This is a genomic window from Aeromonas sp. QDB30 (genome assembly GCF_027707645.1).
GTDB classification, from domain to species: domain Bacteria; phylum Pseudomonadota; class Gammaproteobacteria; order Enterobacterales; family Aeromonadaceae; genus Aeromonas; species Aeromonas caviae.
Genome location: NZ_JAPCIY010000030.1, coordinates 1 through 45,297 on the forward strand (window position 1 = coordinate 1; position 45,297 = coordinate 45,297).

Annotated in this window: 45 protein-coding genes and 1 pseudogene; 24 read left to right on the top strand and 22 right to left on the bottom strand. The window is 64.5% G+C overall.

The features are described 5' to 3' along the window. Positions 1-124: 124 nt before the first annotated feature. Positions 125-2,272 (bottom strand): prolyl oligopeptidase family serine peptidase, encoded by a 2,148-nt coding sequence (locus tag PG896_RS11015; protein WP_270835707.1) that lies wholly within the window; start codon positions 2,270-2,272, stop codon positions 125-127. A gap of 215 nt (positions 2,273-2,487) precedes the next feature. Here PG896_RS11015 and PG896_RS11020 point away from each other — a divergent pair, with 215 nt between their 5' ends. From PG896_RS11020 to PG896_RS11065, 10 genes are all read left to right on the top strand, one after another. Beyond that, a complete protein-coding gene (locus tag PG896_RS11020) occupies positions 2,488-3,699 on the top strand; it encodes a threonine synthase (protein ID WP_270835708.1) in 1,212 nt (403 codons plus the stop codon). Continuing rightward, positions 3,696-4,361: an amino acid ABC transporter permease gene (locus PG896_RS11025; RefSeq protein ID WP_103243727.1), complete on the top strand. Its 666-nt coding sequence runs from the start codon at positions 3,696-3,698 to the stop codon at positions 4,359-4,361. The genes PG896_RS11020 and PG896_RS11025 overlap by 4 nt, the downstream gene beginning before the upstream one ends. A 192-nt stretch (positions 4,362-4,553) precedes the next feature. Beyond that, positions 4,554-5,216: an amino acid ABC transporter permease gene (locus PG896_RS11030; protein WP_171865333.1), complete on the top strand. Its 663-nt coding sequence runs from the start codon at positions 4,554-4,556 to the stop codon at positions 5,214-5,216. Beyond that, the gene (locus PG896_RS11035) at positions 5,213-5,974 is read left to right on the top strand and encodes an amino acid ABC transporter ATP-binding protein (protein ID WP_270835709.1); all 762 of its coding nucleotides are present in this window, start codon (positions 5,213-5,215) and stop codon (positions 5,972-5,974) included. Before PG896_RS11030 ends, PG896_RS11035 begins: the two co-directional genes overlap by 4 nt. Continuing rightward, positions 5,971-6,807 carry a transporter substrate-binding domain-containing protein gene (locus PG896_RS11040; protein WP_270835710.1) on the top strand — a complete coding sequence of 279 codons (837 nt, stop codon included), beginning with the start codon at positions 5,971-5,973 and terminating at the stop codon, positions 6,805-6,807. Before PG896_RS11035 ends, PG896_RS11040 begins: the two co-directional genes overlap by 4 nt. Before the next feature lie 219 nt (positions 6,808-7,026). Continuing rightward, entirely contained in the window at positions 7,027-8,286 is a 1,260-nt protein-coding gene (locus PG896_RS11045; protein ID WP_270835711.1) for an MgtC/SapB family protein, read from the top strand. Positions 8,287-8,375: 89 nt separating this feature from the next. Beyond that, a complete protein-coding gene (locus PG896_RS11050) occupies positions 8,376-8,966 on the top strand; it encodes a sugar O-acetyltransferase (protein ID WP_270835712.1) in 591 nt (196 codons plus the stop codon). Next, on the top strand, positions 8,963-9,301 hold the full coding sequence (locus PG896_RS11055) for a DUF1294 domain-containing protein (protein WP_039040562.1): 339 nt from the start codon (positions 8,963-8,965) through the stop codon (positions 9,299-9,301). Before PG896_RS11050 ends, PG896_RS11055 begins: the two co-directional genes overlap by 4 nt. Positions 9,302-9,395: 94 nt before the next feature. Further along, the gene (locus PG896_RS11060; protein WP_041211694.1) at positions 9,396-9,608 is read left to right on the top strand and encodes a hypothetical protein; all 213 of its coding nucleotides are present in this window, start codon (positions 9,396-9,398) and stop codon (positions 9,606-9,608) included. A 200-nt stretch (positions 9,609-9,808) separates the two neighbouring features. Beyond that, on the top strand, positions 9,809-10,261 hold the full coding sequence (locus tag PG896_RS11065; RefSeq protein ID WP_257692479.1) for a hypothetical protein: 453 nt from the start codon (positions 9,809-9,811) through the stop codon (positions 10,259-10,261). A gap of 73 nt (positions 10,262-10,334) precedes the next feature. Here PG896_RS11065 and PG896_RS11070 read toward each other — a convergent pair whose 3' ends face one another. The 4 genes from PG896_RS11070 to PG896_RS11085 all read right to left on the bottom strand — a co-directional run bounded on the left by PG896_RS11070 (position 10,335) and on the right by PG896_RS11085 (position 12,436). Beyond that, positions 10,335-10,970 (bottom strand): FMN-binding negative transcriptional regulator, encoded by a 636-nt coding sequence (locus PG896_RS11070; protein ID WP_270835713.1) that lies wholly within the window; start codon positions 10,968-10,970, stop codon positions 10,335-10,337. Positions 10,971-11,205: 235 nt separating this feature from the next. Further along, on the bottom strand, positions 11,206-11,730 hold the full coding sequence (locus PG896_RS11075; protein ID WP_041211696.1) for a DUF4865 family protein: 525 nt from the start codon (positions 11,728-11,730) through the stop codon (positions 11,206-11,208). Further along, positions 11,727-12,119: a tautomerase family protein gene (locus PG896_RS11080; protein ID WP_010675683.1), complete on the bottom strand. Its 393-nt coding sequence runs from the start codon at positions 12,117-12,119 to the stop codon at positions 11,727-11,729. Before PG896_RS11080 ends, PG896_RS11075 begins: the two co-directional genes overlap by 4 nt. Continuing rightward, complete coding sequence (locus PG896_RS11085; protein WP_103243733.1) at positions 12,110-12,436, bottom strand: carboxymuconolactone decarboxylase family protein; 327 nt, start codon at positions 12,434-12,436, stop codon at positions 12,110-12,112. Before PG896_RS11085 ends, PG896_RS11080 begins: the two co-directional genes overlap by 10 nt. A gap of 96 nt (positions 12,437-12,532) precedes the next feature. Here PG896_RS11085 and PG896_RS11090 point away from each other — a divergent pair, with 96 nt between their 5' ends. Then, entirely contained in the window at positions 12,533-13,426 is an 894-nt protein-coding gene (locus PG896_RS11090) for a LysR substrate-binding domain-containing protein (protein WP_103243734.1), read from the top strand. 107 nt (positions 13,427-13,533) lie between these two features. Here PG896_RS11090 and argH read toward each other — a convergent pair whose 3' ends face one another. The 5 genes from argH to argC all read right to left on the bottom strand — a co-directional run bounded on the left by argH (position 13,534) and on the right by argC (position 19,167). Then, positions 13,534-14,919 (bottom strand): argininosuccinate lyase, encoded by a 1,386-nt coding sequence (gene argH / locus PG896_RS11095; protein WP_270835714.1) that lies wholly within the window; start codon positions 14,917-14,919, stop codon positions 13,534-13,536. Positions 14,920-15,121: 202 nt separating this feature from the next. After that, positions 15,122-16,357: an argininosuccinate synthase gene (locus tag PG896_RS11100; RefSeq protein ID WP_010675687.1), complete on the bottom strand. Its 1,236-nt coding sequence runs from the start codon at positions 16,355-16,357 to the stop codon at positions 15,122-15,124. Positions 16,358-16,413: 56 nt separating this feature from the next. After that, positions 16,414-17,331 carry an ornithine carbamoyltransferase gene (locus PG896_RS11105; RefSeq protein WP_199767363.1) on the bottom strand — a complete coding sequence of 306 codons (918 nt, stop codon included), beginning with the start codon at positions 17,329-17,331 and terminating at the stop codon, positions 16,414-16,416. A gap of 25 nt (positions 17,332-17,356) precedes the next feature. Then, complete coding sequence (argB, locus tag PG896_RS11110) at positions 17,357-18,136, bottom strand: acetylglutamate kinase (RefSeq protein WP_010675689.1); 780 nt, start codon at positions 18,134-18,136, stop codon at positions 17,357-17,359. A 23-nt stretch (positions 18,137-18,159) separates the two neighbouring features. After that, positions 18,160-19,167, bottom strand: coding sequence for an N-acetyl-gamma-glutamyl-phosphate reductase (argC, locus tag PG896_RS11115; protein ID WP_042864921.1), 1,008 nt, complete (start codon positions 19,165-19,167; stop codon positions 18,160-18,162). 261 nt (positions 19,168-19,428) lie between these two features. Here argC and argE point away from each other — a divergent pair, with 261 nt between their 5' ends. Together argE and ppc are read left to right on the top strand one after the other, a co-directional pair. Continuing rightward, entirely contained in the window at positions 19,429-20,574 is a 1,146-nt protein-coding gene (gene argE, locus PG896_RS11120) for an acetylornithine deacetylase (protein WP_039040568.1), read from the top strand. Positions 20,575-20,787: 213 nt separating this feature from the next. After that, positions 20,788-23,421 carry a phosphoenolpyruvate carboxylase gene (gene ppc, locus PG896_RS11125; protein ID WP_043152777.1) on the top strand — a complete coding sequence of 878 codons (2,634 nt, stop codon included), beginning with the start codon at positions 20,788-20,790 and terminating at the stop codon, positions 23,419-23,421. A 166-nt stretch (positions 23,422-23,587) separates the two neighbouring features. On the opposite strand, the gene PG896_RS11130 is transcribed toward ppc, so the two are convergent. Next, the gene (locus PG896_RS11130) at positions 23,588-25,069 is read right to left on the bottom strand and encodes a GGDEF domain-containing protein (protein WP_069651918.1); all 1,482 of its coding nucleotides are present in this window, start codon (positions 25,067-25,069) and stop codon (positions 23,588-23,590) included. 181 nt (positions 25,070-25,250) lie between these two features. Here PG896_RS11130 and ybaK point away from each other — a divergent pair, with 181 nt between their 5' ends. Next, on the top strand, positions 25,251-25,721 hold the full coding sequence (ybaK, locus tag PG896_RS11135; RefSeq protein ID WP_043152781.1) for a Cys-tRNA(Pro) deacylase: 471 nt from the start codon (positions 25,251-25,253) through the stop codon (positions 25,719-25,721). Between the two features lie 127 nt (positions 25,722-25,848). On the opposite strand, the gene PG896_RS11140 is transcribed toward ybaK, so the two are convergent. The 3 genes from PG896_RS11140 to PG896_RS11150 are packed head-to-tail and all read right to left on the bottom strand — an operon-like array spanning position 25,849 to position 27,529. Then, the gene (locus PG896_RS11140) at positions 25,849-26,577 is read right to left on the bottom strand and encodes a GNAT family N-acetyltransferase (RefSeq protein ID WP_201955556.1); all 729 of its coding nucleotides are present in this window, start codon (positions 26,575-26,577) and stop codon (positions 25,849-25,851) included. 28 nt (positions 26,578-26,605) lie between these two features. Further along, positions 26,606-27,043: a rhodanese-like domain-containing protein gene (locus PG896_RS11145; RefSeq protein ID WP_042878345.1), complete on the bottom strand. Its 438-nt coding sequence runs from the start codon at positions 27,041-27,043 to the stop codon at positions 26,606-26,608. A gap of 18 nt (positions 27,044-27,061) precedes the next feature. Next, the gene (locus PG896_RS11150; RefSeq protein WP_010675697.1) at positions 27,062-27,529 is read right to left on the bottom strand and encodes an OsmC family protein; all 468 of its coding nucleotides are present in this window, start codon (positions 27,527-27,529) and stop codon (positions 27,062-27,064) included. A 252-nt stretch (positions 27,530-27,781) separates the two neighbouring features. Here PG896_RS11150 and pdxR point away from each other — a divergent pair, with 252 nt between their 5' ends. The 3 genes from pdxR to PG896_RS11165 all read left to right on the top strand — a co-directional run bounded on the left by pdxR (position 27,782) and on the right by PG896_RS11165 (position 31,010). Beyond that, on the top strand, positions 27,782-29,209 hold the full coding sequence (gene pdxR, locus PG896_RS11155; protein ID WP_103858797.1) for a MocR-like pyridoxine biosynthesis transcription factor PdxR: 1,428 nt from the start codon (positions 27,782-27,784) through the stop codon (positions 29,207-29,209). 102 nt (positions 29,210-29,311) lie between these two features. Continuing rightward, the gene (locus PG896_RS11160; RefSeq protein ID WP_043152958.1) at positions 29,312-30,196 is read left to right on the top strand and encodes a hypothetical protein; all 885 of its coding nucleotides are present in this window, start codon (positions 29,312-29,314) and stop codon (positions 30,194-30,196) included. After that, complete coding sequence (locus PG896_RS11165) at positions 30,180-31,010, top strand: substrate-binding periplasmic protein (RefSeq protein WP_223930336.1); 831 nt, start codon at positions 30,180-30,182, stop codon at positions 31,008-31,010. Before PG896_RS11160 ends, PG896_RS11165 begins: the two co-directional genes overlap by 17 nt. 15 nt (positions 31,011-31,025) lie before the next feature. Here PG896_RS11165 and PG896_RS11170 read toward each other — a convergent pair whose 3' ends face one another. Then, positions 31,026-31,901, bottom strand: coding sequence for a LysR family transcriptional regulator (locus tag PG896_RS11170; protein ID WP_171865714.1), 876 nt, complete (start codon positions 31,899-31,901; stop codon positions 31,026-31,028). A gap of 128 nt (positions 31,902-32,029) precedes the next feature. Here PG896_RS11170 and PG896_RS11175 point away from each other — a divergent pair, with 128 nt between their 5' ends. Continuing rightward, positions 32,030-32,431 carry a CidA/LrgA family protein gene (locus PG896_RS11175; protein ID WP_039040574.1) on the top strand — a complete coding sequence of 134 codons (402 nt, stop codon included), beginning with the start codon at positions 32,030-32,032 and terminating at the stop codon, positions 32,429-32,431. After that, positions 32,424-33,113: an LrgB family protein gene (locus PG896_RS11180; protein ID WP_010675703.1), complete on the top strand. Its 690-nt coding sequence runs from the start codon at positions 32,424-32,426 to the stop codon at positions 33,111-33,113. The genes PG896_RS11175 and PG896_RS11180 overlap by 8 nt, the downstream gene beginning before the upstream one ends. 67 nt (positions 33,114-33,180) lie before the next feature. Here the strand turns inward: PG896_RS11180 and PG896_RS11185 are convergent, their stop codons facing one another. Both PG896_RS11185 and metB read right to left on the bottom strand, forming a co-directional pair. Beyond that, positions 33,181-35,634 (bottom strand): bifunctional aspartate kinase/homoserine dehydrogenase II, encoded by a 2,454-nt coding sequence (locus PG896_RS11185; protein WP_128296181.1) that lies wholly within the window; start codon positions 35,632-35,634, stop codon positions 33,181-33,183. Then, a complete protein-coding gene (gene metB, locus PG896_RS11190; protein WP_069651922.1) occupies positions 35,634-36,812 on the bottom strand; it encodes a cystathionine gamma-synthase in 1,179 nt (392 codons plus the stop codon). The genes PG896_RS11185 and metB overlap by 1 nt, the downstream gene beginning before the upstream one ends. A gap of 223 nt (positions 36,813-37,035) precedes the next feature. Here metB and metJ point away from each other — a divergent pair, with 223 nt between their 5' ends. The 3 genes from metJ (at position 37,036) to PG896_RS11205 (ending at position 38,575) form a co-directional block, all read left to right on the top strand. Beyond that, positions 37,036-37,359, top strand: coding sequence for a met regulon transcriptional regulator MetJ (gene metJ, locus PG896_RS11195; RefSeq protein ID WP_005327165.1), 324 nt, complete (start codon positions 37,036-37,038; stop codon positions 37,357-37,359). A gap of 35 nt (positions 37,360-37,394) precedes the next feature. Beyond that, positions 37,395-38,153: an AraC family transcriptional regulator gene (locus PG896_RS11200; protein WP_270835716.1), complete on the top strand. Its 759-nt coding sequence runs from the start codon at positions 37,395-37,397 to the stop codon at positions 38,151-38,153. An 83-nt stretch (positions 38,154-38,236) separates the two neighbouring features. Beyond that, the gene (locus tag PG896_RS11205) at positions 38,237-38,575 is read left to right on the top strand and encodes a tRNA-binding protein (RefSeq protein WP_206219381.1); all 339 of its coding nucleotides are present in this window, start codon (positions 38,237-38,239) and stop codon (positions 38,573-38,575) included. A 64-nt stretch (positions 38,576-38,639) separates the two neighbouring features. Here PG896_RS11205 and PG896_RS11210 read toward each other — a convergent pair whose 3' ends face one another. The 3 genes from PG896_RS11210 to nudE form a co-directional block, all read right to left on the bottom strand. After that, on the bottom strand, positions 38,640-39,908 hold the full coding sequence (locus PG896_RS11210; RefSeq protein WP_270835717.1) for an aromatic amino acid transport family protein: 1,269 nt from the start codon (positions 39,906-39,908) through the stop codon (positions 38,640-38,642). Positions 39,909-40,318: 410 nt separating this feature from the next. Beyond that, positions 40,319-41,131, bottom strand: coding sequence for a 3'(2'),5'-bisphosphate nucleotidase CysQ (gene cysQ, locus PG896_RS11215; protein WP_270835718.1), 813 nt, complete (start codon positions 41,129-41,131; stop codon positions 40,319-40,321). A gap of 44 nt (positions 41,132-41,175) precedes the next feature. Continuing rightward, entirely contained in the window at positions 41,176-41,784 is a 609-nt protein-coding gene (gene nudE, locus PG896_RS11220) for an ADP compounds hydrolase NudE (protein WP_039040577.1), read from the bottom strand. A 147-nt stretch (positions 41,785-41,931) separates the two neighbouring features. On the opposite strand from nudE, the gene yrfG reads away from it, so the two are divergent. Further along, positions 41,932-42,600 (top strand): GMP/IMP nucleotidase, encoded by a 669-nt coding sequence (gene yrfG, locus PG896_RS11225; RefSeq protein WP_161470343.1) that lies wholly within the window; start codon positions 41,932-41,934, stop codon positions 42,598-42,600. A 79-nt stretch (positions 42,601-42,679) separates the two neighbouring features. Here yrfG and PG896_RS11230 read toward each other — a convergent pair whose 3' ends face one another. Then, complete coding sequence (locus tag PG896_RS11230) at positions 42,680-43,786, bottom strand: NADH:flavin oxidoreductase (protein ID WP_161470344.1); 1,107 nt, start codon at positions 43,784-43,786, stop codon at positions 42,680-42,682. Positions 43,787-43,902: 116 nt separating this feature from the next. Between PG896_RS11230 and PG896_RS11235 the strand changes: the two genes are divergently transcribed. Continuing rightward, complete coding sequence (locus PG896_RS11235) at positions 43,903-44,808, top strand: LysR family transcriptional regulator (protein WP_270835719.1); 906 nt, start codon at positions 43,903-43,905, stop codon at positions 44,806-44,808. On the opposite strand, the pseudogene PG896_RS11240 reads toward PG896_RS11235, so the two are convergent. Next, positions 44,803-45,222 (bottom strand): annotated as a pseudogene (locus PG896_RS11240) (S4 domain-containing protein); the annotation flags it as partial. The gene PG896_RS11235 and the pseudogene PG896_RS11240 sit on opposite strands and share 6 nt — an antisense overlap. Between the last annotated feature and the right edge of the window lie 75 nt (positions 45,223-45,297).

Consider the following 45,297-nt stretch of genomic DNA (forward strand, 5'->3'; position numbering starts at 1 on the left):
CCGAAACCCAACAAGGAGTTTCGGATTCTTACACAGCCTGAGGATCGGTCAATGGATCCTTAACTGATCGGCATTACCGCAGGGCCCTGATGATAGTGGATGGCTGACGCCCGTCTCGCCCGGATCAAGGCTGACGCGGCAGATCCCTGTAGCCCATCTCGTACAGGGTGAAGGCATAGATGTCCGCACTCTGCTCGATAAGCTTGGCCACCGGCGTGCCCGCCCCGTGCCCGGCATTGGTCTCGATGCGGATGAGCTGGGGATGGGGGCCGGCATTGTCGGCTTGCAGGGTGGCGGCAAACTTGAAGGAGTGGGCCGGCACCACCCGATCGTCGTGATCCGCCGTGGTCACCAGGGTCGAAGGGTAGCTGACCCCGGCCCGGACGTTGTGCAGCGGCGAGTAGCCCTTCAGGTAGTCGAACATCGCCTCGCTGTCGGCGCTGGTACCATAGTCATAGGCCCAGCCCGCCCCGGCGGTGAAGGTGTGGTAGCGCAGCATGTCGAGCACCCCCACCGCCGGCAGGGCGACCCGCATCAGATCAGGCCGCTGGGTCATCACGGCCCCCACCAGCAGACCGCCGTTGGAGCCACCTCGGATCGCCAGCCGATCGGTGCGGGTGTAGCCCTCGGCCTTGAGGTACTCGGCCGCCGCGATGAAATCGTCGAACACGTTCTGCTTGTTCTGCTGGGTACCCGCCAGGTGCCAGGCCTGGCCGTACTCGCCGCCCCCGCGCAGGTTGGCCACCGCATAGACGCCCCCCAGATCCAGCCAGTTGGCCACCGACACGCTGAAGCTCGGGGTCAGGCTCACGTCGAAACCGCCGTAGCCGTAGAGGATGGTCGGGTTGCTGCCATCAAGCTTGAGCCCCTTGCGGTAGCTGATGATGAGCGGCACCCGGGTGCCGTCCTTGCTCTGGTAGAAGCGCTGCTCGGAGACGTAATCCTCCGGTTTGAACGGCGCCGCCGAGGCCCGATAGAGGCTGATGGCGCCGCTCTTGGGTTCAAACCGGTAGAGGGTGGGCGGCTGGGCATAGTGCTCGAAGCCGAAGTAGAGGGCGGGATCATCGTGCTTGCCGTTGAAGCCACTGACGCTGCCAAGGCCGGGCAGCGCCACCTCGCGCACCCGCTTGCCTTCGTAGTCGAACTGCTCGACCCGGGCGGTGGCATCCACCATGTACTCGGCGAACAGATAGCCGCTGCCGCTGTGTACCGTCAGCACCTGCTGACGCTCGGGAATGAGATCCCGCCAGTGGGCCGGGCCCGGGTTGGCGGCATCCACCGTCACCAGCCGGCCGTTGGGGGCGTCCCGGTTGGTCAGCAGGTAAAGGGTGCCGCCCTTGTTGTCCACCAGGCTCACGTCCGCATCCAGATCCCCCTGCACCGTCAGCAGCGGCGCGTTCTCCTGGCTCAGATCCTTCACATAGAGGCGGTTGCCCGAGGTGGAGTTCGCCGCCGAGATAAGCAGGAAGCGGTCATCTTCGGTGACGGTCGCCCCCACGTAACGGTGGTGCTGGGCCGGGATGGCGCCGAACACCAGCCGGTCATCCTCCTGCGCCGTGCCTAGCCGGTGGAAATAGACCTTGTGCTGATCGGTCCTGGCCGACAGCTCGCTGCCGTCGGGCTTGTCGTAGCTCGAGTAGAAGAAGCCCTCGTGGCCGAGCCAGCTGATGCCGCTGAACTTCACGTCCTTGAGGGGCGCCTCCAGCGGCTGCTTGCTCTCTACGTCCATCAGGTGGATCTCGCGCCAGTCGCTGCCCGCCAGCGACAAGGAGTAGGCCAGGATGCGGCCATCGCGGGAGAAGCTCAGTTGATCCAGCGCCGTGGTGCCGTCGGGGCTGAGGGTATTGGGATCGAGGAACACCTCGGCCGGCTTGCCCTCCAGCTGGCGCCACAGGACGTTCTGGTTCTGCAGGCCGTCGTTCTTGAAGAAGTAGTGGTAGCGCCCCTCGCGAAACGGCGCCCCCTCCTTGGCGTAATTCCAGGAGGCGGCCAGCTTCTCCTTGATGGCGGCGCGATACGGGATCTGCGCCAGGTAACCCTGAGTCACCCGGTTCTGGGCCTTGACCCAGGCCTCCGTCTCGGGGCTGCGGTCATCCTCCAGCCAGCGATAGGGGTCGGCCACGGCCTGGCCGAAATAGTGATCCACCTGCTCACCCTGGCGGGTGACGGGGTAGTGAAGGCGCGTATTCCCTGACATGGCATCCTCTCTGGTTGGCTGGCCGCTGCACGCACAGAGCAGTGACAGGGCCAGCAGGCTGACAATGGCTCGCATCGAGGCGGCTCCCTGCGGTTTGAGTGAGCGAGCAGGTTAACAAAGCACGCCGGATGGCCCAACCCCCCGACCGGTGACAGAGAGTGGCCCGCCGACACGGAGGAGCCATATGAGTTTTTTCGCTTAAGTTTGCCGCTTTATTTTGTTTGTTATCCGGCCCTTGGGTCACAGGATGGAATAAGACACCAGCCAACGTGAGCCATTCAGGATAAAGCATGCCGTACAGCTACTTATCACATCTGCGTTGCAGCAAGACCGGCGAGATAGTGGATGCCGATCAGCCCCAGCAGTTGAGCCCGGTCGGAGCCCCCTTGCTGGCCAGCTACGACCTCGAGGCCCTGAAACAGGCCTGGCACCCGGCCGCTCTGCTGGGCCGCCCCGCCAGCCTGTGGCGCTACCACGAGCTGCTGCCGGTGCGCGACCCCGCCCAGGTGATCACCCTGGGGGAAGGCTTCACCCCTCTGCTGCCCCTGCCCGCTTTCGGCAAGCAGATTGGCATTCCGGATCTCTGGATGAAGGATGAGAGCATCATCCCCACCGGTTCTTTCAAGGCCCGCGGCGCCGCGGTCGGCGTCTCCCGCGCCCGGGAGCTCGGCATTTCCCACTTCGCCATGCCCACCAACGGCAACGCCGGTGCGGCCTGGGCGCTTTACGGCGCCCGCGCCGGCTTGCGCAGCACCATAGTCATGCCCCAGGCGGCACCCGCCATCACAAGACTGGAGACCTCGCTGGCCGGTGCCCGCCTCTATCTGGTGGATGGCCTCATCAGCGACGCCGGTCGCCAGGTGGCCGAGGCGGTGGCCGAGCAGGGGCTGTTCGATGCCTCCACCCTCAAGGAGCCCTATCGCATCGAGGGCAAGAAGACCATGGGGCTGGAGATCGCCGAGCAGCTCGGCTGGACCCTGCCGGACGTCATCCTCTACCCCACCGGCGGCGGGGTTGGTCTCATCGGCATCTACAAGGCGCTGCGGGAGTTGCAGGAGCTGGGCTGGGTCAAGGGGCCGCTGCCGCGACTGGTGGCGGTGCAGGCGAGCGGCTGCGCCCCCATCGTCCAGGCCTGGCAGCAGGGGGAGCGCGAGTCGCGCTTCTGGCCCGACTCCCAGACCCTGGCCTTTGGCATCAACGTACCCAAGGCGCTGGGGGATTTTCTGGTGCTGGACGCCCTCTATCGCACCGAGGGATGCGCCGTCGCGGTAGACGATGGCGCCATCCAGCGCGAGATCCGCCAGCTCGCCGCGCGCGAAGGCAGCTTCGTCTGCCCGGAAGGGGCGGCCGCCTTCGCCGCTGCCCGCCAGCTGCGGGAAGCGGGCTGGATACAGGGGGGCGAGCGGGTGGTGGTGCTCAACACCGGCGCCGGCATCAAGTACCCTGACGCCATCACGGTCGTGCCCCAGCGGCTGCGCCGCGACGGGAGGATCCCGGCATGAGCTTCGACTGGTCCTTTGTTCTCACTACCCTGCCGGCGTTCGGCCAATCGGTCTGGGTCACCCTGCAGCTCGGCGCCATCGTGATCCTCACCTCGCTCGCCGTGGCGATGCTCAATGTGACGCTGCTGAGCCTGCACAAGCCCTGGCTGAACCGGGTGATCCGCGCCTATGTGGAGCTGGCCCGCAACACGCCGCTCTTGATCCAGCTGTTCTTTCTCTACTTCGGGCTGCCGGCGCTCGGCATCTCGCTCTCCGGCTTTGCCACGGCGGTGATCGCCATGACCTTCCTCGGCGGCGGTTACCTGACCGAGGCGCTGCGGGCAGGCGTTCAGGCAATCCCCCCCAGCCAGCTGGAAGCAGGCCGGGCCATCGGCCTCTCCCGCTGGCAGCTGCTACGCCACGTCCAGCTACCCCAGGCCTGGCTCGCCAGCCTGCCGGCGCTGTTTGCCAACTTCATCTTTCTGCTCAAAGAGACCACGGTGGCTTCGGCGGTGGCGGTGCCGGAACTGCTCTACACCACCAAGAACTACATCGCCCTCTACTACAAGACCTACGAGATGCTGGCGGTGCTGACCTTGATGTGCGTGCTGATCTTTCTGCCGCTCTCCCTCGCCCTGCGCGTCGTTGAAAGGAGGCTGCAACATGGTCAGTTCGGTCATTGAACAACTGATGCAGACACCTATTGTCCAGCTGCTGCCGTCACTCGCCACCCATGCAGAGGAAAGGAGGGATCAATATGGTCAGTTCGGTCACTGAATCGCTGATGCAGGCAAGGATCCCGATGTGGGCACTTATCTTCCTGCAGCTGCAGCCACCCTCACTCGCCACCCATACACAAGAAGGGAGGGATCACTATGGCCATTCCAGTCACTGAACAGCTGACGCAGGCGCTGCCGCTGCTGGCGGTGGGTGCGGGTCAGACCCTCGCCATCTCCCTGCTCGCCATCCTGTTCGCCACCCTGGGCGGGGTCGGTTATGGCGTGCTGGCCCAGCAAGGGGGAAGGCTGACTCGGGGAGTGCTGCGGGTCTATCTGGAGCTGTTTCGGGTGGTGCCCGTGCTGGTCTGGCTCTACCTCTTCTTCTTCGGGCTGCCGATCTTCTTTGGCGTAGACATCCCGGCCTTCTGGTGCGCCGTGCTGGTGCTGGCCCTGTGGGGCGCCAGCGAGGTGGGGGAAGTGGTGCGCGGCGGCCTCAACTCCCTCGCCCGCGGCCAGCAGGAGGCCGGGCTGGCGCTCGGGCTCTCCCGCTGGCAGCTCTATCGCCACGTGCTGCTGCCCCAGGCGCTGCAACGGCTGACGCCGCCGACCATCAACATCTACACCCGCATCATCAAGACCAGCTCCCTGGCGGTGCTGATCGGGGTGGTGGAGGTGATCAAGGTAGGCCAGCAGATCATCGAGCGCACCTATGGCTCGCTGCTCATCTACGGTCTGCTGTTCCTGTTTTTCTTTCTGGTCTGCTATCCGCTCTCGCTCGCCTCGCGCCGGCTGGAGCAACAATGGGGTAACGCGGTATGACACCTCTGCTTGAGCTCAATGCTGTCAGCAAACAATTCGGCCAACACCGGGTACTGGACGGGGTCAGCCTCACGGTGAACCCAGGGGAAGTGATCGTCATCCTGGGGCCGAGCGGCTGCGGCAAGAGCACATTGCTACGCACTCTCAACGGGCTCGAACCCATTCAGGGGGGCGACATTCGCTTCGATGGAGAGCGGCTGGATGCCAGCACCGACTGGCGGCGGCTGCGCCAGCGCATCGGCATGGTGTTCCAGAGCTATCACCTGTTTCCCAACCTGACGGTGCTGGAGAACGTGCTGCTCGGCCCTATGCAAGTGCAGAAGCGGGAGCGGGCCGAGGCCCTGCTGCAGGCGGAACAGCTGCTGACCCGCATCGGCCTGTGGGAGCGGCGCCATGACTATCCGCGCCAGCTCTCCGGCGGCCAGCAGCAGCGCATCGCCATCGTGCGGGCCCTGTGCATGAACCCCCAGGTGATGCTGTTTGACGAGGTGACCGCAGCGCTGGATCCCGAGATGGTGCAGGAGGTGCTGGAGGTGATCCGCGATCTCGCCGGCAGTGGCATGACCCTGCTCATCGTCACCCACGAGCTGGCGTTCGCCCAGGCGGTGGCGGATCGCATCGTCTTCATGGACGGCGGCCACATCCTGGAGCAGGCCGCGCCCCATCAGTTTTTCGAGAGCCCGCGCAGCCAGCGTGCCCGCCAGTTCCTCGCCAAGTTTTCTTATACAACTGTCAGCAAACGAAAGGAGTCAGCATGAAGATAATTACCTCGGTCCTGTTTAGCGCCCTCATCGGCCTGGGCCTCGCCAGCGGCGCTGCCCATGCGGCGGACGGTTCCCTCAACAAGATCAAGGCCCGCGACAAGCTCATCGTCGGCGTTTTCACCGACAAGCCCCCCTTTGGCTACGTGGACGAGAAGGGCAACTACGTCGGCTTTGACACCGACCTCGGTCGCCACTTCGCCAAGGATCTGCTGGGGGACGAAAACAAGGTCGAGTTCGTGGCGGTGGAGCCCGCCAGCCGCATCCCCTTCCTGCAGAGCGACAAGGTGGATCTCATCCTCGCCAACATGACGGTGACCCCGGAGCGGCGGCAGGTGGTGGACTTCACCAACCCGAACCTCAAGGTCGCGGTGCAGGTGCTGGTGCCGGAAGGCAGCGACGCCAAGAAGCTCGACGATCTGGCCGGCAAGCGGCTTATCGTCACCACCGGCACCACGGCCGACATCTGGCTGACCCGCAACCACCCGGAGTGGAAGGTGCTCAAGTTCGAGAAGAACACCGAATCCCTGCAGGCCCTGGCCCAGGGCCGCGGCGACGCCTATGCCCAGGACAACCTAGTGTTGTTCAGCTGGGCCAAGGAGAACCCGGGCTATCGGGTGCTGCCCGAGAAGCTGGGCTCGGAAGACCCCATCGCCCCGGCGGTGAAGAAGGGCAATATCGAGCTGCGTGACTGGGTCAACGACCGTCTCGCCAAGCTGGGGGAAGAGAAGTACCTGCTGAAACTCTACGACCAGTATGTGCGCGACAAGCTTAGCGCCGATACCGATCCCAACGACGTGATAGTGGAAGGAGGCAAGTGGCAGGGTTGAGCCCTGCCCCCACAGCAGTGCTGAGTGTGAAGTGTGTGATCTTTGGTTCCGTTGGTCTGCAAACCGCAAGGTTTGACCTTTCCAGGCGCCCCCTCCAGGTGGCGCCTTTTTTTGTTTGCAAGACCCCGGCAGACGGGACACCCGCTCTGTGAGCCAGCTCCCCCTGCCCCGGGATGCCCTGTGCCATCCTCACTGAAACGGCAGCGGGAGGAGAAACCCATGTGGATAGAGGCCGAGCCCGTCTACGGCGCCCTGGTGTCCCTGGCCATCGGGCTCATCATCGGGCTGGAGCGGGGCTGGCAGGTGCGCCAGCTCGGAGACAACCAGCGCATCGCCGGGATGCGCACCTATGGCCTCATCGGTCTGCTCGGCGGGGTCTGCGCCCTGCTGCTGCCCACCCTGGGGCCCTGGCTGGCCCTGCTCGGTCTGCTGACCGTGGTGACGGGGTGCGGCCTCTCGGTCTGGCTGGCCCTGCGCTGGCAGGGGGAGTTCGGTCTCACCAGCTCGGTGGCCATGGTGCTCACCTATCTGCTGGGGCTGATGTCGGTGCTGCAGAGCCCGAGCGAGGCGGTGGCCTGCGCCGTGCTGGCGGCCCTCCTGATGGGGCTCAAGGGCAAGATCCAGCAGGGGATGCTGTTCTTGAGCGAAATGGAGTTTCACGCCACCCTGCGCTTTCTGCTCATCTCCCTGGTGCTGCTGCCGGTGCTCCCCGATACCGAGATGGGTCCCCTCAATGCCTTCAATCCCTTCAAGATCTGGCTCATGGTGGTGGTGATCGCCGGCATCTCGTTCTGTGGTCACTTCGCGGTGCGCCTGCTCGGCACCCGCTCCGGGCTGGTGCTCACCAGCATGCTGGCGGGGCTCGCCTCCTCCACCGCCCTCACCCTGCAATTTGCCCGCCTCAACAAGGAGCAGGGAGGGCTGGAGCGGCTGCTGGCCACCGGCATTCTGCTGGCGGGAGCCACCATGTGGCTCAGGCTGCTGGCACTGGTGCTGATCATCCACGGAGAGCTGGCGCTGCGTCTGGCTGTCCCCCTGCTGCTGCTGGCAGCCATCGTCTACGGCTTTGCTTTCTGGTTCTGGCGCCAGCGGGAAGAGATGCCGGACGGCCCGGTACAGCCCGAAACCCGCAACCCGCTGGATCTCGCCACCGCCATCAAGTTCGGTCTGCTGCTCGCCCTCATCGGCTTCATGGCCACCCTGCTGCAAAGCAAGGTGGGCAACTCCGGGGTCTATCTGCTGTCGCTGGTCTCCGGCATCACGGACGTGGACGCCATCACCCTTTCCCTCTCCCAGCTCGCCCAGAAGGAGCTGTCCCTGGAGGTGGCGGCCAGGGGCATACTGCTCGCCGGGCTGGTCAACTCCCTGGTGAAAGGGGTGCTGGCACTGGTGATTGGCGGACGCAGCCTGGGGCGGCGGGTCTTGCTCCCCTACCTCGTCTCCATCCTGCTCATCCTGCCCCTTGTCCTGATGACATGATGACGGGGATCACCTGACGGGCCCGGCACTCTGACACCCCCTCCCCTTGTCGCGTATACTGCCCCCTCTTGCAGCAGGAGGAGATAACAATGACAAGCGACTGGGACAAGGTATTGGCTGGGGGCGCCCTGGACAGCCAGAGCGAGGAGATAGCGAACGACCGCATTCGCGGCCAGGCGCTGCTGAGCCGACTCAACGCCTCACCGGCGGGGGATCACGTCCTGCGCCAGCAGATCTGCCGCGACCTCTTCGCCCACTGTCCCGACTCCTGCTGGATCAGCACCCCCTTCACCTGCGAATTCGGCCGCAACATCCACATCGGCGAGAAGACCTTCTTCAACTTCAACGTCACCATACTCGACGTGGGCGAGGTGCACATCGGCAACCATGTGTTGCTGGCCCCCAACGTGCAGATCTACACCGCCACCCACACCATGGACTATCTGGAACGACGCAACTGGACCGCCTACAACAAGCCGGTGCGGATCGGCGATGACTGCTGGATTGGCGGCGGCGCCATCATCTGCCCAGGCGTCACCATAGGGCCCCGCTCCATCATAGGGGCTGGCGCCGTGGTCACCCGGGACATCCCGGCGGACTCCCTGGCGGTGGGCAATCCGGCCCGGGTGATCCGCACGCTACACCCGGGCGAGACTCGGGATCAGGTGTGCCTGTCATGATGGCCCTTGCCCTGCTGCCTTTGGGTTGGGCAGGCTGGCTCGGCGCGCACGATGCCAACTGGTGGCCGCTGGCCCTGATCCTGCTGATGAGCCTGCTGACCCTGGTCGTCTACGCCTGGGACAAACGCCAGGCCATTCGTGGCGGCTGGCGCGTGCCCGAGGCCCGCCTGCACCTGCTTGAGCTGTGCGGCGGCTGGCCCGGCGCCCTGGTCGCCCGCCAGTGGCTGCGCCACAAGACCCAGAAGGGGAGCTACCGCCTGCGGTTCTGGGCCATCGTCTGGGGGCAGTTGCTGCTGCTCGGGATCTGGCTCGGCTGGCCGCTCTGGCCGCTCTGAACAACCAGGCGGGCATTGCCGCCCAAGGTCGGGTATGAGACAACGACAGCGCGGGAGACAGATCCTCTCGTTCAAATCTTGAAAGGAGTCATTCATGACCATGTGGACAGGTATCGTCCTGATCGTCTTTATCAGCGTGTCGTTCAGCTATCTCACCAAACGCGCCCGCTACCAGATGGGGGATGCCCGCATTACCGATCGTCTCGGCAAGCAGGACATGATCATCAAGGAGTTGCAGGAGCGCATCGCCAATCTGGAGGCCATCGTCATCGAGGAGGAGAAGCGCCGCCCGTTCAAGGAGCTCTGATCCGGCAAGCCGGGCGGCAAACCGGCCAGCCCCCGGGCTGCAAGGGTTTGCCGCCGCCCCCGCTCGCACCCGCCCGTCCTCCGCCTGGCAAAAACGAAATTCACAGCAGGATCAATCCCCTGCCATTTTTCGGTTGAATGTTCGCCAAGCTGGCCCGTTCCCTGCTCCGTCATGACATCAGTCGTACGGAGAGTGACATCATGATCGCCATCGGCACCCTGCTTCCCCTCGCCTCCCTTGCCATCAAGCTCGGCAGCAAGCTGCTGGGCGACGGCACGCCGCCCGCCCAGACCGAGCCTGCCGTGCACCTTGCCCCCATGGTGCAGAGCCTGTTCCAGCGCCTCGGCATCCAGGAGGCTGACAGCGAGCAGAACCGCCCCGCCATCAACCACTTCATGGGGGCGCTGATGCAGACCCTGGGTCAGGAATCCTCGGGCCAGCCCCTGCCCCAGGCCATCGATGCCGCCCGCACCCAGTTGGCAGACGGCACCCAGAGCACCCGCCTCGACGCGCTGCAGAGCGAGCTCGACACCCTCAAGGGCTCCCTCGGCAACAGCGACCTCAACCTCGATCAGCTGCTTTCTGCCTTCAAGCAAACCCTGCCCCAGGGCCCGGGGGAAGGCGTCGGCAAGCTGCTCAATGCCAGCGCGTGAGCGGGAGTGGAACCATGAAAAACGGCAACCAGACGGTTGCCGTTTTTGTCGGGCCGGATCTCAAGGTGTCACGCTAGGGCTGTGAAGGAGGCGGGCTCAGCATGGCGCCGGCCAGTGCGGTCTGCCCGCGCTCCTGCAGGGCATTGGCCGCTCCCAGGCGATCCGCCGCCTCCTTGTTCTGACCCAGCTTGAACTTGCCGACCAGCCGCTCAATCTCGATCTCTATGCCCACCACGGCCTGCACCATGGTCTCGAGATAGTCTCTCGGTGCATCCGCCATCTTCCAGGGGGTGGATTCTCCCGCCTCGTGGGTACGGGTCAGGGTCGCGAGCAGGCGACGCACGAAGCGGGCATCGTCCCTCACCCGGATACGGCCATGGGCGTGCACCACGCAGTAGTTCCATGTCGGCACCTGCTTGTGATGCACCTGCTTGCCCGGATACCAGCTGGGGGAGATATAACCCTCGGCGGCCCGGAAGATCACCAGCACCTCGTCGCCCTCTTTCACCTCCTGCCAAAGCGGGTTGTTGCGGGCCACATGGGCCCGCAGCACACCGTGGGCCCCCTGCGCCCCATCAAACTCGAACGGCAGGTGGTTGGCATCCAGCCCCCCTTCACCACAGGTGATCAGGGCCCCCAGGGGGTTCGCCTGCATCAGCTGGTGCAGCGCCTCGGGGTCGGTAACGGCGAAATGGGGTGGCAGGTACATGGGAACTCCTTGATCCGGTTGACGCGTCCATACGCATTGCAGCGGGATCATGCCCTGCCCGGCGCGGGCCGTCACCCTGAATGTGCCCCACTGAGCCAGTTCATTGCCGCAGGTGGCCGCAATGCCACATCATCATCCACAAGCGCGATATAACACCCTATGTTCACGATGCGAATATCACTTTAACAGCCCAAGTGAATGGAAAAACAACATCAATGACAAAGATAATTCCGCTTTACACCCCGCCCCCCTTCGCCAGATAGCCAATACGGTAGATCTCGCCCCCGCCAGGCAAGGGCGATGAGAGGGACGGGAGAAAATCCGCCTCCAGCCATTCCCATCGGGTGAGATCCCAGCCGCTCACCATGGCCTCGCCGTGCAGGTCGGCCAGCTGGTCGTGGGAAGCGACCTTGGTGCGCCGCAGCCTGGCCATGCAAGCCCCGTCGAGGGAGGCCGGATCCGGCGCCCGCAGCAGATGCCAGGTCTCGATGCGGGGCCAGCCGAAATGCCGGGTGAGCGCCGCGAATCCCTCGCTTGCCAGGAATCGGTGCATCGCCTCGGCGCTGTGCCACACATAGAAGGGGGCATAGCGGTTCTCCTGCCCCGGCAGGGCCCCATCGTCCTGACGGCTGTAGAGATAGGCCTTGAACAACAGACCGGGAAAGCCGTCCAGTCTGGCGCCATTGCTGGCGATCCGCTGCTCGATCAGCGCCATGTCGTAGTCTGCGGGCAGGGTGAATCGGTAGTGCATGGCGATCATGAGGCCACCTCCTGTCTGAACATCCGGCCCTGGCCGAAACTCCACGCCTCGGCATCGGTCTGCTGGATCACCACCATGAGGTTGTCGGGGTGGATCCCAAGCTCGGCCTCAAGGCGCTCGGCGAGACGTGCATAAAGCCGCTCCCTGGTCGCGGTGCTGCGCACCTTGCCCGCCAGGATCTGGAAGAGGATGAAACCTTGGTCCCGGCGGCCGGTCTGGTAGTGGGGGTCATAGATGAGCGCACTGGCAGGCAAGATCTCGAGGATCTGGAATTTATCCTTCGGCGGCACCTCGAACACCTCCACCAGGGTCTGGTGGTAGAGGGCGCTGAGTTGCTGCAGGTGTGCGTCGCTCATCCCCTCGCACAGGGTGATGCGGGTCAGCGGCATGGGGTCACCTCCTCGCGGGGGGGCAGATAGCCCACGGCCGTCACTGCGGCGGGCAAACCGGCGTAGAAGGCAAGATGGGTAAACAGCTCTTCCAGCTCATCCCGGGACAGGCCGTTTTGCCGGGCGAATGCAATATGCCAGGGCAGTTGTTGCACCCGGCCCAGTGACGCCAGGATGGCCAGGGTGATCAGGCTGCGCTCGCGTGCCGAGAGGGTGGGGCGCTGCCAGATATCGCCAAACAGCGTCTCTTCCGCCAGTCGGGCGAGTCGGGGGGCAAGCTGCGCCAGGGCGGCGCGATCGGGAACATTGGGTGTCATGGCAATCTCCTTGGTAGATGAAGCCACTCTCCCTCACTGCTACAATTTAAAAAATCGAAATATTCAAGACCAATCATCCCGATTATGAGGATAGTTATGTCACCCCTTCCCCCCAGTCTGGATCTCGATGCCCTGCGCAGCTATGTGCTGGGGCTGGAGTGCGGCAGCTTTGCGCTGGCGGCGCAGCGGCTGTGCCGCTCCACCTCGGCGGTCAGCGCCCAGTTGAAAAAACTCGAACAGCAGTGCGGCACCGATCTGGTCATGAAGCAGGGACGTCACCTGGTGCCGACAGCCAGCGGTGAGCGCCTGCTGGGCTACGCCAAGCGGCTGCTGGCGCTCAATGACGAAGCCGTGCTCGCCCTCAAAGGGGAACTGCTGCAAGGGGAGATCCGGCTCGGGGTGCAGGAGGACTTCGGTGAATCTTTGCTCCCCGCCGTGCTGGGGCCCCTCTGTCGCCAGCACCCGGCCCTGCGCATGACGACCCGCATCGATCGCAACGGGGCTCTGGTGCAGGGGATCAGGGAGGGCACCCTCGACATGGCTCTCGCCTGGCAGCCACAGGGAGAGCGGGAGGATCTTCCCCTCATCAAGGTGGTGCAACTGGCCTGGATTGCCCACCCCGAGTGGGACCCCGTCCCTTTGCTCGCGCGCGGGGAGCCCCTGCCCCTGGTGCTCTTCGATGCCCCCTGCCTGATGCGGGCACGGGCCATCCGCGCCCTCGACGATGCCGGGATCCCCTGGCGGATCGCCTTCACCAGCCAGAGCCTGGGGGGGATCTGGGCCGCCGTGCAGGCCGGGCTCGGGATCACGGTGCGTTCCCCCATCGGCATGCCGGCCAGTCTCGCCACCCTCGGCGGCGTGCTGCCCTCACCGGGTACCCTGGGGGTGGTGCTGCTCGCCGCCAGCCATGAAACCGACGAGGCCAGGAGCCAGTTGCAACGACTGCTCACGGACGCCGTACATCATGCCAGCGCCGGACACAGGGGCTGAACAGCGCCTGGTCAACGCGCCCCACGGCGCCTAGGCGTACCCATAAAAAAAACGGCAACCCTGAGGTTGCCGTTCTGCCTTCTAATTCCCATGGCAAGCCGGTTGGCTTAACCCGCCCGCTTGCTCAGCCAGGCTTCGGCGGCGGTGAGGGCCGATTCGATCTGCTCGCGGGCGACGCCGCCTTTGGCGACCCGCTTGGCCAGGGTCGCTTCCAGTTCCAGATTGGGGTAGACGTCGAACTCGATCACCGGGCTAAAGCGCTGGAACTCGCCGATGGTCAGCTCTTCCAGCGGCTTCTTCACCTGAATCGCGTAGACCACGGTTTCGCCGACGATATGGTGCGCTTCACGGAACGGAATCCCCTTGGCCACCAGATAGTCCGCCAGCTCGGTGGCGTTGGCGTAGCCGCCCTGGGCCGCCGCCATGGTGCGCTCGCCATTGACCTTCAGATCGATCAGCACCAGCGCCGCCATATCGAGGCAGTCGTGCCAGGTGTCGAGGGCATCGAACAGCCCCTCTTTGTCTTCCTGCATGTCCTTGTTGTAGGCCAGCGGCAACGCCTTGAGGCTCATCAACATACCCATCTGGGCGCCGACCACCCGGCCGGTCTTGCCACGAATGAGCTCCAGCGCGTCCGGGTTCTTCTTCTGGGGCATCAGGGACGAGCCGGAGGTGACCGCATCTGAGAGCTCGACAAAGCCCGCCTCGCCGGTGTTGTAGAAGATGAGGTCTTCGGCAAACCGCGACAGGTGGGTCATGGACAGCGACGCGACGTGCATCAGCTCCACCACGTGATCCCGGTCGGAGACCGAATCCAGGCTGTTGCGGGTGGCGCCGCTAAAGCCCATGTCGAGCGCCAGCGCCTCCCGGTCGATGGCATAGGCGGTGCCCGCCAGGGCGCCGCAGCCGAGGGGGCTGGTGTCGAGGCGCTTGAGGGCATCCTGCAGACGGGAATGGTCCCGCTCCAGCATCTCCACATAGGCCAGGGCCCAGTGGGCGTAAGTGACCGGCTGGGCACGCTGCAGGTGGGTGTAACCGGGCAGTACCGCGGCCTGGTTGGCACGGGCAGAGGCGACTAGCCCTTGTTGCAGGGCGGTAATGGAGGCGAGCAGCAGCTCCCCTTGCGCTTTGCACCAGAGCTTCAGGTCGGTGGCGACCTGATCGTTGCGCGAGCGACCGGTGTGCAGCTTCTTGCCAAGGGCGCCGACGGCGTCGATGAGCTGGCTCTCGACCCAGGAGTGGATGTCTTCGGCGTCCGAGTTCAGGATCTGCTGGGGATCCTGCTGCACGGAGGCGAGCAGCACTTCCATCGCCTGCTGCAACTTGACCTGCTCACCCTCGGTCAACACGCCCACCTTGACCAGCGCTTTGGCCCAGGCCATGGAGCCTTGAATATCCTGCTCCGCCAGACGGTAGTCGAACCGCAGCGAATCGTTGAACTGCTTGAACCGGCTATCGGCTCCCTGACTGAAGCGTCCACCCCAAAGTGCCATACTGCTCTCCTTGAATGCGTTGTCGGCGGCGCCTTGCGCCGTCGAACTTGAAATCTTGCCCTGTTTTTCTGCGAGCCTGTTATCTCACAGAAGCGGCCAGGGCGCAGCCGCTCTTGTCACACCCGATGAGGATGGCAAAGGGCCTCTCTACCTGTAAAAGAGGGGGCCATGCCCCCTCGAATCAACGGGTGATAGCGCTTGCTTAGCCGTGGGTATGGTCGCCACCGATGGCTTGATGCTGCTCTTTCATGGCGCGGATCCGGCTCGCCAGGGTGTAGAGACGGATGAAGCCTTCGGCATGGCTCTGGTCGTACACTTCGTCGGCACCGAAGGTGGCGAAGTCTTCGGAGTACAGGCTGTTCGGCGACTTCTTCTGCACCGCGGTGACCTGACCCTTGTACATCTTCAGCACCACTTCACCGTCGAGCTCCTCGGCGATGGCGTTGGCGGAGGCGACAATGGCCTTGCACAGTGGGGTGAACCAGCGACCGTCATACACCAGGTGGGAGAACTCGGCACCCAGCTTTTCCCGCCAGGCGCGGGTCGGTCTGTCCAGTACCAGCTCTTCCACGGCGCGCAGTGCGGCAACCATTACGGTACCACCCGGGGTCTCGTAGCAGCCACGGGACTTCATGCCCACCATCCGGTTCTCGGTGATGTCGATCCGGCCCACGCCGTGCTTGCCGGCACGCTCGTTCAGGGTGGTCAGGATCTGGTGCGGGCTGAGCGGCTGATCGTCAACGGCGACCACTTCGCCCTTGGCCACGGTCAGCTTGACGTATTCCGGCTCGTTCGGGGCATCCTCTGCAGAGACGGTCCACTGCCAGACCGCTTCGGACGGCTCGTTCCAGGTGCTCTCCAGCTCGCCACCCTCGGTGGAGATGTGCCAGGCGTTGGCGTCGCGGCTGTAGATCTTCTTCAGGGTCGCCTTGCAGGGGATGTTGCGGGCTTCCAGATAGGCCAGCAGATCTTCCCGGGAGCGCATGTCCCACAACCGCCACGGGGCGATCACTTTCAGCTGGGGCGCCAGAGCAGCTACCGCCCCTTCGAACCGCACCTGGTCGTTGCCCTTGCCGGTGCAACCGTGGGAGATGGCATCAGCCCCTTCCGCCAGGGCAGCCTCGACCATCGCCTTGGCGATCACCGGACGGGCCATGGAGGTACCCAGCAGGTAGGTGCCTTCATAGACGGCGCCGGTCTTCAGGGTCGGGTAGACGTACTCTTTGACGAACTCTTCCCGCAGATCCTTGACGATGCACTTGACCGCGCCGGAGGCGATGGCCTTCTGCTCGATCCCTTCCAGATCGTCACGCTCCTGACCGACGTCGGCGACGAAGGCGATGATTTCAGCGTCATAGTGCTCCTTCAGCCAGGGAATGATGGCCGAGGTATCCAGTCCGCCCGAGTAAGCCAGTACGATCTTGTTGATTCCGCTCATTTACTTCTCTCCGTGATGATTCGATAAAAAGGGGTGATTCCGGGTCGGTTGCCGGATTACTTCTGGCCCTGTCCGAACAGGGTCAGCAGCACGGCGTTCTGAATATGCATCCGGTTTTCTGCCTCATCCATGATGAGGGAGGCTGGGCCGTCCATGACCTCCGAGGTGATCTCCAGCTCCCGGTGGGCCGGCTGGCAGTGCAGCACGTGCTGGATGCCGGTCCGATCGAGCAGGGCCTGGTTGATCTGATAAGGCATGAAGATATCTTTTACCTGCTCCATTGGTGTGTTGTCACCCATGGAAACCCAGGTATCGGTATAAACCACGTCAAAGCCTTCGATATCCGCGACATCATCGCTGATATGTATGGTCGCGCCAGATTGAGCTGCCAGCGCCTGGGCCTGCAGGAAGATCTGGGTATCCGGGCCATGACCTTTCGGGCAGACCAGGGTCACGTCGGTGCCGAGGGTCGCCCCCAGCAGCAGCAGGGAGTGGCTCACGTTGTTGCCATCGCCGAGATAGGCCAGCTTCACCTTGGACAGGTCGCTGTAGTGCTCGCTGATGGTCATGAAATCCGCCAGCCCCTGGCAGGGGTGGTAGAGGTTGCACAGGCTGTTGACCACAGGCACCGAGCCGAACTCGGCCAGCTCGACCAGGGTCTGGTGATCGAATACCCGGGCGACGATGGCGTCACACCAGCGGGACAGGTTGCTGGCGAAATCCTTCACCGACTCCCGCTTGCCGAGCGCGCCGTTCTGCTGATCCAGATAGACGCAGTGACCACCCAGTTTGGCGATGCCGATGTCGAAGGTGACCCGGGTACGCAGGGAGGGCTTCTCGAACAGGGTGACCACGCTCTTGCCCGCCAGGGCCTGGCTGTATTTCTTCGGATCGGCCTTGATCGCCTTGCCAAGCGCCAGCAGCGCCTCGATCTGGGCCTTGCTTAAATCACTGTCTTTCAGAAGATGTTGCATCGGATTGTCCTTTTCCCGGTGGAGATCAGAGGGTGACCTGGGTGCCAACAGCGCCGCCAGCCAGCAGCTTGAGCAGCTGATCCGGGTAGCGCCAGCTGGCGACACAGACCGGCTTGCCCAGGGTTTCGGCTGCGTGCAGGGCGGCTTTCACCTTGACGGCCATGCCGTCCGTGATAACCCCCTTCTCCATCAGGTCCAGCGCGCTCTGCTTGTCCAGTTGCGGCACCAGCTTGCCTTTGCCATCCAGAATGCCGCTCACATCCGACAGCATCACCAGATCGGCGCCCAGCGCCTCGGCAATGGCGGTGGCCGCCTGATCCGCATTGACGTTCATCATCTGTCCGTCGGCGGTAATGCCGATGGAGCTCACCACCGGCAGGAAGCCCTGCCCCAGGATGCCGGCCACCAGCGCCGGGTTGCCCGGTTTGCAGTCACCGACCGCACCGAGATCCGGATCGAGCTGGGTCACCTGGCACAGACCGCCGTCGGCGAGGCACAGACCCACAGCAGGAATGCCGGTGGAGATGGCCTTGGCCATCATCATCTTGTTGGCGGTCCCGGCCAGGGCACCGGCAATCACGGGGATCTGCTCGAACGGGGTCACCCGCAGGCCGTTCTTCTTGGTGGAGGTCATGCCCAGCCCCTTGAGCAGGTCGTCCACCAGGCAGCCACCACCGTGCACCAGCACCAGAGGACGGTGCTGATCATCCAGGAAGGTCTTCAGGGTGGCGAACAGGGCGGTCAGGGCCTCGTCGTTCTCGATCAGGGCACCACCCAACTTGATTACCAGCGTCTGCTTGTCCATCTTCTCGATCCTTTCTTAAAGCGTTAAATCAGGCCGGTGGCCGGTTCAAAACCAAACTTGATATTTATGCACTGCATGGCTTGCGAGGCGGCCCCCTTGAGCAGGTTGTCGATGGCAGAAACCACCACCAGCATGTTGCCCTGCTGCTGCCAGGCGATGTCGCAGTAGGGCGTGCTCGCCACGCCGCGGATGGAGGGCATCTGGCCGGTGAGGCGTACCAGCGGCTTGCCTTCGTAGGCCTTGAGGTAGGCCTGATCCACCTGGGTGTGCGTCACCCCTTCCGCCAGTTGCACATAGATGGTGGCCAGGATGCCCCGCACATAGTTGCCGAGGTGGGGCTGGAACAGCACCTCCTTGCCAAGGTGGTGGCTGATCTCCGGCTGGTGCCTGTGATTGAAGGTGCCGTAGGGATTGAGGCTCACTTCGCAGAAACTGGTGTTGATGGCGGCCTTGCGACCGGCCCCGGAGACGCCGGAAACCGCATTGATGATGGGCTGCCACCCCTGAGCAATCAGCCCGGCCTGTTGCAGCGGCTTGAGGGCGCACAGGGAGGCGGTCGGGTAGCATCCCGGCACAGCAATCAGCTGGGCGGCCTTGACGGCATCGGCATTCCACTCGGCCAGACCGTAAGCGGCCTGCTCCAGCCACTGCTCATTCTCGTGAGTGAAGCCGTAGAAGGAGGAGTAGAACTGCTGATCGTTGACCCGGAAGGCACCGGAGAGATCGAACACCGGCAACCCCTTGGCCAGGAACTTGGGCGCGAGTTCCGCACTCACCTCGTGAGCAGTGGCCAGCACCACCAGATCGGCCTGGGTCAGGATCCGGGTCATGCCGTCTTCGTCCAGGGGCAGCAGCGGCTGATCCAGCTTGCCCACCCATTGGGGATGCAGGGAAGAGAAGCGCTTGTGGGCGTCCTGGCTGCCGGCGGAAACATAGAGGCCGAATAGCTCGAGTTGTGGATGGTTCTGGACCAGAGCGGCCAGTTCGGCCCCCGCGTAGCCACTGGCACCGACGATAACGGTCTTAAGCATGTTTGAGTATTCCAAGTCTGGGTTCGAAATTCACAGCATGGTGCTGCGGTGCAAGGGGTCGGCTATCGCCCCTTTGATGCAACGAGTGCGGAGGGGCAATTCAGGCGGATATGCGTCGTCGGTTACAGATCAGGTGACAGAACATTAACTTTCCCTTACAACTAGAGGCCTTGTCGATGAGCACTCGAACAGAATATTCATGCACTCACTTTGCATTTGTATTTTCTAACAGAAACACTCCGGGGACGCAAGGAGGAGCTGATGGCCAAACTGGATTTTTTTTCACTTTATAAGAATATTATTGCGATTCCCTCTATCAGCAGCACGGATACTCGCTGGGATCAGAGCAATGAGGCGGTAATCCGGCTGCTGGCCGACTGGTTCGGCCAGCTTGGATTCCAGTGCGAGGTGACGGCCCTGCCGGATCTGCCGGGCAAGTTCAACCTGGTGGCAACCTATGGTCAGGGAGAAGGGGGGCTGCTGCTCGCAGGTCACACGGATACGGTTCCCTTCGATGAAGGAGCCTGGACAAAGGATCCCTTCAAGGTGACCGAAGAGGGCAACCGCCTGTACGGGCTCGGCACCATCGACATGAAGGGCTTCTTCGCCTTTATCGTGGAAGCGCTCAAGGAAGTCGACCTCAAGACCCTGAGCAAGCCGCTGCGCATCCTGGCCACCGCCGATGAAGAGACCACCATGGCCGGGGCCCGCGCCATCGCCGCCGCAGCCGAACTCAAACCCGACTACGCGGTGATCGGCGAACCCACCGGGCTGGTGCCCGTGGTGGCCCACAAGGGCCACATGTCGGAAGCCATTCGCATCACAGGCCGAAGCGGCCACAGTTCGGATCCCGCCAACGGCGTCAATGCCATGGAGATCATGCACAAGGCCATGGGTCAGGTGCTCAGGCTCCAGCAGGATTTGAAGGAGAAGTACGCGGATCACCGCTTCGCCGTGCCCCAGCCCACCCTGAACCTCGGCTACATCCAGGGGGGCGACAGCCCGAACCGCATCTGCGGCTGCTGCGAGCTGCACATCGACATGCGCCCCACCCCGCAGGTGGGCCCCGACGAGCTGATGGGCATGTTGAAAGAGGCGCTCTCCCCCATCGAGATCCACCAGCCCGGCTGCCTGCACCTGCAGCACCTGCACGAACCCATTCCGGCCTATGCCTGCCAGGATGACTCCGAGCTGGTGCGGGAGGCGGAAAAGGCGAGCGGCCGGGCCGCCGAGTCCGTGAACTATTGCACCGAAGCCCCCTTTATCCAGCAGCTGGGTTGCGAGACCATAGTGATGGGCCCAGGCCATATCACCCAGGCCCACCAGCCCGATGAATACCTGGATCTGTCGTTCGTCAAACCGACCACGGCGGTGCTGCAGCACCTGATCCGGCGCTTCTGCGTCTAGCCAAACAGGGATGTAAGTAAGTTACATGACAGGCGCCTTGGGACAGGTGAGGGAAATACATGTTCTGAATCGGCTTGTTATTTGACCTTGCGCAGACAATCTGGGTAGATTGTCCCCCTAAGATGACGGAGCATATGTTGTAATCGCACAACAATAAGTGAGGTCGCCTCCCGCCTGGAAGGTCAGGAGGCACCAACAAAATAAGGATGTGGAATGAACGAAAAGTACGCCGCACTACGGGCCAACGTAGGCATGTTGGGCCAACTGCTGGGGAAATCCATCAAGGATCATCAGGGGCAGGCCTTCCTCGACAAGATTGAGACCATTCGCCAACTGGCCAAGTCTTCCCGCAAGGGGAACGAGGCAGACAGAGAGCGCCTGCTCGACACCCTGCGTACCCTCTCCGATGACGAACTGCTGCCCGTGGCCCGTGCCTTCAGCCAGTTCCTCAACCTGGCGAACGTGGCGGAGCAGTTCCACACCATCTCCCGTCGCTGCGAAGAGCAGGTCTGCACCCCGGACCCGCTGGAGCAGATGTTCGACAAGCTGAAAGCCTCCAACCTGTCCCAGGAGGCCATCATCCAGGCCGTGCGCGAGCTGGACATCGATCTGGTGCTGACCGCTCACCCCACCGAGGTGACCCGTCGTACCCTGATCCACAAGCACGTGCAGCTCAACGACTGCCTCGAGGCCCTGGAACTGTCCGATCTGCTGCCCCGCGAGCGGGACAAGATCCAGAGTCGCATCGAGCAACTGGTCAACCAGGCCTGGCACACCAACGAGATCCGCGAACAGCGCCCGACCCCGGTGGACGAAGCCAAGTGGGGCTTCGCCGTGGTAGAAAACAGCCTGTGGCCGGCCATCCCCGAATTCATGCGCAATCTGGACGAGCGCCTGCAACACCATCTGGGTGTGCGGCTGCCGCTGGACGCCGCGCCGGTCAAGTTCACCTCCTGGATGGGCGGTGACCGCGACGGCAACCCCTTCGTCACCGCCAAGGTGACCGCCGAAGTGCTGGAGCTGGGCCGCTGGATGGCGGTGAGCCTGTTCTACAAGGACATCAAGGAGCTCACCTCCGAGCTCTCCATGGCCGATTGCACCGACGCCGTGCGTGCCAGGGTCGGCGACAATCCCGAGCCCTATCGCGCCCTGGTGCGTGAGCTGCGCGAGCAACTGCGCGAGACCCAGGAGTACCTGACCGCCAAGGTACAGGGCCAGGCGAGCGAGAGCCGGGATCTGGTCAAGAGCACCGCCCAGCTGCGCGAGCCCCTGGAGCTCTGCTACCACTCCCTGCATGCCTGCGGCATGGGCAATATCGCCGACGGCATGCTGCTGGACGTGCTGCGCAAGCTGGCCTGCTTCGGCATCCACCTGGTCAAGCTGGACATCCGTCAGGATGGCGAGCGTCACGGTCAGGTCTTCTCCGAGCTGACCCGCTACCTGGGTGTGGGCGACTACGCCGAGTGGAGCGAAGAGGACAAGCAGGCCTTCCTGCTGCGCGAGCTGAACTCCCGCCGCCCCCTCATCCCGAGCGACTGGGATCCCAGTGCCGAGACCCGCGAGACCATCGACACCTGTCGCGTCATCGCCCAGCACGACCCCGATGCGTTCGGCATCTACATCATCTCCATGGCCGGTGCCCCGTCCGATGTCTTGGCGGTCCAGCTGTTGCTGAAGGAAGCTGGCTGCAAGTTCCGCATGCCGGTTGCCCCGCTGTTCGAGACCCAGGAAGACCTGATGGCGGGCACCGCCGTGATGGAACGCCTGCTGTCGGTGGACTGGTATCGCGGTTACATCCAGGGCCGTCAGTACGTGATGATCGGCTACTCCGACTCAGCCAAGGATGCGGGCATGATGGCCGCTGGCTGGGCCCAGTACGCCGCCATGGAATCCCTGGTGGCGCTGGCTGAAGCCAACAACATCCGCCTCACCCTGTTCCATGGCCGTGGCGGTACCGTCGGCCGTGGCGGCGCCCCCGCCCATCAGGCGATCCTCTCCCAACCCCCGGGATCCCTGCGCGGCGGCCTGCGGGTCACCGAACAGGGAGAGATGATCCGCTTCAAGTTCGGCCTGCCGAAGGTGGCCATCCAGAGCCTGAACCTCTACACCAGCGCCGTGCTGGAGGGGAACCTGCTGCCGCCGCCCAAGCCGAAAGAGAGCTGGCGCGCCGTGATGGAGCAGCTGGCGTCTGTCTCCTGCGATCACTACCGCAGTATCGTGCGCGGTCACCCGGACTTCGTGCCTTACTTCCGTGCCGCCACCCCGGAGATGGAGCTCGGCAAGCTGCCGCTCGGTTCCCGCCCCGCCAAGCGCAAGCCCAACGGCGGTGTCGAGAGCCTGCGCGCCATCCCCTGGATCTTCGCCTGGACCCAGAACCGGCTGATGCTGCCGGCCTGGCTCGGCGCCCACAAGGGATTGCAACAGGCCATCGACGACGGCCAGAAGAGTGTGCTGGACGAGATGAGCCGCCAGTGGCCCTTCTTCCGCACCCGTCTCGAAATGCTGGAGATGGTGTTCCTCAAGGCCGACCTCTGGCTGGCAGAATACTATGACACCCGCCTGGTGCCGGAGAACCTGTGGGCACTCGGCACGCAGCTGCGTCAGGAGCTTGCCGACTCCATCGAGGTGGTGCTGAAACTGCGCCCGCAGGGCGACCTGCTGGACGATCAGCCCTGGATCAAGGAGTCCATCAAGCTGCGCAACCCCTACACCGACCCGCTCAACGTGCTGCAGGCCGAGCTGCTCAATCGCTCCCGCAACCACCCGGAGACCCTGCACCCCGAGCTGGATCAGGCGCTGATGGTCACCATCGCCGGCATCGCCGCCGGCATGCGCAACACCGGCTGATCCCGGACCGTTGCAAACAAGGGCGCCCCGGCGCCCTTTTTCGTCTCTGCCGGGCACGGGGATCCCTATATTGCCGCCAGCACAGCCCCCTCTAAGGGAAAAAAACATCCACAACAAACAGGGCGCCATGATGGCGCCCTGTTTTATTTCGCGATATAGCCTCTCATCAGGATACCTGGTTGCGACCACGACGTTTTGCCTCATAAAGTCGCTGGTCCACGCACTGAAGCCAGTCATCCATGCGCCTGTAACTCATCTGATAGGGGGTGAGCCCCACGCTGATGGTGACGGTGATCGCCTGATGCTGGTACAGGAAGGTGTGCTGCTCCACCTGGTGCCGGATGCGCTCCATGATGGTGTGGGCCTCCTCCAGGGTCGTGCCCCGCAGCAGCAGGATGAACTCCTCCCCGCCAAATCGCGCCACCAGATCCTTGCTGCGCACCGCCTGCATCAGGAGCCCCGCCAGCGACGCCAGCACGGCATCCCCGGCAAGGTGTCCATATACATCATTGATTTGCTTGAAGAAGTCGATGTCAATCAAGGCCAGGCAGCAGGCCTCCCCTTCGGCGGGATGGTGCTGGACGTGATCCAGCAACACGTTTGCCTGCTGGAAAAAGCTGCTGCGGTTGGGCAGCTTGGTCAAGAAGTCGTGCTCGGCGTTGAAGCGCAGCACCCGCTCCATGCGGCTGCGCTCATCCTCCAGGTTGCGGGCGTGGATAAGGGTGCCAAGGGCCGTGGTGAGGGGCTCGAGCAGGCTGACATGGGTCTCGTCAAAGCCACCCGGGCGGTTGGCCAGGGCGATCATGCCGATCGCCTCTCCCTTGTGGCGGATGGGAATGCCGAGGAAGCTCTCCAGGTGTGGATGACCACGGGGGGAGACACCGCGACTGGCTGGATGGCTCGGCAGATCGTTGCAGCACACCAGGGTATTGTGGGTCACCACGTGCCCAAACAGGTTGTCGAGCTTGCTGAAGATGAGCCCGCCCCGGCTCTGGCGCTGCTGCTCATACCAGGCATGGGTCGCCTCGTCCCAGGAGACATTGGAGATGGAGGGGACATAGAGACTGGGGCGGCCATCCTCGTACTGGATGATGCCGATGAAACCATAGGAGCTTTCGCTCACGCTCAGCAGCCGCTCGAAGACGGTGTCGCAGGCGGAGCCGAGATTGCGATCGAGCAGAAAACTCTGGTGAGCGGCCACCACGATGTCAAACAGCTGGCTCTGCTGCTCGACCCGCTGCTTGGCCATCACAGCCGAGGTAATGTCGTGCGCCAGCTTGACCACCCCCAGCAGGATGCCTGCCTCGTCGGTCACGGGCATGTAGGTGGCATGGAGCCAGAGGGGGTTGCCACCTTGCCTGACCCGGCGAAACTCCCCCGACTGGATCTCGCCACCCAATACCCTCTGCCAGAAGAGCTCATGCTCGGCCTGCAGATCCGGCGGCAAGAGCATGAGATGGGACTGGCCCACCAGCGCTTCGGGGGGATAACCCAGCATGTCGCAAAACAGGGGATTGACCGACACCATGCGACCATCGAGATCAAACTCGACCATGCCATAGGCCCGATCAAGGGCGGTCAGCCTGGCGAGGGTCTCATATCGATCCATCGCGTCGATATCGCGAGCGCAAAGTGCTGTGGTATTCATGGCTACGATTCCTTTCGATCGCCGGCGCATTGCATTGGAATGCGGGGACAAGTGCCCAAATCATAGGATCCGGCACCCGGTTACGCTAACACAGGCCCCGATTGGGTGTGAAGACTGGTTCTTGCCACATCCGGCTCCCGGGCGCAGACTGTCTGGCCTTGCCACGGTTCGAGGAGACCCCATGACACCCGCCATCAACTTGCTGAAAAAGCTCAAGATCCCCCACAGGCTCTACCCCTACGAGTGCGAAGCCCACGACGACTTCGGCAAGCATGCCGCTACCCAGCTGGGTCTGCCCCAGGCGCAGGTGTTCAAGACCCTGCTCGCCCATCACGACAAGCAGGCGGTGGTGGCCATCGTGCCCTCCTCGGGCATGTGCAGCCTCAAGCAGCTCGCCAAGGCCACCGGGCTCAAGAAGGTGGAGATGATGAAGCCGGCGGAAGCCGAAAAGCTGACCGGCTACAAGGTGGGCGGCATCAGTCCCCTGGCCCAGAAGAAGCTGCTGCCCACCGTGCTGGACGACTCCGCCATGGCCTTCGACGAGATCCTGGTGAGCGGTGGCAAGCGGGGGCTCTCGGTCGGCGTGGCCCCCGGGGACATGGTCCGGCTGATGAACTGGATTGCGGCCCCCATCGGCGATCATCACGACTGAACAAACAAAAGAGGCGCCATGACTGGCGCCTCTTGCGTCTGGATGTCGGATCTGGCGCCTGTGTGCGAAGGATACCCAAAGCCCCGGCACCGGAAACCGCCCCGTCCCGGCGGGTGATCTGCCGCCCTCAACACGCCGCAGAGCGGCAGGCGGCGGTCAGTTCGGAGAGTCGGCGACGCTGACGCCCGGCATGGTCGAAGTTGCCGTCCTCCAGCCAGCGCTCGAAGCACCCTTTCAGGGCGGGCCACTCGCTGTCGATGACGGAGAACCAGGCCGTATCCCGGTTGTGTCCCTTGTCCACCCGCGCCTGACGGAAGGTCCCCTCATAGTGAAAGCCGAGGCGCAGGGCCGCCTGGCGCGAAGGCAGGTTCAGGGCATTGCACTTCCACTCGTAGCGCCGGTATCCCAGAGCAAAGGCATTGGCCATCATCAACACCATGGCCGCCGTCGCCAGCCGTGACTGCTGCATGGCGGGGGAGAAGTGAAGCCAGCCCACCTCTATACTGCCCGCCAGGGGGTCGATGCGCAGGTAGCTCGCCAGTCCCAGCGCCTTGCCGCTCGCCTCGTCGATGATGCCGTAGAACTGGGGATCCCGCTTGGTGGCGACCTCCCGCAGCCAGACCCCCATGGCGGCCTCGTCCGCGAAAGGGCCGCTGGTCAGGTAAGTCCACATGGCCCCGCTGTCGGCACTGAATGCCCGCCACAGATCCCCCAGATGGCGCTCGGGATCAAGGGGCTCGAGACGACAGCCCCAGCCATGCAGTGCACGGTGGGGAGGGAACTCAGCGCCGCGCCATTCTGGCAGCGCACGCCCCAGAGGCTGCCCAAAGTCGTTGAAAAGGGCGGCGCCGGACAGGGAGGCGTCGCCCCCCTCATTGCAACGTTCAACAGGCACAGGCAATTCCCCCTTCCAGCAGCACTCCGGGCTCGCTGCCCGTGGCGACGGCGAAACCGTCCTGACGCCACCAGTGCAGACCCCCTATCAACTCCTTGACCTCAAACCCGAGGGACGCCAGCTTGTAGGCCCCCTGGGTCGAACCGTTGCAGCCGATGCCGTCGCAATAGCAGACATACACCAGGTTCCGGTCCAGTACCGCCGTGGTCGACGCCGTCATGGTCCTGTGGGGGAAGGAGATGGCGCCGGGGATGTGCCCCTCGGCATAGTGTGCGGGGGAGCGGGTATCGATGACCACGATCCCCGCCGCCCCGGCCAGCAGATCGGCGGCCAGATCCGCCGGATCGGTACGAAACTTCAGCTGGGCCTCGAAAAAGGCGCTGGCTTCGGCGGCCCCTGCCACCCCTGTGCTCAATACATGACTCATCCTGAACGCTCCTGATGACTAGATGACGATCTCTGTGGTGACGACGGTGTTGACCGAGTTGGCGATGAAGCACTCCTCATGGGCCTGGTGGTGCAACTGCTCCAGATCGGCCAGGGCGGGCTCCTGCTCTCCCCCGAAGATCACCCTGGGACGCAGGGTGACCCGGGTCATGGCGAGGCGACCTTGCCCGTTTTTCGCCATGATGCCGACCGCTTCGTCCCGGTAGCTCTCTACCCGATAGCCCGCCTTCGCCGCCAGCCAGAGGAAGGTGAGCATGTGGCAACTGGAGAGGGCCGCCACAAACGCCTCTTCCGGGTCCACATGTTCCGCCACCGAGTAAGGCAGCGGCACCACATGGGGAGAGGAGGAGGCCGGCACCCTGACCCCGCCATCAAACGCCCACTCATGGGCCCGGCTGTAACGCTGATCGACGAAGGGCTCGTGTTCCCCCCGCTGCCAACTGATGGTGGCACTGTATTCCGACATGCAGACTCCTTGTGTTGCCAATCCGTGCCGCCTGCTGGCGCCACCCTGTGACCACCAATGTAGCGACAAAATGGCCTTGCCACGCCGACCAATTTTGCCAATATGGGCAGACCAATTTCATCGGGCCGCCACCATGACCATCCACCCCACCCGCTCTGCCCGTCGGTCGCCAGCCCCACAGCCGCGCCATGCCCTGCGAGCAGGATCCCTGCCTCGAAAGAGGTACAACCCCCGCGCCAACGGGAGCACACCATGACCGTTCTGCCAACGCTCTTCGCCAGCCAGCAGCAAGGGGATCTGCCCCTGCACGAACAACTGGTGCGTACCCTACGCGAGGCCATCCTGGCGGGCCACCTGCCCCTGCACAGCCGCCTCCCCGCCAGCCGTCTCCTGGCCCGGGATCTCGGTATCTCCCGCAGCACGGTGGAACTGGCCTATGGCCGGCTCGAGGCGGAGGGGTATCTGGTGCGCAAGGTGGGCGCCGGCAGCTTTGTCGCCCTGGCGGCGGTGCGCCCCGCGCCGCGCCCGCCCCAGTCAGCGGCTGGCCTCTCCCGTCGCGGCCAGGAGATGGCCCTGGGTGGCGCCTGTCACGACGTGCCCGAGGTGGGCACCACCTTTGCTTCCAGCCAGCCGGATCCCCGTCTCTTCCCCCAGGCACTCTGGGGTCGGCTGATGCAGCAACAGTGGCGCCAGCGCGCCAGCGACTGGATGAACTACGGGGATCCCCAGGGGCTTGGGGAACTTCGCGCCGCCATCAGCAGCTATCTGGTGCAGTCACGCGGCGTGGTGTGCGAGCCGGATCAGATCCTGATCCTCACCAGCTCCCAGCAGGGGATCCTGCTGGCGACCCAGTTGCTCATCGATGCCGGTGACACCGTCTGGGTGGAAGACCCCGGTTATCCCGGGGCTCGCACCGCCATGGAGAGCGCCGGTGCCCGGGTGCATCCGGTGCCGGTGGATGAAGAGGGGCTCAACCCTCATGGGGATCATCCTGCACCACGCCTCATCTACTGCACCCCGGCACACCAGTATCCCCTTGGCGTCCCCATGAGCCTGCCCCGCCGCATGGCGCTGCTGGCCGAGGCAGAGCGTCACGGCGCCTGGATCCTGGAGGACGATTACGACGGGGAGTACCAGTATGATCAGCGTCCCCTGCCCGCCCTGCAGGGGCTCGACGGCCAGGGGCGGGTGATCTATGTGGGCACCTTCAGCAAGGTGCTGTTCGGCTCGCTGCGCCTCGCCTACCTGGTGCTGCCCAGGCCGCTGATGGACTCCTTCTGCCGCGCCCGGGCCGCCGTCGACGGCCACAGCAACCAGTTGCAGCAAGCGGTCACGGCAGACTTCATCCGGGGCGGGCACTTCGCCACCCACCTGCGCCAGAGCCGCCTCCTCTACCAGAGCAGACGGGATCTGCTGCTGGCGGAACTGGCAGAGCACTGCCCGGGGCTTACTCCCATCCACAGCGGCGCCGGCCTGCAGTGCGCCGTGCTGCTGCCCCCCGGTGGCGAGGCGCGCTGGACCGATGCCGCCAACGCCTGCGGGCTGGGGCTGCGCCATCTGGGCCAGTTCTACCTGGGCCCGCCGACGCTGGAAGGGTGGCTGCTCGGCTTTGGCTGCCTCGACAACCAGACGCTGCGCCAGCTATGTCGTCGCCTGGGTCTCTTGATGAAATCCGCATGACCCCCTTCTCAAGAGGTCAGATCTGCCAGAGCCTGATAGCGCTGTGTCGACGGGAATGGCCCGTCTATACTGGGCACAATCCCGTTGCCTAACCCGGTCAAGATGCATCGAATCCTGCTCCTTTTGCTCGCCCTCTCCCTCCCGTCCCTCACGATGGCGGCCACCCGCTTCACCCTGATCACCGGGGAAACCCAACAGGATGTCCGCATGAATTATTACCGGGCGGCGATGCGGCTGGCGCTGGAGAAAACACGGCCCGATTACGGCGACTATGAACTGCTCGACGCCATCAGGATGAACAAGGCGAGGATGCGGCTCGAAGTGCAAACGCCGGGCAAGAATGCCCTCTTCATCGTCGACAGCTGGCCCCAGGAGATCCCTCAACCCGGCGTCACCCTGGTCCCCTTCCCCATCGATCTGGGCGTGCTCGGCTACCGGGTCTGTTTTGTCGGCAGCGCCCGTGCCCAGGCCCTGGCCGGGGTTCACACCCTGTCCCAGTTGCAGCAGTTCACGCAAGGGGTGGGCACAGGCTGGCGGGATGCCGACATCCTGCGCTACAACGGCTTCAGGGTGCAGGAGGTGGATAACTATGAGTCACTGTTTCGCCTGGTGGCCCGTGGCCGGATCGATCTCTTCTGCCGTGGTGCCAACGAGATATTGAGCGAGTGGAAAAACCACAGACCCGGCCTGCCGGGGCTGACCGTGGATAGCCATGTCGCCCTCTTCTATCCGCTCATCCACTCCCTCTACAGCCACGCCACCTACAGCAAGGAGCGCGAGCGCCTTTTGCGCGGCCTGCAACTGGCCTGGAAAGATGGCTCCCTGCAGCGCCTCTGGCGCCATCATTTCCAGCCTTCCCTGGTCTTTGCCCGGCTCGATTCACGCCAGATCTTCCGGCTGACCAACCCGCAGTTGCCCGACGAGAGCACCGACTACCGCTCCTATCTCTATGACCCGATGAGGGATGACTTTGGCATCGCTCCCTGACTGGCTCGCCGGTTTTCCCCTGTCAGGCAGGCTCCCCTTGCGCACTCTCTGCCTGGCGCTGCTGCTCTGGTTGCTGCCGACCTGCGTCATGGCCGCCCCCGGCAGCATTCGAGCCTGCATGGAGAACAGTGATTCGCCTCCCTGGTTGCTGATGTCCGGCGAGGGGATAGTGCAGTTCCACCTCAAGGAGGTGGCAAACCGGATCGGGCACCCCATCATTCTCACCCCCCTGCCCTGGAAACGCTGCCTCTCCCTCGTCAGCCAGGGCCAGCTCGATGCCGCCGTCAAGCTGAGCTACAGCGAAGAGCGTGCTCGCACCATAGGGGTCTATCCCATGCGACACGGAGCACCTGATCCCGCCAAGCGCCTGCTCACCGAGAGCTACAGCCTCTACCAGCCAAAAGGCGGACAGGTTCGCTGGGATGGCCGGCAACTCGTCGCCCATGGCGTCATTGCGGCGCAATCCGGCTTCTCCATCGTCGCCCAGCTGCAGGAGAGCGGTGTCAGGGTGGATGACTCCAGCAGGGAGCCACTGATCCTGCTCAAGAAGGTCGCGATGCAGCGCGCCGTTGCCGCCGCCCTGCAAACCGGGGTCGCAGAACGGACCCTGGCCGCCCACCCGCAGCTGCAGGCCACACTCGAGCGGATCACCCCTCCCCTGGTCGAAAAACCCTACTACCTCATCTTCTCCCACCCCTTCCATCAGGCCCACCCCGATCTCAGCCAACAGGTGTGGGACGAGATTGAGGAGGTGCGACACTCAGCAGCCTATGCCCGCTTCGTCACAGGCATGGCGTCACCGGGGACCCCCTAACCCCAGGCCCGCCCCTCAGCCCTGCTCGCGGCACAGGGCAAGCCAGGCCTCGGCGGTGCGGGAGAGGTAGCGATCCCCTGGCCAGATCACCCCGAGTCGCCAGCTCAGCGCCGGGGCCAGAGGGCGCAACACCAGCCCGTCCGGCGTCAGCCGCCGGCAGATGGGCTCTGGCAGGAAGGCGACCCCCATGCCGCTTCGCACCATGGCGGTGAGGAAGTCCCACTGGCTGCTGCGGGCCGCCACCTGGGGCACGAACCCGGCTTGCTCGCAGGCCTGCTCCAGCCGCTCGCTCAGGGTGAAGGCCTGGGTATAGAGCAGGAAGGGTTCGTCCCGCAGAGCCTCCAGCCGGATCTCGCCCCCCTCGCGCCAGCGGGGCAGGTCCGGTAGCACCACCCGGATGGGGTAACTGTCCAGATCCAGGGTGCAGAGGGCCCCCTCTTCCCTGGTCGGCAGCATGGTGATGGCGAGATCCAGCTCCCCCGCCAGCACCGCCTGCTCGATGCGCCGCCCGCCATATTCGACGATGGATAGCTCCACACCGGGGTAGCGGCTGCGATAGGTACGAATGAGATCCGCATAGACATGGCCCACCATGGGCGGGATGCCGAGAGCAAGACGCCCGGATTGCAGGCTCTGCAGATCCGCCAGCTCCGCCTCCAGCTGCTGCATCTCCGCCAGGATGGTCTGGGCCCGATTGAACAGCACCTGGCCGCTGTCGGTCAGGGTGAAGCGGCGGCCGACCCGGCTCAGCAGGGGCTGGCCCAGCTCCTCTTCCATGTTGCGGATCATTTTGCTGATGGTGGGCTGGGTGACGAACAGCTTCTCGGAGGCGCGGGTGAAGCTCTGCTCCCGCACCAGCTCGACGAAGTAACGCAAGGCTCGAATATCCATGGTGCTCTCTTGACGGGGATGGCTGGCTAAATCATGCCTATTTGGCATGATTTTGATAATTTAAATTCATTTTTTGCAGGTTTGGTCCCTCTCTATACTGTGAGCAGGTTCACAGAAAGACGCTTGCCATGAAAACCCTCTGCCTTCGCTGGTTGCAAACCCCCTTCCAAATCGCCCTGCTGGCGGCCATCTGGTTGCTGGCCGACATCGCAGTGCGCACCTTGCACCTGCCCCTGCCCGCCAACCTCACCGGCATGTTGCTGCTGCTGGTCTGCATCCTGCTCGGGGTGGTCAAGGCCCAGTGGTTCAGTGCCGGGGCCCGCTGGCTGCTGGCGGAGATGCTGCTCTTCTTCGTCCCCGCCGTGGTGGCCGTGGTCAACTATCAGGAGCTGCTGCTGCAGGAGGGGTGGCGCATCATGGTGGTCCTGATCGTCAGCACCGTGCTGGTGCTCGGCACTACGGCGCTGGTGGTGGACAGGGTCTATCGCCTCGAGCTGAAGCTGGCCCGCCGGAGTCGCCGCCATGTCTGACACCCTGCTCGGCCTGCTCTGCTTCGCCCTGACCCTGCTCTTCTACTACGCCAGCAAGTGGCTCTATGGCAAAAAGCGCATCCTGCCCCTGATGCCGCTGCTGCTGGCCCCCACCCTGCTGGTGGCCGTGGTGATGCTGTTCCACATTCCCTACCGGGACTACATGGCCGAATCCCACTGGCTGCTCTGGCTGCTGGGCCCTGCCACCGTCGCCTTCGCAGTGCCCGTCTACGAGAATCGCCAGCTGATGCGCCGCCACTGGCTCTCCCTCTCGGTCGGGGTCGTGGCGTCCGTGGTGATGGCGGTGGGCAGCACAGTGCTGCTGGCCCGCTGGCTCAACCTCTCCGAGCTGTTGCAGCGCAGCATGGCCATGAGATCCATCACCACCCCCTTCGCGGTGGAGGCGACCCGTTCTGTGGGTGGCAACGCCGATCTCACCGCCCTGTTCGTGGTGCTGACCGGCGTCATCGGCATGGCGGTGGGAGAAAGCGTGCTCACCGTGCTCGCCATCCGCAGCCGCCTCGGCAAGGGCGCGGGCTTTGGTGCCTCGGCCCACGGGGCCGGGACAGCCAGGGCCTATCAGATGGGCAACGAGGAGGGGGTGGTCTCCAGCATGGTGATGATGATCGCCGGCATGGCCACCGTGCTGCTCGCCCCCCTCCTGGGCCGGCTGTTCTGGTAACTCCACCACCCGATAACAGAAAAGGCGCCCTGGGGCGCCTTTTCTCATTGCATCGTGTCACGCAGCCTCAGAGGCTGGCGCAGATCTGCCAGAGATCGTACTGGATGGCGGCGGCCGTCACTTCCCGGCCCGCTCCCGGCCCCTGGATCACCAGGGGGTTGGTGCGATAGCTGTCGCTCTCGATGGCGAACACGTTGTCGCAGGGCAAGAGGTTGGCAAACGGGTGATGGGGCTCCAGCGCCTCCAGCCCGACGCGGGCCTTGCCGTCGTGTTCGAATCGGGCGACATAGCGCAGCACCTTGCCGACCCGGCGCGCCCCCTCGAAGGCGGTCTGGATAGGGTCATCCAGCTCCTTGAGCCTGTCCATGAACTGATCGGCGGTCACCTTGCGCAGGGCCACCGGCACCAGGTTCTCCAGCTCGATGTCGGCGGAGTCGAGCTCGAAGCCCGCCTCCCGCGCCAGGATGAGCAGCTTGCGGCGCACATCCTGACCGGAGAGATCCTCCCGGGGATCCGGCTCGGTCAGGCCGTGTTGCCACGCCTCGTCCACCAGTTCGGAGAAGGGGCGAGTGCCGTCATACTGCTGGAACAGCCAGGAGAGGGTGCCGGAGAAGATGCCGGAGACCCCCTGGATGCGGTCACCGCTCTGGCGCAGCATCTGGATGCTGGACTGGATGGGCAGCCCGGCCCCCACGGTGGCGTTGTAGCGCCATTGCACCTGGTGGTCGCGGCAGGTCTGCTTGATGCGCTGGTAAAACTCGCTGTCGGCGGCACCGGCAAACTTGTTGGCGGCGATGATGTGGATGCCGAGCTGGGCAAAGTCCGGGTAGTAGCGGCTCACCGTCTCGCTGGCGGTCATGTCGAGCGCGATCAGGGAGTCAAAACTGTGCTGCTCCAGCTGGGAGAGCAGCTCCGGCCAGATAAGCGGCTTGGGATTGAAGTTGTCCTGTACCTTGAGGGGATCCAGCCCCTCTTCGTCCAGCAGCCCGCCCTTGGAGTCGAAGACCCCGTAGAGGGTGAGCGCCAGATTGAGCTCATGCTCGAGGCGCGCCTTCTCGCGGGCGTAGAGCCCCAGCCAGTGACCGCCGATATTGCCTTTGCCGAACACCACCAGCCCGACCCGGGTCGGGCGGCTGAACAGGGCACTGTGCAGAGCGATGAGCAGCGGCTCCAGCACGATCTGGCGCAGCACGGCCACCAGGCTCAGGCCGTCTTTGGCCACCTGCACGAACTCCAGAGGCTGATCCGCCAGCAGCTGGTAGAAACGGTGGCACTGCTCGGCATTGTCGGTGACGCCGGCCCCCACCAGGGCGACCAGGCTGAACCCTTCCTTCTGGATGAGGCCGGTAAAGTTGCCCTGCAACTGGAAGTCACGGAGCACCTCGAAGGCCCCTTGTGCCACCTCCAGGGTGTAGGCCAGACGCAGCACCCGCCGATCCGGCTGGCGCTGCAGGGTGAGCGGATGGAGGCGATGGCGGGCCAGATGGGCCTCGATGGCCGCCACTGTCTGCTCAAAGTCAGTCTGCGGCAGCACCTTGAGCTCGATGAGGGCTATCTGATCCACCGAGGAGACGATGCGGGCACCGCCGGAGCGGGGCGCACGGCGCAGGATGTGGGTGCAGCCTTCGTCCGGATTGTAGCTGCAGCGCAGGGTGAGGCGCTGACGGCTGTCGGCCACCGGCTGCAGGGTACGCGAATGCAGCACCGAGGAGCCCAGGCGCGCCAGCTCGTTGGCCTCGGCCAGGCTCAGGCGCTCCAGCAGACGCGCCTCTTTCACCCGGCGCGGGTCGGCACTGTAGACCCCGGCCACGTCGCTCCAGATGGTGGTGGATTCGCCGTCCGCCAGCGCCGCCAGGAGGCTGGCACTGTAGTCGGAGCCGTTGCGCCCCAGCAGCAGGGAACGCCCCTCCATGTCGGCGGCGATGAAGCCGGTCACCACGATGCGACCGGCGTGCTCGGCCAGGCGGGCCTTGAGCAGCTCGCTGGAGAGGGCGGTATCCACCTTGATGAGGGCGCCGTCTTCTGCGCGCAGGAAACTGCGAGCATCGAGCCAGGCGGCCGCCTCACCCCGGCTGGTGAGCAGGGCAGCCAGCAGACGGGCGGACCACACCTCGCCAAAGGCGAGCAGGCCGTTGCGCTCGAAGCGGTCAAACTGCCCCTCCAGGGTCTTGGCGATCAGCTGCATGTCGCCCGTCAATTGCTGGCTCAGATCGAGGTGAAGCTCCCCTTCCAGCAGGCCGTCGATCAGGCTCTGCTGATAGGCGTGCAGGGCGGTGATGGCTTCGCCTGCGGCCTCATCCCCCGCTTCCGCCAGCTCCACCAGCTGGATCAGCCGGTTGGTGGTCTTGCCCGCGGCGGAGACCACCACCAGCTCGTTGCCCCCCACCTGTTGCTCGACGATGCTGGCGACCCGGCGATAACAGACCGGATCCGCCAAGCTGCTGCCGCCGAACTTGTGTACATGGCGCCGCTTGAAGACTGCCTCTGTTGCCACCACACACTCTCCTTGTTGTTGTTCCATTACTTCACCTGCTCTGCCTGTTGTGCCAACTGCGCCTGTTCAAACCCCTGGGCCAGATCGGCCACCAGATCCTCACCGTGTTCGATCCCCACCGACAGGCGCAGCAACTGGGCACTGATACCCGCCGCCTGCTGGGCCGCAGGGGTCATGGCCCTGTGGGTCATGCTGGCCGGATGGGCCACCAGACTCTCCACCCCGCCGAGGGACTCCGCCACCGAGAAGAGGCGCAGCCCCGCGAGGAAGGCGCGCAGCCCCGTCTCGTTGCAATCGAGCTCAAAACTTAGCATGGCGCCAAAGCCGGACTGTTGACGGCGCGCAATGTCGTGGCCCGGATGGCTCGGCAGGCTGGGGTGATAGATCCGCTTGACCAGCGGCTGCTGCTGCAAGAAGGCGAGGATGCGATCCGTGTTCTCCTGATGGGTGCGCAGGCGCGGAGCCAGGGTGCGCAGGCCCCGCAGGGTGAGGTAGGAGTCAAAGGCACCGGAGGTGAGCCCCAGGCAGTTGGCCCACCACACCAGGGAGTCGGCCAGAGCCTGATCCTTGGCGATCGCCACACCTCCTACCACGTCGGAGTGGCCGTTGATGTACTTGGTTGTGGAGTGGACCACCACGTCGGCACCAAGGGCCAGGGGCTGTTGCAGCAAGGGGGAGAGGAAGGTGTTGTCCACCACCACCTGGGCCCCCACCCCGTGGGAGGCCTCGGCGATGGCGGCGATGTCCACCACCCGCAGCAGCGGATTGGAGGGGGTCTCCACCCACACCAGTGCGGGTTTCTGGGCCAGTGCGGCGGCCAGCGCCCCCTCGTCTCCCTGATCCACGAACTGCACCTGGTAGTGGCCCTTGGCCGCCAGATACTCGAACAGGCGCCAGGTACCGCCGTAGCAGTCGTGGGGGGCGATCAGCAGATCCCCCGCCTTGAGCAGAGCCGTGGTCACCAGGTGAACGGCCCCCATGCCGGTGCCGGTCACCACGGCGCCGGCCCCCCCTTCCAGGGCCGCCAGGGCGTCCGCCAGATTGGTGCGGGTCGGGTTGCCGGAGCGGGCATAGTCGTATTGACGGGGCTCGCCAAAGTCGGCAAAGGTGTAGTTGCTGGAGAGGTAGATGGGGGGCACCACGGCACCGTGCTGCGTGTCTGTCTCAATCCCGGTGCGTACCGCCAGGGTGGCCTTGTGGGTCATGTCACTCTCCTTGATGGGTTGCCGGAGCCGGTCCGCCTCGTGGGTCGTCCAGCCCCGCTCTCATTTTCGCTGGCCGGACTGCCGGCCCATGGTGCACCACACTACGCCACCTTAAAAAAGCCGTCAACACTTCTAGACGTCTAAATGGCTTTGCTGTTGGATTGCCATTGAATTCCTTAAGGGTTAAAATCCGCGCTCACGGCCAAACGACTACAGGTGGAACATGGGTACAGAGTGGAACGGCGACTACGTCAGCCCCTATGCAGAGCACGGCAAGAAGAGCGAACAGGTCAAGAAGATAACCGTCTCGATCCCGCTCAAGGTGCTGAAGGTGTTGACCGATGAGCGCACCCGTCGCCAGGTGAACAACCTGCGTCATGCGACCAACAGCGAGCTGCTCTGCGAAGCCTTCCTGCACGCCTTCACCGGCCAGCCGCTGCCCTGTGACGACGACCTGCGCAAGGATCACCCGGACAGCGTCCCCGCCGAGGCCCGCGCCATCATGGAAGCCCTTGGCAAAGAGATCGAAGACTTCGACGCCGAGTAATGCGGCTGCCCATGGCAAACGATGCATCCCTTTCAATGACGCGGCCCGGTGCCGCGTCATGCTTATCTGCCGCCTCCCCCTTCAGCCTGCGTCACTACCAGAGCGACATACAGAGCCACAGTCATGACCACGCCCAGCTGGTGATCCCCCTCGTCGGCCCCCTCGAGATCGAGGTGCAGGGCCGGGGATGTCGCCTCGCCCCCGGTTTTGCCTGCATCATCGCCCCTGGCCTTCGCCACGACTACGCCGCCGACCCGGCGCACGTGTTTCTGGTGCAAGAGAGCCACTGGCTGCCGGCAGCCCTGGGGGACCGCCCCTTCGTCGAGCTGGATGAGGCCCAGCGCCACTACCTCGCCTTCCTGCACCGCATGGTGGCCGAGGGGCGCCACGTGGCCGGCATGGATCAAGTGTGGCTCGGGCTGCTGACCGAGGGACGCGGCATGGGCCCCGCCGTCGCTCCCCGCATAGCCCCTCGTATCGCCAAGGTGCAGCGTCATATGGAAGCCCACCTCGCAGACCCCCTCACCAACGAGCGGCTCGCCGCCATTGCCTGCCTCGGCCAGAGCCAGTTCAAGCACGCCTTTCGCCAGCAGGTGGGCATGAGCGTCTCCCGCTACATCCTGGCGCGGCGCCTGACGCTGGCGCGCACCCTGCTGGCCCAGACCGCCCTGCCCATCGGCGAGGTGGCCAGTCGCTGCGGCTACCAGAATCAGGGGGCCTTCGCGGAGCGTTTCCTGGCCGAGACCGGCCTCACCCCCACCCTCTGGCGCCGACAAAACGGCCCCCTGCCGTAACCGGGCGGCCCTTCACCGAAGACAGCGCCCTTCGTTCGCGGCATGCTGGAGCCCATGCAAGCCATGGCAGAGGAGGAGCCAAGATGCAGACCATAAGCTGGCAGGATTTCGAGATGGTGGAGCTCAGGGTCGGCACCCTGGTGCGGGTCGAGCCCTTCCCCGAGGCTCGCAAACCCGCCTACAAGGTGTGGGCGGACTTCGGCCCCGGGCTCGGGGTGCGCAAGAGCAGCGCCCAGATCACCGACCTCTACCGACCGGAGGATCTGGTGGGCCGCCAGATCGTCGCCGTGGTGAATTTCCCCCCCAAGCAGATAGGCCCCATCCAGTCGGAGTTTCTGCTGACCGGCTTCTACCGGCCGGACGGCGCCGTGGTGATCGCCATCCCGGAGCAGGGGGTGGAGAACGGCGCCAGGCTGGGCTGACGCAGCAAAAAGAGAGAGGCGATCCCAGGGTCGCCTCTCTCTTTTTGTTGTCCGCGAAACGCGGTCACTTCATCAGGCTGAAGAGCAGGGCCGACACCGCCAGGGCACCGGTCACCAGGATGAAGCCGTTGGTCCCGCGGTGACGGAAGCGGGCCAGCGCCTCCACCTTGTAGATGGCCACCACCGGCATGATGAACAAGATCATGGCGATCACCGGGCCGGAGAGGGTCTCCATCAGCCCCAGGATGCCCGGGTTCATGACGGCCGCCCCCCAGATGGCGAAGAACATCAGGGCGATGCCGACCTTGTCCGCCTTCGCCAGCGACAGGCCGGTGGGCTTGGCGATCAGGTTCTTAAGGCTTTCGCGGGCACCGAGGAAGTGACCGAGGAAGGAGGAGCTGATGGCGATGAAGGCGATGAGCGGCCCCAGGGTCACGATCACCGGGTTGTCGGTGATGTTGGCGAGATAGGAAAGCACGGAGACGTTCTGGGCCTTGGCCTCGGCCAGCTGGGCCGGGGAGAGACTCAGCACGCAGGAGAAGACGAAGAAGAGCACGAAGCCCACCAGCATGACGGTGGTGTTGCGCAGGATCAGGCCGCTCTTGGCCTCCGCCTGCTCGCCATACTCCCGGCGCTGCACGTTGGCGAAGCCCGAGATGGCGGCGGCGTGGCTGAAGGCGAACACGGTCACCGGCAGCGCCAGCCAGACGGTGTTGAGGAAGCTGCCCCCCTCAAACGCACTCATCTGTGGCCATTGCCACTGGGGGATCAGGTAGCAGGAGAGGGCCGCCAGTATGGCGGCCAGCGGGTAGACCATGAAGGCGAAGGCCCGCAGCATCGCCCGCTCACCGGCCAGCATCACGGCGATCATGGCGAACACCAGCACGCCGGAGAGCATCACCCGATCCGGGGAGGCCATGCCGAGCTGGTTGACCATGAAGCTCTCCACCGTGTTGGTCAGCCCGACGCCGTAGATGAGCAGGATCGGGAAGATGGAGAGGAAGTAGAGGGCCGAGATGAGGCGGCCGGCCATCTTGCCGAAGTGCTCCTCGGCCACCTCGGTGAAGTCGGCGTGGGGACGGGAAGAGGAGAGCACGAAGCGCGCCAGCCCGCGGTGGGCCAGGAAGGTCATGGGGCCGGCCAGCACGGCGACCACCATGAGGGGCCAGATCCCCCCCAGACCCAGGTTGATGGGCAGAAACAGGATGCCCGCGCCGACGGCGGTGCCGAACAGGCTGATGACCCAGTGGGTGTCGTGGCGGCGCCAGCTGCTGGCAGTCGGGGTGGATTGGGAAGCGGACAGATCCCGGGAGGCCTCTGCAGATAAACTCATCGGTAAACCACTTTTATATAGTATTAAAATCTAAAAATATTGTGCTCCTTTAGAATTTAATTCTCAAAAATGGACGGTGGCAGATCTCACTGGCTGAACCGAGGTTTGCCAGTGAGATTGGGCGAGAATTGGCCCAAGCGGCTTTTATCTAATCCTGAAAACACACATAATGCGAAATATAAAACCAAATTATCATTCAGGTTTGATTTTTTATATTGGTTAAATCAATCTTTCCAGAATTACATGAAAACACGCACCAATTAACCTCCCGTAATTGCGACGATCCACTACCACAAGCCGATTAACCAGCGAATCCACCTAAAAACTCCGCAAATAAACAGCAGAACATACCAAGCAATCAGGCGACCCTGAGGCCGCCTGATGGTTGCATATGGTACTCACGTCAGGGCTCAGTGTGCCAGGATCCTGCCCCAGGCGAGCTCAGGGTCCCCCATCACGATGAAGTCAGGGTTCTCCAGCGACTCCGTCTCGTTGTAGCGCAGCGGCTGCAGCGCCAGACTGAGGATGCGGCCACCCGCCGCCTCGACGATGCACTGGGCGGCGGCGGTGTCCCACTCGCCGGTGGGGCCGAGGCGCACGTAGCAGTCGGCGACCCCCTCCGCCACCAGGCAGGACTTGAGGGAGCTGGAACCCAGCGGGATCAGCTCGTAATGGATGGCTGGGTTGAGGCGACTGGTCAGGTTCTCCAGCTTCTGGCGGCGGCTGATGGCCACCACCAGGGAGTCGGGCTGATCGTGCTCATGGTGAATGGCGCTGATGGGGTGCACCTCGCCGTTCGCCTCCTTGAAGGCGCCGTGACCGCGCACCGCCCAGTAGAGCAGGTCCGACTCGGGGGCATAGATGACCCCGAGCACCGGGACATTGTCCCGCACCAGGGCGATCAGGGTGGCGAAGTCGCCGCTGCCTGCGATGAACTCACCAGTGCCGTCCAGCGGGTCCACCAGCCAGTACTGGCGCCAGTTCGCACGCTGGCTGAAGGGGATGTCGGCCGCCTCTTCGGTCAGCACGGGGACATGGGGAGTGAGCGCTGCCAGCGCCTGTTTGAGGTAGGCATCGGCAGCAAGATCGGCACTGGTGACCGGGGTCGCATCCTCCTTCAACTGGCGTTCGAACTGACCGCCGCGATAGATCTCGTGAAGGATCCTGCCCGCCTCACGGGCGATCTCCTTGACCTCGGGTATCCAGGCCAACAACTCCTGCATGGTGCTTACCTCTGCCTCTGATTGCCAAACAGACCCTCTGCGGGCTAATTTCCCTGCTCCGCCAGCCATTTGCTGGCCAGCAGCAGGGCACTGATGCTGCGCGACTCGGTGAAGTCCGGTCGTGCCAGCAACTCGTCGATCCGGTTGAGGGGCCAGGGGATCACCTCGAGAGGCTCGGGCTCGTCACCGACCCGCTGCTCGGGGTAGAGATCCCGCGCCAGCAAGATGTCCATCCGGCTGGAGAAATACCCCGGCGCCAGCGACACCTGCTTGAGCAGGGTCAGGCTGCTCGCCCCGAAGCCCGCCTCCTCCATCAGCTCCCGGTTGCCCGCCTCGAAGGCATTTTCACCGGGGTCTATCAATCCCTTGGGGAAACCCAGCTCGTAGGAGTGGGTGCCCGCCGCGTACTCGCGCACCAGCAGCAGGGTGTGGGCATCGAACAGGGGCACCACCATGACGGCACCCCGATTGCCGCCGCGCATCCGCTCGTAGACCCGCTCCTCGCCGTTGGAGAATTTCAGGTGAAGGGACTCCACCTTGAACAGCCGGCTCTCGGCCACGATCTCGGCCTTGAGGATCTCCGGCTTGCTCTTGTCATGGGCCATGGTCTCGACACTGAGGTGGACGGGATTGCGCTTGTGGGGATCGCTCATCGGGGGCTGACTGCTCGTTAAAAAATCGTGTTTCAAGAGTAAACGACTCCCCTGCCGAACACCACGGGGCAAAGAGGGGAAAGATGTCTGAAAAATCCGTTATAATGCGCCCCGTTTTTCCCATCACCACAGACATCGCGAGGCCCCATGTCGACTCCCCTGCCCTGGCACCAGATTGATACCGTGTTGCTCGACATGGATGGCACCCTGATCGATCTCCATTTTGACAGCCATCTGTGGCAAACCCTGGTGCCGGCGCGCTACGCCGAGCGACTCGGCCTGCCGCTGGCCGAGGCGAAGGCGCAGATAGACACCCACTATCATGCGGTCAACGGCACCCTCGACTGGTACTGCGTGGATTACTGGACCCGGACGCTCGGGCTCGACATCCGCGCCCTCAAACAGGAGATCCTGGAGAAGATCCAGTGGCGCCCCAACGTCATTCCCTTCCTGACCGCACTCAAGGCCGCCGGCAAGCAGGTGGTGCTCTTCACCAATGCCCATCCCGCCAGCCTGTCGGTGAAGGATGCACGCCTCGGCCTCGCCCAGCACCTCGATCTGATGGTGAGCACCCATGAGCTCGGGTGGTCGAAGGAGAGCCAGCACTGCTGGCAGGCACTGGCCGAGCGGCTGGCGTTCGACCCGGCCCGCACCCTCTTCGTGGATGACAGCGAGCGGATCCTGGCCGCCTCGGCCGAGTTCGGCATCGCTCACCAGCTCGGCATCCGTCACCCCGACAGCCAGATGCCGCCGCTCACCTTCCAGCACTTCCCGGCGCTCGAGGACTACGCCGACCTGCTCCCTCTCGGCGCCTGACACGCACAAGGCCCTCTTCACGAGGGCCTTGTCACATCAGCTCAACAGCCTGCCGAGCGCATCCCGTTCATGAAAGCCCTCAGGCCGCATCGCGCGGGGCCAGCGCCCCCATGCCGACCAGGTAGTCGAGGGCGCTTGGGGTGAAGCCGACCTCCGTGAGGTGCGCCGCCGTGAAAGGGGCTGCATGCAGAGGCAGGCCGCGGCTCACCCGTTCCATCCAGTCCGGATTGCCAAGGGCCGCCGTGCCCACCGCCACCAGATCGGCGCCACCGGCCAGAGCCCGCTCCGCCGAATCTGCGTCGCTAATCTTGCCCGCCACCATGAGCGGCACCCGCCCGGCCAACCCGACCCTTACCGCCTCCAGCAGGGCGCCGCCGTCGGGATCCCCCGCCACCGCCTTGAAGCTGTCCCCCATGGAGAAGTGCAGGTAGTCGATCCCCTCGTCCGCCAGCAGGCGCGCCACCGCCAGCTGATGGGCCAGTTCGATGCCCTGGATATGGGCATAGCTCTCGGGGGAGAGACGCACCCCGACCAGGAAACCCCGGGGTAGACGGGCGCGAATGCCGCGCACTATCTCCACCAGGATCCGCGCCCGGTTGGCGAGGCTGCCCCCCCAGCGGTCGGTGCGCCGGTTGTGCAGGGGGTTGAGGAAGTTGCAGAGCAGGAAGTGGTGGGCTGCGTGCAGCTCGACCCCGTGCAGGCCGGCACCATGGGCCCGTTCGGCGGCGCTCACAAAGGCGTCAATCAGCGTCAGAATCTCCTCCTCGCTCAGCCCCTTGACCCCGAGGGGGTAACGCCCGCCCGGCGCCAGCGCGCACGGGCCGACCGGCACCCCGTCGTTCAGCTCGGGCAGAGCCCGCATCCCGCCGTGATGCAGTTGCACCACCGCCAGCGCCCCGGCCTGCCGCGCACTGTCGGCCAGGGCCGTGAAGGCCTGCTGCTGGGCGTCCGTCATCAGGGCAGGCTGCCCCGCCCAGCAGCGTCCGCCGGGCCGCACCTGGGTGGCGGCGGCGATGAGCAGGCCGAAGCCGCCACGGGCGCAGCGCGCCAGCCAGTCGAGCTCGGCCTGGCCGGGATCACCGCCTGCGCCGCTCATGTTGTGGGTCAAAGGGGCCAGCACGGCCCGGTTCTTGAGCCGCAATCCGGCTCGCTCGAAGTGGAAGCTGTCGCCCAATGTCTTGTTCATCGTCCTCTCCCGGGATCGCAATGGCATGGCGGCCACTATAAACCCGGGCCACCAGGATATAATCAGGCGCACAAGCAAGACATTCATTCCCAGCAAGACACAATAGGCCACCCCTCATGAGTCACCACAAGCTCGACACCCTCTACCTGATGCGCCTGCTGGTCGCCATCGTCCGCTGTGGATCCTTCGCCGCGGCGGCGGCCCAGCTCGGCATCACCCCGAGCAAGGCGTCAAAAGATCTGCGCCACCTGGAGCAGAGCCTCGGCAGCGTGCTCCTGAGCCGCACCACCCGCCGGGTGCAACTGACCGACGCAGGAGAGCTCGCCTACCGCCAGGCCGACCAGATGATCGCCCTGCACGAGCAGTTGCTGGACGGGCTGCAGCGCCGCCGCTCGGCACTGTGCGGGGAGCTGCGCATCACGGCGCCGGATCTCTGGGGAGAAGTGGTGCTGACTCCGGTGCTGCTGCGCTTTCGCGCCGACCACCCGGAGGTGCGGATCATCGCCGACTTCAGCAATACCCCGGCCGACCTGCTGCGCGACAATCTGCACGTGGCGTTTCGCAGCACTGAGCTCGGCACCCAGCCCTACCTGGCGCGCCCCATCGCGGTGGACGATCTGGTGCTCTGCGCCAGCGCCGACTACCTGGACCGCCACCCGCCCCTCACCACACCGCAGGATCTGCACCAGCACAGCCTCATCACCCGCAGCCAGGAGTACGGCCGCCACGAGTGCTGGCCCCTGCTTGCCCAGGGGCGCGAGATCCCTCTCGAGGTAGCGGGCGAACTGGCCTTCAGCAGCAAGAAGGCGATTCACCAGGGGATGCGCCAGGGACTGGGGATAGCCCGCCTGCCGCGCTACCTGGTGGCGGCCGAGCTGGCCGAGGGGGGGGTGCGCGAAGTGCTGCCGGACTATCGCCCCAAGGGGGCCCATTTCTACGCCCTCTATACCCAGCGCCGGGCCGAGTCGGCCCTGGTCGGCCACTTCCTCGACTACGTCATCGAGGCGCTCACCCCTTCATGAGTAGATCACCAGGTGGTACTGCTTCTTGCCCCGGCGCAGCAGCAGGTAGCGGCCGAACAGCCGATCGTCGGCGGTGAGCGGCTCATCCCGGCGGATCGCACCGTTGACGCTGACGGCTCCCGCCGCCAGCAGCTCGCGGGCGATCCGCTTCGAGTTGGCCAGGCCGCACTCCACCAGCAGGGTCACCAGATCCGTTTCCCCCTTGATGCAGCTGCTTGGCATGCCATCTTGCGCCAGCTGGGCCAGATCGCTCTCCCCAAGGCGCGCTACCTCGCCACTGAACAACGATTCGCTGATGCGCTGCGCCGCCGCCAGCGCCCCCTTGCCGTGTACCAGTTCGGTCAGCTCGTCCGCCAGCACCTGCTGGGCCAGCTTGCGCCCCTGCCGCTTCGCATCCTCTGCTTCCAGCGCCTCATACCAATCGGATTAAACATTAGGTCAGTTTTATCCAATCTCGGCTACAAAGTGACATCACCCGCTCCACATCGG

Excerpts from the sequence above, each read along its gene's own strand:
- PG896_RS11015 (WP_270835707.1), bottom strand. The coding sequence starts at position 2,272 with ATGCGAGCCATTGTCAGCCTGCTGGCCCTGTCACTGCTCTGTGCGTGC.
- PG896_RS11020 (WP_270835708.1), top strand. The coding sequence starts at position 2,488 with ATGCCGTACAGCTACTTATCACATCTGCGTTGCAGCAAGACCGGCGAG.
- PG896_RS11025 (WP_103243727.1), top strand. The coding sequence starts at position 3,696 with ATGAGCTTCGACTGGTCCTTTGTTCTCACTACCCTGCCGGCGTTCGGC.
- PG896_RS11030 (WP_171865333.1), top strand. The coding sequence starts at position 4,554 with ATGGCCATTCCAGTCACTGAACAGCTGACGCAGGCGCTGCCGCTGCTG.
- PG896_RS11035 (WP_270835709.1), top strand. The coding sequence starts at position 5,213 with ATGACACCTCTGCTTGAGCTCAATGCTGTCAGCAAACAATTCGGCCAA.
- PG896_RS11040 (WP_270835710.1), top strand. The coding sequence starts at position 5,971 with ATGAAGATAATTACCTCGGTCCTGTTTAGCGCCCTCATCGGCCTGGGC.
- PG896_RS11045 (WP_270835711.1), top strand. The coding sequence starts at position 7,027 with ATGTGGATAGAGGCCGAGCCCGTCTACGGCGCCCTGGTGTCCCTGGCC.
- PG896_RS11050 (WP_270835712.1), top strand. The coding sequence starts at position 8,376 with ATGACAAGCGACTGGGACAAGGTATTGGCTGGGGGCGCCCTGGACAGC.
- PG896_RS11055 (WP_039040562.1), top strand. The coding sequence starts at position 8,963 with ATGATGGCCCTTGCCCTGCTGCCTTTGGGTTGGGCAGGCTGGCTCGGC.
- PG896_RS11060 (WP_041211694.1), top strand. The coding sequence starts at position 9,396 with ATGACCATGTGGACAGGTATCGTCCTGATCGTCTTTATCAGCGTGTCG.
- PG896_RS11065 (WP_257692479.1), top strand. The coding sequence starts at position 9,809 with ATGATCGCCATCGGCACCCTGCTTCCCCTCGCCTCCCTTGCCATCAAG.
- PG896_RS11070 (WP_270835713.1), bottom strand. The coding sequence starts at position 10,970 with ATGTACCTGCCACCCCATTTCGCCGTTACCGACCCCGAGGCGCTGCAC.
- PG896_RS11075 (WP_041211696.1), bottom strand. The coding sequence starts at position 11,730 with ATGATCGCCATGCACTACCGATTCACCCTGCCCGCAGACTACGACATG.
- PG896_RS11080 (WP_010675683.1), bottom strand. The coding sequence starts at position 12,119 with ATGCCGCTGACCCGCATCACCCTGTGCGAGGGGATGAGCGACGCACAC.
- PG896_RS11085 (WP_103243733.1), bottom strand. The coding sequence starts at position 12,436 with ATGACACCCAATGTTCCCGATCGCGCCGCCCTGGCGCAGCTTGCCCCC.
- PG896_RS11090 (WP_103243734.1), top strand. The coding sequence starts at position 12,533 with ATGTCACCCCTTCCCCCCAGTCTGGATCTCGATGCCCTGCGCAGCTAT.
- argH (WP_270835714.1), bottom strand. The coding sequence starts at position 14,919 with ATGGCACTTTGGGGTGGACGCTTCAGTCAGGGAGCCGATAGCCGGTTC.
- PG896_RS11100 (WP_010675687.1), bottom strand. The coding sequence starts at position 16,357 with ATGAGCGGAATCAACAAGATCGTACTGGCTTACTCGGGCGGACTGGAT.
- PG896_RS11105 (WP_199767363.1), bottom strand. The coding sequence starts at position 17,331 with ATGCAACATCTTCTGAAAGACAGTGATTTAAGCAAGGCCCAGATCGAG.
- argB (WP_010675689.1), bottom strand. The coding sequence starts at position 18,136 with ATGGACAAGCAGACGCTGGTAATCAAGTTGGGTGGTGCCCTGATCGAG.
- argC (WP_042864921.1), bottom strand. The coding sequence starts at position 19,167 with ATGCTTAAGACCGTTATCGTCGGTGCCAGTGGCTACGCGGGGGCCGAA.
- argE (WP_039040568.1), top strand. The coding sequence starts at position 19,429 with ATGGCCAAACTGGATTTTTTTTCACTTTATAAGAATATTATTGCGATT.
- ppc (WP_043152777.1), top strand. The coding sequence starts at position 20,788 with ATGAACGAAAAGTACGCCGCACTACGGGCCAACGTAGGCATGTTGGGC.
- PG896_RS11130 (WP_069651918.1), bottom strand. The coding sequence starts at position 25,069 with ATGAATACCACAGCACTTTGCGCTCGCGATATCGACGCGATGGATCGA.
- ybaK (WP_043152781.1), top strand. The coding sequence starts at position 25,251 with ATGACACCCGCCATCAACTTGCTGAAAAAGCTCAAGATCCCCCACAGG.
- PG896_RS11145 (WP_042878345.1), bottom strand. The coding sequence starts at position 27,043 with ATGAGTCATGTATTGAGCACAGGGGTGGCAGGGGCCGCCGAAGCCAGC.
- PG896_RS11150 (WP_010675697.1), bottom strand. The coding sequence starts at position 27,529 with ATGTCGGAATACAGTGCCACCATCAGTTGGCAGCGGGGGGAACACGAG.
- pdxR (WP_103858797.1), top strand. The coding sequence starts at position 27,782 with ATGACCGTTCTGCCAACGCTCTTCGCCAGCCAGCAGCAAGGGGATCTG.
- PG896_RS11160 (WP_043152958.1), top strand. The coding sequence starts at position 29,312 with ATGCATCGAATCCTGCTCCTTTTGCTCGCCCTCTCCCTCCCGTCCCTC.
- PG896_RS11170 (WP_171865714.1), bottom strand. The coding sequence starts at position 31,901 with ATGGATATTCGAGCCTTGCGTTACTTCGTCGAGCTGGTGCGGGAGCAG.
- PG896_RS11175 (WP_039040574.1), top strand. The coding sequence starts at position 32,030 with ATGAAAACCCTCTGCCTTCGCTGGTTGCAAACCCCCTTCCAAATCGCC.
- PG896_RS11180 (WP_010675703.1), top strand. The coding sequence starts at position 32,424 with ATGTCTGACACCCTGCTCGGCCTGCTCTGCTTCGCCCTGACCCTGCTC.
- PG896_RS11185 (WP_128296181.1), bottom strand. The coding sequence starts at position 35,634 with ATGGAACAACAACAAGGAGAGTGTGTGGTGGCAACAGAGGCAGTCTTC.
- metB (WP_069651922.1), bottom strand. The coding sequence starts at position 36,812 with ATGACCCACAAGGCCACCCTGGCGGTACGCACCGGGATTGAGACAGAC.
- metJ (WP_005327165.1), top strand. The coding sequence starts at position 37,036 with ATGGGTACAGAGTGGAACGGCGACTACGTCAGCCCCTATGCAGAGCAC.
- PG896_RS11200 (WP_270835716.1), top strand. The coding sequence starts at position 37,395 with ATGACGCGGCCCGGTGCCGCGTCATGCTTATCTGCCGCCTCCCCCTTC.
- PG896_RS11205 (WP_206219381.1), top strand. The coding sequence starts at position 38,237 with ATGCAGACCATAAGCTGGCAGGATTTCGAGATGGTGGAGCTCAGGGTC.
- PG896_RS11210 (WP_270835717.1), bottom strand. The coding sequence starts at position 39,908 with ATGAGTTTATCTGCAGAGGCCTCCCGGGATCTGTCCGCTTCCCAATCC.
- cysQ (WP_270835718.1), bottom strand. The coding sequence starts at position 41,131 with ATGCAGGAGTTGTTGGCCTGGATACCCGAGGTCAAGGAGATCGCCCGT.
- nudE (WP_039040577.1), bottom strand. The coding sequence starts at position 41,784 with ATGAGCGATCCCCACAAGCGCAATCCCGTCCACCTCAGTGTCGAGACC.
- yrfG (WP_161470343.1), top strand. The coding sequence starts at position 41,932 with ATGTCGACTCCCCTGCCCTGGCACCAGATTGATACCGTGTTGCTCGAC.
- PG896_RS11230 (WP_161470344.1), bottom strand. The coding sequence starts at position 43,786 with ATGAACAAGACATTGGGCGACAGCTTCCACTTCGAGCGAGCCGGATTG.
- PG896_RS11235 (WP_270835719.1), top strand. The coding sequence starts at position 43,903 with ATGAGTCACCACAAGCTCGACACCCTCTACCTGATGCGCCTGCTGGTC.